Here is a 57,671-nt window from a genome sequence, read left to right as displayed (position 1 = left end):
CCGGTCTCCCCGCCGCTGATGAGATGGAGTACTTTCATAGCCGTCCCTCCTTTTATTTTTCCCATAAAAAAAGACTGTTCCCATGTGCCGGCCTCTCCTTAAATGGAGTGCCTGGCACTTCCGCGGAACAGCCAGCTTCCTATTATTTTTGAACGAATACCTTCAGCAGAAATTTCGGCAGGGCCATTTGGCGCTTGATCCGCTTCGGCTCCTTAGCCAGGCGGTACAGCCATTCAAGGCCGAACTTGCGATAGAAGGCCGGCGCCCGCTTGACGTTGCCCGAGTATACGTCAAAGCTGCCTCCCACGCCCTGAAAGACTTTCACATTCGGCAATTTGGCCATGTTCTCCTTAATCCAGAGCTCCTGACGCGGACTGCCGAGCGCCACGAACAAAAGAGCCGCTCCGGACTCGCGGATCTGACTCACAAGCGCCTCCTGATCCTTGACATAGCCGTTTGAGTAGCCAGCTATCTTCAGCCCGGGAATTTGCGCTTCAAGCTTTTCCTTGGCGGTGCGGACGACGTCTTCCTTCGCTCCATAGAAAAAGACGCTGTGCCCTTCTTCGGCAGCAAACTGGAGAAGACGCCCCATCATATCTACACCGGTGACGCGCTCTTTCACGCGTCCCCCCTTCAGCTTGGAAGCTAGGATCATGCCGATGCCGTCAGCAATCTGGTACGTAGAGTTATTGATCAGCTCTTTTACGACCGGATCACGGCCAGCGGTGATCACCTTTTCGGGATTTACAGCGATCACCGTCGACTGTTTTCCTTCAGCAATTCTCTTTTTCAAATCCATTAAGATTTGTTCATAGGTGTATGGAGAAACCGATACACCTAAATATTGTTCTTTTTCCATTACAGACATCCTCAGCTGTTAATTGGTTTGACCGCAATCGCCTGCAGACTTGTTAAGTCACCGATGCGGTACACCGTCAGTTCTTCTTCCTGCTCTAAGTTCGTGCAGTTCTTCGTATCGAACACAACTGGTGTTTCCATTTGGTCAAGCAGCACGTGTTTGTCGATGGTCTTGAATTCGTTATGATCCGTTAAAATCACCACAAGGTTTGCCTTACTTACCGCTTCTTCAAAGGAGACCAGCGGGAATGAAACTTGGTCGTCCCGTACGTGCGGATCGTGAATGCGTACATCATAACGCGGGTTCGCCAGCACCTTCTCGACGATCTCAAGCGCCGGGCTTTCGCGCACGTCATCAATATTGCCTTTGTATGTCAGTCCGCAGAGAGCGATTTTCGGCTCCTTCAGCTCAGCCGTCAGCTTAATGATCTGTTCGATCACAAAGTCAGGCATGGAGTTGTTAATATCGCGGGACAGCTGAATCATCAGCGCTTCTTCCGGCGCTTTCTCTATGATGAAGTACGGGTCAACCGCTAGACAGTGACCGCCTACTCCTGGTCCTGGATGGTGAATGTTCACACGCGGATGCTTGTTCGCAAGCTCGATCACTTTGTGTGCATCAATGCCAAGACGGGCAGAGATTTTTGCCAGCTCGTTGGCTAACGCAATGTTCACGTCACGGAATGTGTTCTCCATCAGCTTAGACATTTCCGCTGTCGCAGCTTCCGTCTCAATGACGTCGCCTGTTACGATTTGACGGTACACATCTGCTGCTTTAGAAGCGGCCTGTGGCGTTAATCCGCCGACGATACGCGTGTTTTCTACAAGCTCGATTAAGATACGGCCAGGCAGCACCCGTTCCGGACAGTGAGCTAGTGCCACGTCTTCCTTCGGATTGAAGCCTGCTTTTTCAATAATCGGTGCTACGACATCGTCAATCGTACGCGGAGGAATCGTGGATTCCACAATGACCACGTTGCCTTTTTTCAAGTAGGGCAGGATAGATTCTGTCGCGCTGGCTACGTAATCCACATTCGCCGTGCAATCCGCATGAATAGGCGTCGGCACGGAGATGATGAACACATCCGCTTCTTCCGGTGTGCTGGACGCATGCAGCTTGCCTTTTGCGACCACTTCTTTCACCACTTCTGGAAGACCGACTTCCTCTATAATGATTTCTCCTTGATTTAAACGTTCGACCACTCGTTCATTTACATCTACACCAACAACAGAAAAACCGGCACGGGCGAAAACAGCTGCTGTCGGCAGACCGATATACCCTAAACCGATAACGCAAATCTTTTGCATGTATAAAAACCCTTTCTACTGGAAGTTATTCATCTATTTGCATGCGAGTATGGTTGTTTTTATTACTTTTCATAGTATAGCAAATTCACTAACGCCTTGCACTAATTTCGTTGAACGTCCCCCTTATCAATGATAAACTATATGTATTTGATTAACGAGGAGGATACCTGATTGAAGGTTGTAATTTCAGGGTTTTATGGATTAGGCAATACCGGTGATGAAGCTATATTAGAATCGATTGTTGATAACCTGAGAAATGAGATAGATGACATTGATATAACGGTGTTTTCCCTTTCGCCGGAGGAAACGGCAAAGGCACATAATGTAAAAACCGTGTACCGCGCCTGGCGGCATAGCAACAAAGAGAAAGTACAGGCACTGCGTGAAGCCGACCTGCTGATCAGCGGAGGCGGCGGATTGCTACAGGATACATACCCAACGAAGTTCTTATTCGGCCCGCTGCCGTATTATTTGCTCATTGCCTTTTTGGCGAAGCTGTGCGGAACGAAAGTAATGTTCTTCTCGCAAGGCATCGGCCCGGTGACATCGACATGGGGCAAGATCTTAATGAAAGTATTTGCTAACCGCGCGGACTTCATTACGGTGCGTGATCAGTATTCAAAGGATTATTTACATAAGCTCGGCGTCACTCGTCCCGAAACGGTCGTGACGGCGGATATCGTCTTTGCTTTTCAAAAGAAGGAAGACCCCGCCTGCATGAACAGCCTGCCGCTGACGGGCGAGGAGAAGCTCGTCGCTGTGTCGACGCGGCCATGGTTTGATCATGAGGATTATTATGAGAAGCTGGCGGATGTGCTGGACAGCTTGATCGAGAGCGACGGCATTACACCCGTGTTTGTTCCGATGGAGGGCCATCATGATGTAAATGCGTCGAAGCGGGTGATGGAGCGCATGAAGCACGAGGCCGACTGCTTCCTGCTTGGCGGAGACTTCACGCCGAATCAGTATTTGAACTTTATCGGTGATTGCGAGATGACGATTGGTCTTCGCTTGCATTCCCTTATTTTCTCGGCTTTGACAGGCGTGCCGCATATCGGCATCAGCTATGATAAGAAGGTCGAAAGCCTGCTGAAGCGTTCCGGCATGTGGAAGTACTCCACTCGCCTGGAGGAATTCGATCCGGAACAAATGAAAGAGAACGCCCGCTACGTGCTGGCTCACCGCAGAGAGCTGAGCAGCATGGTGATTGAAAATGCAGCTGGTATGCGCAAGGACGCCTTGGAAAATATCGAACTGCTAAAACAAAAATTTATGTGAAGCGAGGGTTTCTGAATGAAAATTTTGCTTGCGACGGTGTACCATCATCCGCATGTCGGCGGTTTGTCTGTTCATGTGGAGACGTTGAAGGCCGGACTGGAGGCGCGCGGCCATGAAGTCGATGTGCTGTCCTTTTCCGATATTCCAGAGTTTACACAAAAAGCGAAAGTCCGCGGCCCCGGCTTTCTAATGAATAAAGTAGCAAAAGGAAAAGGCTTCGTATACGGCTTGCAGAAACGGAAAGAGATGCTGCAGAAGCTGATGGAGAAAGCGAAGCGCAACAATTATGATATCGTGAATGCACAGGAAGTGTATGCCACATTCGCCGCGATTGATGCGGGCCTTCCGGTTGTGTCGACGGTGCATGGCTATTTAACATATGAAGCATTAAGTGCCGGTAACATTTTAAAGGACAGTGCCGAGGAACGTTTCCTGCTTCAAGAAGAGATTAAAGCGTATCGCGGCACACGGGCAATTATTACAGTAGACACCCGCATTAAAGAGTACGTGAAGCGTGAAGCTGGCATTAATGGCACCGCGATCCGAAACTTCATTAATGTAGATGATTTCCGTCCGGATACAGAGAATAAAACCGCTTACCGGAAGAAACACGGCGTGGATGAGGAGGCACCTGTTTTCTTCGTGCCCCGCCGGTTAACAAAGAAGAACGGCGTCATTTACCCTATTCTTTCCTTGCCGGCTGTGCTGGAGAAATATCCGAACGCTCAGCTTATTTTTGCCGGTACAGGCGAAGCCATGGATGAAATGAAGCGCCTTATTGCTGAGCGCGGCATCGAGAAGAATGTTCGCCTGCTCGGAGCTATCCCGCATCAGCAGATTAAAGAATACTACGCTCTCGCTGATGTCGTCCTTGTGCCGAGTATTCACTCTGCCGGCGTGGAAGAAGCGACCTCCATTTCCGCTCTTGAAGCGATGGGCTCCGGCCAGCCGCTGATCGCCTGCGCTGTCGGTGGATTGAAGGAGATCGTCGATCACAATGTTGACGGCCTGCTCGTTGAAGAGAAGAATGTCGAAGAGCTGTCCGCCGCGATGACCGAGCTGCTGGACCAGCCAGAGAAAGGCCGCCAGCTCGCTGAACGGGCCCGTGCGAAAATTGAAGCAGAATATTCCCACCTGGCCGCCGCCGAGAAGTACGAAGAAATTTATAAAAAAGCCATTAATCGATAAAATGAGCACTCATTCCCCTGCCGTGACGAACGGCAGGTTTTTTTGCGTTGATCGGATTGATGGAGATCGCTCTTTTTTGGGTAGAATCGCTCTTTTCCTGGGGGAATCGCTCTTTTTTTACACGAAATCGCTCATATTAACAAGATTATCGCTCATTCCCCGGGAATCGCCCATTTCCCGGGATAACCGCTCTTTTTTTACACGAAATCGCTCATATTAACACAATTATCGCTCATTCCCCGGGAATCGATCATTTCCCAGGATAACCGCTCTTTTCTTACATAAAATCGCTCATTTCACGAAGAAAACCGCTCATATTCCATATATAACCGCTCATAACTCCCACACAACAAAAAACCACCCGGCCGTTACGGCACGGGTGTAGTGAGGAGAGGGTCAAGCTGGTATGTTCGGCCTCGTTTGTCGCCTTGGTGAGGAAGGTTCAATGATGTGAGCAGGCGCATGGCGGTGAAGCGGGAGTCGAGCTGCAAATACGCGCGGCATTGCTGGTTATTGATGACGGGGGCATGCAGGAGAGCGTAGTCTGTCAGCGCTTGAAGATGGGCATGCTTGGAGCGGAAACGGCAGTACGGGCATTGCCAGCCTCCCTTTAGCCGCTTCATGGAAAAACACCGGCACTCCGGACATTGGACGCCCTTCTCCAAATCGTCTGTATGGATGCTGTAAAGCTTAAGAATGTCGGGATTATATGGGGTGTGGCTGGAGAGCAGCCTGCGGGTCACAGCTTTAAGCTGCTCTGGTGAGAGTATCACAGATGAATGCTCCTCATATAGCTGCTCGACCCTGTACGGAATAGCAGCCGCATGAAGGACAGTGTCAGAAAGAGAGGGGTCATTCGTATTAGTGGTGATTTTGGCAGAGGGAGAACTGATCGCGATAAGCGGAATGATGGGAAGGGTTACACGGAAGTGGCGGGAAAGCCAGGAGGAAAGCTGATAGGCTTGGCGACGAACCTGCAGCAGCGGATCAGCGAATATATCTTCGCTTCCAGCCTGCGTACGGATGAGCTGATGAAATTGCTGATCAAACAGCAAGGTTCCGCTCATGTTCTTTGCTTCGACAATTAGTGCCATCGAGGGGTACAGCAAAAGTGTATCCATTTGGAAGAAGCGGCCGCTCACACCGGGCAGGCGCAAATCGTGAAGCGTGATGGGCTGATCCCTCTCTAAGAAAGACAGATGATAATCCAGCTCTCTTTCTCCGCGGTGGCCGGCCTTTACTTTTGCCAGCTCTGCTTCGATGATGGTTCTTTCCTCATGAAAAGTTGGCAGCCTCCGGTCTAGCGCTTCCAGCTTGCGAAGCTTGATTGGGAGGTCTCTTGGTTTAACAATCAATCAATCATCCCCTTTCGAACGAAAAAACTCCGGAAGAAGGACTTCCTCCGGAGCTTCTTTAAAAATTAATCGCTTTGGCTAATGTGCTGACCGTATGAACCTTCTCGAAGTTAAGGCCGAGCTGTACAGCGGTTTGCGCGATTTCCGGCCGAATGCCTGATAACGTGGATTTCACACCGATCAGCTCCAGTGCATCAATGAGCTGGAATAGCTGGTACGCTACCATCGTGTCAATCATGACCACACCGGACACATCAATTAGAAGATGGCTGATATGTAGGTCCGCACACTGCTGAAGCGTATTCTCGAGAATAAACTTCGCCCGTGCCGTATCGATGTCCCCTACTAAAGGCAAGAGAGCTGTACCGCCTTTCAGCTTGATCACCGGGGAACTCAGCTCATTAATCATTTCCTTCTGCGCTTCTAGCAGCTTTCTCTGATATTTATACGTTTCCTCCGTAAATTGCAGCACCACTCGATCGATCACTCGGACAATTTTATCCTTCCATCTATCGATGCGCAGCTGATTCACCTCATCATTCTGACGGGAGAACTCATCAATCAAGTCCATATATTGCTCCCGCGTTCTGGTGAATTCACGAATGATAAAGTGAATCGGTGTGTTCAAGTGTTCTTTATCTGATGATATTTCAGTAATCCAGTCTTCGAATTGCTCGTAGAAGGCTTCTTCCTCCAGAATTAAAAGCTGCGTTAAATTTTTATGAAAGCGGAAATTCTGATCCTTCAGGTTCGCAATCATCTCGGGGTCGTCCGTGGCATAAATGCCCTCAGGATCACTTTTATCGAGCGAGTTGTACCAGTCTTCCGTTAGCTGTTCAAGTCTTTCTTGAAAGAAATCATATATCTGCTTATTCAACTTCATCTTCTTCACCCCAGCTCATTCTTGTACCTCTATTATAAACATAATCACAAGTGAAAAGAAAATCGTTCTTTTGTTTCGTAGACGCCAGGGAAAAAATAACTTATATGCCATTCTCCCCTTTCCTCTCTCTTAACTTCCTTCTATATTTCATGTATTATAAATTATTGAGTTTTTCTATTTTGATAGATATTGAGGTGGAACGTGTGTCGTTGAAAAAAGCAGCTCTGTGGCTTGCGGGGCTTTCCTTGCTGGTTAAGCTTTCTGGCTTTCTGCGGGAAAGCATTATTGCACGCGAGTTCGGAGCTAGTGTGTATACAGATGGATATTTGCTGGCGTTCTCGTTTATTACGCTTGTTGTCGCGATGATTGCGGTCGGATTTAACAATGTGTTCCTGCCCATGTACGTGCAGAAACGAAAGAACGCACCGGAACAGACGGAGCGGAACGCCAATGCCATCATGAATGTTACCGTGCTATTGTTCCTTGGCGTTTCTATTATCGGCTGGCTGCTGGCACCGTTGCTTGTGCCGTTCATCTATGGAAATATGAAGCCGGAGACAGAGGAAATAGCGATTGAAATTACGCAATTTTTCTTCTTATTTATGAGTGTTATTGCGCTAAACGGTATTTTGGAGTCCTACCTGCAGGGGCGGCGTATTTTTGTGCCGGCGCAAATCTCTAAGCTGCTGTCCGCTCTCATGGGGGCTGTTTTTGCCCTGCTCTTCTCTGATATATGGGGCATTCACAGCTTAGCTTATGGTTTTATTGTTGGTACCGTACTCGGCATTCTCGTTCAGCTCTTTTTCCTGTTGAAGAAAGGCTGGCGCTGGAGCCCAGCGCTTAAAATAGAAGAGGATTTCCGTCGCGCCTTCGTCGTGCTGCTGATTCCATCCTTATTGAACTCAGTCGTCGGCCAAATCAACATGTTTGTGAATAAGGCATTTGCATCGAATACGGTAGAAGGAGCGGTTACTTACTTAAACAACGCTTCTCTCATTACGAGTATTCCCCATACTATTTACGGAACAACGATTGCAGTTATTATCTTTACTCTGCTTTCAGAACAAGTGGACAACCTGGAGAAATTTCAGAACACCTTCTTCATGGGCATGCAGATCTCCCTCGTGACGTTGGCACCAATTGCGGCCGGCTTGTTTCTCGTCGGGGAAGAAGCCATTGCGTTCATTTTCCAGCGCGGGCAATTTACCGCGGAGGATACATATAATACGTACTTAGCTCTCATGCTCTATTTACCTATTATTGTGGCTCAAGGCTTGCAGTATATCGTCTCGAAATCGATGTACGCACGCGGCAAGACGAACATCATTTTCCGTATCAGTGTGACAACGATTGCGCTGAACGTGCTGCTGAACTGGTTATTTGTCGGACCGTTCGGCTATCCAGGACTTGCTTTAACGAGTTCCTTTGTTTCCTTATACTATTTGACCGTCAGCACCATCTTTGTCTACAGAGACTTCGAGAAGAAGGAAGCGACCCGACTGTTTGGATTAGTCGGGCGAGTAGCGGTTGTCACTGCCTTCATGGCCGTACCGCTGTACTTCTTAAAGCAGCTGACACCGATCTCTGATTTATATTCTTTATGGCAGCTATTGATCATCGTACCGCTCGGCGTTGCTCTGTATGCGCTCGGCTTATTCCTTTTCTATAAGGAAGGCTTCCGCCAGATGATCAGCATTGTAAAAAGAAAAGCCAAAGGATAGGCAGGTGAACAATCCGTGAAGTGCTTGCTCTATATGCTGCTCGCAGCTGCTCTGCTGCTCGCCGGCTGCGAGGAAAACCAGAGCGGCAGTCAAGCAGCGGCTATTGAAAAAATACCGCTCGGCGACCTGGAGCTTCTGCTGCATCAGCCGCTCATCCTGCAGGACACAAGTGAATCAAGCCTTTCTTCTCTTTATAAAGATATCTTGTATACGTATGAGTGGGAGCATCAAGGACAAGTGCAAGTAAGGATTCGCACACTCGCTAACGGCGACCGCTTCGCCATGCTCCAGCTCGACAACGAATCAAGTGAGCCCCTCGCCTTAAACGTGAGCGTGCCCCAGCCAGATGCGAGCGATTATTATTTTATCGATTGGCATCGTGACGTGAAGGAGCGTGCCCATGATGGAGTAATCGGCCTAGATAAAACGACGCCTCCTTCCGGCTTACTGCGTTACTCAAAGGATGGCCGCTTTCTATATGAAGCTGTCGTCAGCAAGCAATATCAGTCAATGGTGCGGACAGAGCTGTATAAGAATGGGCAGCAAAGCAATGTACGGGAGTTGACTGCAGAAAAGGACACGCTTCAGCATGACGGAAGCGGCTTTTCTTTCACCTTAGAGGCACCGCCTAACCAGCTGTCCGAACAATGGTTCATGCTAGCGAAGGAACCACTTTTTAAAACTGCGGACCACTTAAGCGACTGGATTGACTTTCAGTATAACCATTACCAGGAGGTCAACAATTGGTTTACCGTCGATGGATCGATTAAAAAGCTGCCGTGGTCGATCGAACCATTTACGAAGCAAGGCTATGGTCACCATCTCGGCACAATGATTGAGAAGGAAGCCATCGACCGCTACTTCAAATCGGGGGATCGCTATTTTTATAACTTAACCTTACAGTCTGTCGGCAACCTGTTGGAATACCGCGCTCAAAAAGGTGACTCCATCTGGAAAACGGAATATACAAGTACGTGGCTGAAACAGAAGTACGATATTACTTCTCCCTATGTGGATACGCGGCATAATGAATTAATTGCGATTTACTTACACCGAATTGGGAAGGAATTTGATGAAAAAGTATTGATCGACGCTCTGCCCCACTATGCTGATTACTTGCTCAACTTGATTGCTATCGGCAATATTGTCGAGACGAAGCGAGGCTATCTGCCAGCTGACTATTATTCCCCTCACCAAGGGAAACAGTACATTCACGCGTCACTTAATCACGCACTCGGTGAAGCAAATTTGCTGATTGACGCTTATCATGCCACCGGGGAGAAAAAGTATTTAGACGCCGCCGGCCAGATCCGCCGAGGCATCGAGTCGCTCGGTGAACAATGGATCCGCCCGAACGGCGACTTGTGGTATCAAGTGAACCGGGATCTCTCCTTTGATGGAAATGATTATAAATGGCTTACACTCGGCGACCTTATCCGCCATGAAAAGAAATGGCAAGCCCTTGGCAACAAGAAAAGCCCGGTTTTGCAGAAACTGATTGAAAGCAAACAAAACGCCCTCGCCAAATAAGCGAGCGGCGTTTTTTCGTGTGGCGGCTGGGAAGGATTATGAGCGGTTTTTTCTCGATATGAGCGATTTTGGTTTGAGTATGAGCGATTTCCCTGTTTTATGAGCGATTCTCGACCCGATATGAGCGTTCCCCTCTTTATGAGCGATTTTCCAACAAAAATGTGCGGTTCTCCACTAAATATGTGCGATTCCTTACCACCGTAAATAAAAACCCCTTCCAACATGGGAAGGGGTTACTTATCGTTACTTGGCAACAGGGATTGTTTGAATGTATTGAGAGGATACATATCCTTCTGTGTAGCGCAATTCGTCAGAGAACACCTTCTGCCAGCCGGAGACCGGGTTGCCGATCAAGGCTACTGGCATGCCTGCTTCTCTGTAGGAGAATTGTACAGCGCCGTTTGGCTGCATGCGGATGTTTAAGTCATCCACTGTGGTGAAACCAAGTTTGTACTTATTGAAGTCCTTGCCGCCAAGAGCTTTGTCAATACGGTACATGTGGCCGGCCACTTTTGCTCCCCAGTCAATATCAGAAGCATAGCGGACGTTGATACCGACGCCTTTGTTACCGGCGGCTGCTCCATTAGCGATCGTCTGTTTCCAAGCACCTGCCGGGTTCGGGATCACATAGCGGTCGTTTAAGTAACCGTCAGCTAAGTGATGGACGCTTGCTTCAGGAGTTGGGAAAGACTTGCCTTCTTCCGGTCTGCTGTCATATACCGCAATACCGAACAGGTTGTTGTTAATTTGAGCGTGACGGCTCATGCCATAATCACTCTCATGAATAGCCATGGCTAGAATCAACAGCGCATTGATTTGCTTCTCTTGTTCTACCTTTTTGAGTGTAGAGCCAAGTCCAACGAGCTTACTCTTCGTCGGAGCATCTTTGTACTTCGCCAGGCCTGTTGCTTTTCTTTCAGCCAAGGCGTTGTTAATAAAGCGGTCCAGCTCCTCCACTGTGTAATTAGACGTTGTCCGTGCCGATAAGAACTGGAAATATTGATACGCGCTACCTGCTACCCGGCCTTGATCGTTGTAGAATACAGCATTATCCCAGCTGTAATATTTCTGTCCCGGCTGCATAAAATCAGGGGCTGGTCCAGCAAGGTAAGAAACGTAGCGATCTTCTTTATATAGATAAATAGAATGATAGAGTTCGCCATTTCTTACAGAATAATAGCCTCGGCCAGGTGCTCCCTCGAATGGAACAAGGAGGCTGTCTTGCGGCTTCATATAATATTCCTTGCCGCCCAGCGCCACCTTCACGTACTGATCCGTAGAAGTAATATACTTTACTTCATTATTAAAGCCATTCGCTGTCGGCATATAGGCTTTCAGTGTTGTGAATGTTGGATCACTGTACAACGTGACAGTAGAAGCCTTGCTGTCAGCGAACACGATGCCGCTATTCGGCTTCATATATACGACTTTCCCATCTTTTACAACTAGCTCATGACCTTGCTGATCCATGGCCTGCTTCGCTTCATCGAATGTACGATAGGAAGAAACATAACTCTTTCGGCCAGACTGGTCCGTGTCCCCTACTAAGAAAGGCTTGCTTAAGTCGCCATTCGGCTTTGTAGCAGCCGGCGGCTCAGGCAGGGGCGTTCCCGTCGACTTAATCACTTGAAGCAAGCGGTTGATGAACGCAGCCGCATGTGCCCGGGTAGCATAACGTTCCGGCTCGAAATGGGTAGAAGAATAACCTTGGATAATACCTAGTTCATAAGCCTGACCGATCGCAATTTTATGAGCGGAGCTTAGCCCCTCTACATCTGCGAACCCTGATGGCTTATACTCTACCTTCATCTTTAAATATTCCATGGCATTGCTGATCATCAGCGCCATGTCTTGTCTCGTAATTAACGCATCAGGTTGGAACCGTCCATTTGATCCGCCGTTTACGATACCGGCAGCCGCAGCGGCATTGACACCTGGCGCCAGCGTTAACGTAGACGGCACATCTTTAAAAACAGACGGACCGGGCGGCAAGTGCAAAGCACGCGTTAAAAACGTCGCAAATTCAGCCCGCGTCACATTCTGACCCGGGCGGAGGTCTCCTCCTTCAAATCCTTGCATAACCCCAAGATCCACCATGGCTTGTACCTCATCGTTTAAACTCGCCGCTTCTGTGTTTAAAGGCTGTGCAAGCGGGAATAACATCATTAGTGACATAGAAACTGCAGCAACTCTCTTAAAAACCAATATTGTGCTCCTTTCGAAATAATTTCCTTTTTACCTTCTTCTATTCTATCGGAAGAGACGCAGGAATTTAATAGAGAAAATGTATAATTTTTATAAATTTTTCTTAAAAACAAAAATAGCCTTAGGATTTCTCCCAAGACTATTAGTCTATAAATTATTTCGCATTCATGGCGTTGTAGATGGCTGTTGTAAATACCTCACGAGTCGCACGATGATCTCCGTAGTATTTCTCAGTTTTGAAGATACCTGTTTTGTCGATCGTGCTCATTGTTACAATCGGCTCGTACGCCCAGTAACCTTTTTTCACTTCTGCGTAAGGATTAGATGCAGCCCCTGCATTACCCAATTTCAAGTCAAATGCATTTTGTACAATGACTGCCATTTCTGTACGTGTCATATATTCATTCGGACGGAAGGTCTTGTCCGGGAATCCGTTAATGATACCTGCTTCGCGAATCGCCGCAATATCTACCGCAAAGCGATAAGACTTCGGCACATCCGTAAAATGACTCATAACTTTAGGCTCATTACCTAGTACACGGTTAATAATTGCAGCAGCTTGACCGCGAGTAACCGGCTCATCTGGACGGAAAGTAAAATCATCGAACCCTTGGATGACGCCTTTATCTGTTAATGTCATAATCGCTTCATGTGTAGGTGCAGACTCAGCTACATCTTTAAATCCGTCCACATATTCAGCTACACGCTTAGCGCCTGCATATTTTGGTCCCCAGTAAGAGTTGCTTAAAGAGACAAGAGCGATTCCTTTGCTGGATGTCGCATTTAGTACCATGTTGTTGCCTGCATAAATTCCAACGTGAGAGATACCTTTTCTGTAGGTGTTCTTGAAGAACACAAGGTCTCCAGGCTGCAGATCGCTTTTAGATACAGAAGTACCGACTTTGTACTGCTGATCTGTTGTACGCGGGATGCTGATGCCTGCTGCATGCTTATATACATATTGAGTAAAACCGGAGCAGTCAAATCCGCTCGGTGTAGTTCCGCCAAATACGTAAGGAACGCCCATGAACTTTTTACCATATTCAACCATTGCTTCACCGATTGTAGCTGCTTGTACTTCGGCTTTCATGTTCATTTCTTCCGGCAATACGGCTGGTGCCGCTGTCATTAATAAAATAGAAGCTAAACCGCTCACTAGGATCTTCTTAAACTTCTTCACTCACTAAACCCCCAAAATTTATATAGAAAATTTTACGTTCTTTTCTTTTTTTTCTCACTGAGGTTATTCTAGCAAAAATAAACCTCTTATTCTTTTACGGTTGCATTACATTCCTATTTCTCTATGTAACTTCTATAAAAGCTGTTCTCACCGCATTGGATAACCTTCCATTTATTGGATCACATTATAAATAAAAAAATATAACACTGAACTACTGTATTTTATGTTTTTACGTAACATTGACATATTTCAGTAATAAAACTGAATATACTGAAAATTAAACGGTTTTTCGCGCTTATATTACACACAGAAAACCCGCTGTCCATGCTTCAATGGACAGCGGGTTTTCTTTAATTTATACGCATCTCTTCATTGATCGTTTTCGCTAGGAAGGAAGAGAATTCTGCTCGGTTAATCGTTTGATGCGGACGGAAAGAACCATCTGTGTACCCGTCAATGATCGAGGCAGCAGCCATGCCATTGATATACTCATAGCCGGTGACATTCTCAGTCATATCGTTGAATTCCGTATGATCCTGGCCAGCAATGTCATATGCCTTGGCAATCATAAGCGCCATTTGTGCCCGGGTGACATTTTCATCTGGCCGAAATGTACCATCCGGAAATCCATCAATAACTCCTTCTTCTGCGAGGGATTCAATATACCCAGAGGCGCCAACATTCGCCGACACATCTGTGAATCGCGTGCTGCGAGTTTCGCCGTTCAACCCAAGAGACTTGCCAAGAAGGGTGGCCGCTTCTCCTCTCTTGATGGACTGCTCAGGCTTAATGGTGCCATCTGTGTACCCCTGCATAATATCTTTATAATATAGGAAGGAAACAAATCGGTTATACCACTTTGTCAAAGGCACATCCTTTAGCTTAGGTCCGCTATTCTGTACTTTCAAAGAAACAAATTCATTGCTCTCTTTTCCGTCTACAACCGGATGAACATAATAATAAAGCGTTCCCGCTGAGGCATAATCAACAATTCCAGAGGCCGTTTGCTCTTTTGCTATTAATGTATCAAACCGATACACATTGTATGTGTTAAATTTGCTTGCCGCCTGACGTGTGTTAATCGCTATTTCCCCTGTACCACTGGCTTTATATGGAAGAGAAACACCGTGACTGACCGGGTTTTTGTCCACTTTTGCCAGTCCATAGCCATAATATTTGTCTCTTCCCGGCTCTCCAAGATCGAGTGCGTTTTTCTGCAGCAGCTCACGAATTTGCTTATTGGTCATTTCAGGATATCTCTCTTTGTACAACGCAGCAAGTCCCGTCACATACGGAGCCGCCATGGAAGTCCCGGATGATTCAGCATATTCCTTGTCTCTTACATCTGCCGGTACAGTACTGAGAATCTTATCACCAGGAGCCGACAATTCTACCTCCGGCCCGATGGATGACAGATTGTCATGCATTCTTTGCTGATTAATAGAACCAACAGCAATGACTTCATCAAATTTTGCCGGATATTCTACTGTAGAAGCACCCGCAGTCCTGATGGCTCCGCGGTTTCCGGCTGCAGCTACAATCAAGATGCCATGCTCATACGCACGTTCAATCATGCGCTCAAGATTCGAATCTCTATATTCTGTCGTCACACTAATATTAATAATGTCAAGATCCTGTTTGATGGCCCATTCTACACCAGCCATCATGGTCGCAGTTGTACCGTCACCATATTCATTCAGCACTTTAACAGCATAAATTTCTGCATTCGGTGCTACACCAACTGTACCAATCGAATTATTTTGTGCTGCTACAATGCCTGTCACATGCGTGCCGTGCCCATTCGTATCTTCGTATGAATCAGTACAGCCATCACTCCAGGCAACCTCCATCATGCAGGCACCGCCCGCAATCTTCAAATCTGGATGATCCGTATCCACGCCTGAATCCAGAATTCCAACTTTAACCCCTTTTCCACTAAGTGTGCCAGGGACTCGCTTGGCCACTTCGACGGCTTCATATCCCCAAGAGATGGTTTGGGCGCTTTTTTCGACCGGCTTATCTACCTCCACGGATTCTACAGCCGGATGAACTTGAAGCATCTTCTTCTGCACGTCCGTCACTTCAACAACAGCAGAAGGCAATTCATCGAATACATGAACGACTTTATCCGCATAATTATTTAGCAGCTGACGGTCCACTTCATTATGGAAGGAAACAATGACCCGCTGTTGGTCGATGGTGTTTGCTTCTGCTATTGCTGGGGAAGAATAGATGAAGACACAGAGCGCAAACAAAGAAAAAAAGTATGTAGGTATTTTGTGCAAATCCATCACCTCTCTGTTAATGAAAGCTTTATCAAATAATATTGTAAGCTACTTTACTATTTACTGACAAAATAGCTCAGAAACTTACAATTTTATTTAATAATTACATTCAACTAAATAAAAATAAGGAGACAGATAACCTGTCTCCTTACTATTGTAACCGGTATATTATTAGATTGCTATTTATTAATTACCTATTTTGCGACGTCATAAAGGCTGTCTACATCATAGCCTTTTGCCTTATAGTAGTCCAATGTACCGAGATAAATCGCTTTAGCTGCCGCGTTTCTCCAATAGCTAGAGCCAAGCTTTTCACTATCGGTCTTGCGGTCGATAAAGCCAAGCTCGACCAGCACAGCCGGCATTGTATTCTCACGGATGACGTGGAAGTTTCCATGCTTCACTCCGCGGTCTCTCAATCCCCATGCATGAACGAGGCGGTTTTGAATTTTCGTTGCCAAAAGCCTGCTGTCTGCACTATTTGGATTTCTATAGGCAGAGTTATAATAATACGTCTCTGTTCCTGTCCCGCCAGCTGCATTTGCATGAATGCTGATGAAAGCATCAGCGCCAGCAGATTTAGCGTAGCTTACACGGCCGTTCAGTGTAATAAATATATCCGTAGAACGTGTCATTCTTGACTTGAAAGGCGTTTGCTTAAATAACTCATTTAGTCTAAGGCTCGTATCGAGAACAACATCTTTCTCTCTCAGACCATAACCTGTAGCCCCTGGGTCACTGCCGCCGTGGCCCGGATCGATGACAATTACTTGGTTCTCAAGGCGCGAATCAACAGCCGGCTTGGCTTCTGCCGTATCACGCAAGTAATAGCCATTCACAAAGCCTTCTAGGCTGCCATGCTTAATGTAGTGCCAGCCTCCTATTTCGAACGCGCTTAATACTTGTTCATCTTTTAGTACAGAGCCCACTTTCTCGTATTCGTGGCTTGGACCTGTACGAACATTTAAGAAGTCACCTGCGTTAATCCAGTAAGTCTTGTTGAACTCTACTGTGTTGTCCTTCAGGCGGAGCTGTGGATTGATCGCACGTGCCAGGAAAACAGCGAAATCTGCACGAATAATTGACTCATCCGCGCCAAACGAACCGTCCGTTTTACCCTGGGCAATGCCTCGGGATTTGAGTGACGCTGCTGCTACAGACAGCTTGCCATCATGCTTATACCCGAACGCTTTGCTAATCATGACAGCCATTTCGCCGCGTGTAACCGTCTGGTATGGACGGAAGTCTCCTCCTTTGTAACCAGATAGAATGCCCTTTTCAGCTGCAGATTGTATGTAGCCTGAAGCAAACATCTCAGAACCGACATCTGTAAAGCCAGTTGAGCGTTTTGTTCCATCCAGCCCAAGAGCCCGGCCAATGAAAGTAGCCGCTTCCGCCCGTGTCATTATTTTGCCAGGCTGAAATTCATTAGAAGCAGAGCCTTGGGCAATTCCCCCAGTTGCTAAGTAATAAATTTCTTCCATGGCACGATGTGAAGCCCCTACATCGCTAAAACTTCCTGCGGCCTGTGCTGTATGTTTAATCCCAAATAAAGAGATGACTAACGAAAGTGATAATAAAGTTAAAAATAACCTTTTATTCACAAATGTTCCTCCTTTCCTCATAATCTTCCATTATTCTATCATATTTACCAAAAGCGAATGAAAAATCTTTTAATCTGCTTTTTAAAATTTGTTGAAGAATGTTACTGAATTAAATCATTTTTATAATATTTACCTATTTTTGCCACATAAGTGTAACATTATTAATCTTGTTGAAACATTCATCTTTCTCGTTCTTTTTCTCCTTTTTCTTTTTTCCTTATCGAATTTGATTTATAATTAAGGGATATGACATTTAATGAAGCACTGTTCACTAAGGCAGATTATTGAATAGATGGGGGTTGAACAGATGACTGTTCACGATCATTCACCAAAGTCCCGCGTGCAGCCGGCATCAGCGAAAACAAGCAGTTCTGCTGAGCTCACAAATATCCCCGGTGTCATGCGGGCAAGTGATTTATTTAAAATAAAGTTAGCCGCAAATGACGGTCCAGAGCGCTGGATAGAGAAAATAAATGGGACCGTTGCTGAACGGCTGGATGCTCATATCCATTTCACAAATCCTTACAAAATGGAGCAGGAGAGCAAGCAAATTTATGAAGACCTGCTGAAGCTGCGGCCAATCGAGCGGGAATGGCAGCCTCTCTATCAGCTTTATGTCAGCTACGGACTGCTGAATTACCTGACTGATATCGCAAAGGAACAGACTATTTCCCAGGAATTACTTGAACGTGCCTACGCTTCTTTTCTCTTTTACTTAGTAGAGGAAGCGGGTGAAGCAGCCGAGGAGATTGGCATTCATGCCTTGCCATTCCAATTTGATCCATATATCCATTTTTTACGCGAGGATGCCGTCTCTCTTCTATCATCTGATAAGCTGCTATTTTTCAATCAGCGGATCGATTTGTACCGCCAACTCTGGACCTCTCTTTTCAAACGGGAAGCCTGGCGGAAAGAAGAACGGAGACGGCTGCAATCTCTTCTGATTGAAAAGAAGAACGCGACCGCCCTATCAGCCGGCTACTTACATCAGCTCTACTTAGCCAATGACCTGGAGGGCTTCCGTACTGCCGCTAAACGCATGCCAGCCATCGGAATTGAATTATATGTAGCCTGGATGTCTGATTCCATTCGATTAAAACAGCCCGATAAAGCGCGGCTGCTCGTTAAAACGATTGATCAGCACCTTGAGAGCTATCTGCATCAGCTGGCAAACGAAGGAACGATGCAGGTCCGCCGCTTTGTCCACTACTTTCTAACCCATATTGATACGGAGTGGCTGGCCGATCAGGAGCCTTCCCTTTACCAAAGCCTGCTTGAAAAGATGCTTCCTTACAGCTATACAGATTTAAGCCTTTACCTTCTGCAATCTCACCGTTATGAGGAATGGGCGGAGCTGGCACTTTGGATGGACAGCGACTTAGCAGAACTAGAGCGGGAAGGATTGAAGGAAGCAGCAAAAGCTGCGCCGGCGGAGGTTTTACCGATTTATCACCATGGCATTGTCCGTTTAATCAATGAACGCAACCGGCCCGGCTATAAAAAAGCTGTCCGCTACCTGAAAAAGCTGCGGACATTGTATAAAAAACTTAAGCAGCTTGACCGCTGGGAACTGTACCTTCATCAGCTGCTGGAGGAACATAAACGGCTTCGAGCCTTTCAAGAAGAGTGTAGAAAGGGTCAATTAATCCATGCTTAGTACAAGAAATATTACCGTCCACTTGGTATTTACTGAAAATGAACAGTTTTTTCTCTCGGCAACAGCTGATAATGGACGGCTGCTCGCTCCGGCTGATTGGGTAAAGCAGCTATTTGTCAAACATGAAGAAAGCTTCTTTGGCTCTCAGCTTTCCAGCCTTTCTTATAGTGGAAAAGAGGGTGTACTGCTGTCTGTGTGGCAATGGGTCACCTTATTTAAAGAGGCCCAATTCAGCCGCTTCATTCGCTGGCAATGGAATGAACTTGGGGACTTCAGCCTGGCGATCGCTCCTGTCCTGTATGAGGCAGTAACAGACGGCCGTTTCTTGCCTGAGTTTCAGGAAGACGGCCTGACTTTTCCTGTGCCGCCGGCAGTGTGGGAAGAATTCCCTTCTGATTTCTGGAGCGATTCCGTAACAGAATTGATGACAAACCGTGAATTTACAGCCGTTCTATTTTCCTTATGCGCTCAGCAGGCGTTTCAGCAGGCAAAGCAGCTTAAAGCAGAGGTTGCTCCGCTCATCGGCGGCAAGCTGACTTCCAGCGAGCTCAACCGCTATTTCGATCCGGCCCGCTGGCGTCAGTGGATCGGTGCAGAAACGAGTGAAGCTCCCTTCTCTGTCGGACTTCGCTTAACAGAGCCCGAAGAAGAAGGCGATTGGAAGCTGGAAACCGTGCTGATCAACCGCAAGAACAACGAGAAGATTTACCCGCTGCAAGGACGGATTTTAAAGAGCTGGCTGCCGTATATAGAGGAAGCTAAGGAAGAACAGGCACGCTGGCTCCGGCTGTTCCCATGGCTGGAGGAGGGCGGTGAGCTTCGTTCGGCTCTCTCCGAAGAGCTGGCCTTCACCTTCCTGACCGAGGCGAGCGAGAAGCTCATTCAGCTTGGCGTTCCGATCCTTCTGCCATCCTGGTGGGAAACGATTCGGAAATCCTCCTTGTCGCTGACAGCAAAAGTATCATCGACCCGCACACGTGGCACGTCCTTTGTAGGCTTGCAGGCTCTCGTTGACTTCGATTGGCGCTTATCCATGAATGGGGCGGAGCTTTCAGAAGAAGAGTTTGCTAAGCTGGCAGATAGCAACCGCCGCTTAGTAAAAATCAACGGAGAGTGGATCCACCTCGATCCCGAAATGGTGCGCAAGATTCAAGGCTTAATGAAGGAAGCTAAGCAGAAAGGGCTTCGCCTCCAGGACTTACTGGAACAAGAACTGACACCGGAGGAGGAGGCGGAAGAAGACTGGACAGATCCCCGGCTGTTTGCTCACATTCAAATTGAACTGAACCGTTCATTGAAGCAGATGATCCAGCAGCTGCAGGACGCTTCTTCCGTACCGATTCTTTCACCTCCTGCCGATTTGAAAGCTGACTTGCGCCCGTACCAGCAGGCAGGCATGAGCTGGCTTCTCTTTCTGCGTTCCTGCGGATTCGGTGCGGTGCTGGCCGATGATATGGGGCTCGGTAAAACGATTCAGCTTATCTCCTATCTGCTTCATGTGAAAAAGCAGGAAGGTCCTGGGACACCTGCTCTTATTATTTGTCCGACTTCTGTGCTCGGCAACTGGCAAAAGGAATTGGAGCGCTTCTCCCCTAGCTTAACTGTGCTCCCCCATTATGGAAGCAGCAGAAAGCAAGGCGAAGCATTCGAGCAAGCCATCCAAGGTGTCGATGTCGTCCTGACGACTTACGGGCTTTCCCACATTGATTTCGATACGATGTCATCTATAGAGTGGAGCACCATTGCTTTAGATGAAGCCCAAAATATCAAGAACCCTCAAACGAAGCAATCGCGAGCGATTCGAAAGTTACAGGGTCGTCATCATATCGCATTAACCGGCACACCGATGGAGAACCGGCTGGCGGAATTGTGGGCTATCTTTGACTTTGCTAATCATGGATACTTATACAACCTGCCCCAATTCCAGAAGCAATATATTGTGCCGATCGAAAAAGACAACGATACATCAAAGGTTGAACAGCTGCAGGCAAAAATTCGGCCGTTTCTCCTGCGCCGCACGAAGAGAGATCCTGAAGTGGAGCTGAACCTTCCAGACAAACTGGAGCAGAAGGAATACTGCCCGCTCACCGCCGAGCAGGCTTCACTCTACCAGCAGCTCGTTGATGAGACGATGGACAATATCGGCAAGCTGTCCGCTTTCGAACGGCGCGGATTAATTCTGCAAATGCTGAATCGGCTTAAGCAGCTGTGCAATCACCCTGCTCTTTACTTAAAGGAGCAGGAGCCCGAGAATATTACCAGCCGCTCGGAGAAAATGAATAAGCTCGTCGAACTGACAGACAGCATATTAGAGGGCCAGGAAGCAGGCTTGATATTTACCCAATATATCGGCATGGGTGAGATGATTCAGCAGGAGCTTGAAAGCCGCTTCGGCCTGACGGTTCCCTTTTTGAATGGCAGCACGCCGAAGCACCAGCGCGATCAGCTCGTTCAAGATTTCCAGCAAGGAAAGTTTCCTCTCTTTCTGCTTTCATTAAAAGCAGGTGGGACTGGACTAAATTTAACGGCCGCTAACCATGTGATTCACTTTGACCGCTGGTGGAATCCCGCGGTAGAGAATCAAGCGACAGACCGTGCTTACCGAATCGGGCAAAACCGGTTTGTCCACGTCCATAAATTTATTACAACTGGTACCCTTGAAGAAAAGATCGACTCTATGCTAGAGAAGAAACAAGCACTGAATGATGAAATTATCAGCAGCGAGCAATGGATCACTGAAATGAATGACCGTGAGCTGAAGGAACTGCTGCAATTACATTAAGACACACGAAAGAGCCGGCTCAGGGGGTGAGCCGGCTCTTTTCTATTGAGGAAGCCATTCGGGGACTCTTATAGGAAGGAGCCTTATTGGCTAAAGCAGGAAGGATACTAATGGGGATTAAATATTTAATTAGGTTTTATGAAATGAAGCAGTTATATTTTTGGGAGTTGGCTGTGGTTGTTCCTGAAGGTGTTTCTGCAGTGTTTCTTCTACTAAGCGGAGTCTGGCAAGTGTCTTGCCGAGGCAATAAGTAATTTCTTCTATTCTTCTCTCCAGTTGTGTATTCGTCATCCTTTCTTCTCCTCTTTACGGAAGGTTTAAAATGGGCAGAAGCTCGCCTTCTTCGCTCTCTGCGTTCGGGCGCTTCTTATCCAAGAAACGAACCGTATGTACATTGACTTCTGTAGCATAAATTCTCTTTCCTTCTTGGTCTTCATAGCTGCGTGTTTGGATTGTGCCAAGGACACCGATCAGCGAACCCTTTTGACAATATTTTGATGTGTTCTCCGCAGACTTGTTCCAGACCTTACAATAGATGAAATCAGTCTCCGTCATCCCCTGCTGATTGCGGTAAGGACGGTTGACGGCAAGTGTCATTTGGAGAAACGGCCGGCCGAGGGCGGTGTATGTCAGCTCGGGATCTTTTGTCAATCGGCCAACGAGTGTCACTTGATTGATCAATCAATCACCTCCTTCTCTTAAGTCACATTCATGATAATAAAAAAATAGCCGCAAATAAAACGGCCATTTCTTCTTATTGCTATGAAGTCCCTCAAAAAAACAGCTATCCGCTGCCGAATGAGGAAAAAATCGTAAGATACTTGAAAAATCTGTCGATTTCTCGCCATAGGGTTCTAATAGCAAACGTGGTATACTTTATATATAGAAGTCAATCTAAAGGGGAAGGTGATCAACTTGAAAACCTTTAAAATTGCAAGCTTCTTGCTTGCTGATGAAAACGAAGCCAGAGAGGTGGAGATAATTGATGGACTAATCATTAACCAGGAAGATGACAAAAGCACTTGGCTCATCGAACTGTTTGTTGATCCTGTTCACGAACCACTATTCCACTCTTATGAACAACAAGAGGAGTTAACGGTACAAGTACATATCACCCACCGTAGCAATGACCCCGCCCTGCTCTCCGTCCAAATCAAAGCCATTAACAAATTAGAAAAAGGAACGAGTGTCCTGCTAGAAGGCATCCTTCTGCAAAGGCGCAATGAATACGCCAAGCAAGTCCTGTCAGAGCTGATCGACGAAGGGCTCGAAGGAAAAGAGCTTGTCGAAACCTTCAGCACCTATCTGCAGCAGCGAAAGAATATTCCCTCTACTGAGAAACCATAGAAGCGTAAGCGCCTCCTTTTGATCTTCGAGCCTTATCCGTCTTACTTAACGATCTCTACATTAAAAAAAAGCAGACTTCTCTGCTTTTTTAATGGATATGTTCTGACTCGAGCTCGTTGCGGCCAGTATTTATAGTCGATTGAAGGAGCTGGATAATGTATTGGATATCCAGCTTTCGATAATCACGCACAGGCAAGTCCTTCCCATATACCTGATAATAGAGAAAAGAAGCAAAAGCGACTTCCGATTCATCCGCGGGCGTCAGCTCTGTTTCTTTTTTTTTAATTGTTCTTTCAAGTAAGAGAGATAGAATTTCGCCTCCGCTTTGCACGAATAATCCACCGACGTGTTCAATTCCTTTTGTAGCGATTCAAGCTCTTCTATTTGCTTAGATGTCGGCTCCTCTGAGAATATTTTCTCAATCACCTCGGTGATCTTGTCCGCAAGCTCCTGATGAAACTCATCGCTCGCTTTCATCTCATCGCTAATTTGATCATACCAGGAAGCGTGGTTGTGAATATACTCTCTCCACTCTTTCATGAAATCCTCAAAGCGATAAGCATCCTCGCCCCAAAGGATCTTCGCCATGTACTGTTCAAAAGCAGTTTTAATGGATCGGCTAATGCTGATTTTCACACCAGAAGGCAAATTGCTTAACATGCGGGATAAGTCCCCCCTACGAAGTCTTAATAATCTTTATGAATTATAACTTCTTCTACCTTATCATATTTTTTCAGAATTGGACAAAATTTTTATTCCTGCCATTTATAAAAACCCCCTCAGCAGCTGCTAAGGGGGTATGTATTAATGATCCTCATCATGTACTTCGTTTTCCTGTTCAACTTCTTCTTCTTGCGGCGTATTGTTATCCTCTAAAATAACGCCTTCCTCTTCACCTGGATTATCTGCTTCATTATCACCAGTGTTGTTTAAGCCTTCCTCTGTGTTCACTTGACCATCTTCTTGATTATTATTGTCCGCTCCATCGTCCGTGCCTTCTTCTACCTCATTCATATCAGTCTCTACATCGTTCTCTGGATTGTTTCCTGAATCACCTGTGTTTTGATCTTCCTCTGTCATCGGTTCATTATCATTCGTATCCGCAGGGTCTTCATTACCACCGCCGCAGCCCATTAACAGCATAGCCGCCAAAGCGGTGCTTCCTGTTAGCTGCCAAAGTTTCCTCTGATTCATCCGTACAACACCCTTTCTTTAATGGCATTCTTCTCTGCTTTTATTCATACCCCGATTGCCCGAAACATATACAAAACACGAAGAAAAAAACAATTTTTCCATTTGATGGATAATAATTTAAGCAGCCAGTCAAAGAAAGGGAAGAGGCCATAAAAAAACCGCCTCAGAGAGACGGCTTATTTTAAAGCAAACGTGATATCCGCTTCGCATGCAAGCTCACCATTCACCGTTGCCCGGCCTTTGCCCTTGCCAATCAATCCGCGCAGGCGAGTGATTTCCACTTCCAGGCGGAGCTGGTCACCCGGGCGCACTTGGCGTTTAAAGCGGCAGCTGTCAATCCCAGCAAAAAATGCCAGCTTGCCCCGGTTTTCTTCCTTGATTAACATAGCGACGGCACCTACTTGGGCTAACGCTTCTACAATTAATACACCAGGCATAACCGGATATTCCGGGAAATGTCCATTAAAAAATTCTTCATTGGCTGTTACATTCTTTAAGCCTACCGCCCGCTGTCCTTCTTCCACCTCTAATACTTGATCAATCAGAAGAAATGGATAACGGTGCGGGATAATCTCTTTAATCTGCTGAATGTCCAACATCTCTAATCCTCCCTACCACAATACAGATAAACTGTTCTTAATTACTTCCGCCAAGTGAATCCATGTATCCGGCATCAATACTTCCATTGGATGGCCATCGCCAATCACACTGTACCCTACCAGGGCTCCGGCCAGTGCGAAAATCCCCAGAAGAAAGATGTTCACGATAAACCGCCCAAGAGGAGTGAGCCGGCGTGTACTTTTTTTCTTTTCCCTATTCAATAAAACCTCTTCCCCTCTAGCGTACACCGTTGATCAGTCCCATCATTTGATCTGCTAACGAAATAGAACGTGATTGCAGCTGATACGCACGCTGCACGGTCAGCATATCTGTCATTTCCTTCGTTAGATCCACGTTAGATTTCTCGAGTGACCCATGCTGAAGGCCAATTTCATCACGCGCCTCAGCTGCGAGCTCTCGAACGATTTCATTTTGGGGCACGGGCATTTCATCGGGAAGGCTGAACAGGTTGCTGCCTGCTGATTGCAGCAGCTGCGGTCTCATTGCTTCAACAACACCAAGGTTAAAGGTTTGTCCGCCCGCGCGCAGCACACCGCCTTCTGCAAGAGCGATCTCTCCCTCATTCGGGTTAAACGTGATCGGCTGATTGTCCTGGTCAAGCACCGAATGACCTTCAGAAGTAACAAGCATGACTTCGTCCTCTCCCAAAGGTGTAACGGCAAAAGCACCACTGCGTGTGTAATGAACGCTGGACTCACCGTCTTCTTGTACAAGCACTTTAAACAGCTGGTTCTCTTTTGTAAAAGCCAGATCCAGATCTCGCCCTGTTGTCTGAAGACTTCCTTGTGTGCCGACCATTTGTGTCTGTGCGATTCTTGCTCCTGCTCCGACACGGATGCCATTCGGCGTCAAACGGCCGATTTCTCTATTCTCCTGAAGCATATTCGCCGTATTCTGGTTCAACAGCTCCGAAAAGGACGCCTCCCGACGCTTATAACCGTTCGTATCTATGTTAGCCATATTATTGCTAATAATGTCTAGTTTTTTCTGCAGCTGACTAAGCGTGCTGACAGATGTAAACAATGTTTGATTCATCCATGGTCCCCCTGAAAAAATTAATTCACACGACCAACTTCATTGGCAGCTTTCTCCATGCTGCGGTCATAGGCAGTCAGCACCTTTTGGTTCGCTTCAAATACCCGGTAGGCTGACATCATATCTGTCATCGTCCGGGTCGTATCCGTTGTGGAAGCCTCCAGGAATCCCTGCTGCATGCGAAATTGCATATTTTCGCCTTCCACGGCGTCAGGAAGCTCGCCATCTTCTAACCGAAAGAGACCATTTCCCTCCTTGATCAGAAGATATGGATTCTCGGCAAAAGCAACTCCCAGCTGGCCAGCCGGTTCTCCTTCTGCTGTGATCTCTCCAGTGTCACTGATTGCCACCTGGTCAGAATTCAGCTGAATGCGGTTTCCTTCCGAATCAAGAACGTAGCTGCCGCTGGCTGCTGTCAGAAACCCAGCTGCATCTACTGTAAAATTGCCGTTTCTCGTGTACCGCTCGACTCCATCTTCTCCTTGTACTTTAAAGAAGACCGTGCCTGCCTGTCCAGTGTCTTCATTTACAGGCATATTGACATCTAAAAGAGCCACATCTGTAGCTAAGCCAGTTTCCCGTAAATCTCCCTGAGAAAAGCCTGGCATGGTTTCCTGCATGTATACGCCTGTGTTCACTGAACCGATCGTTACGTTAGAAGGGAGGGACACTTTTTGTTTTCCAGGAACGGATACTTGATCCAGCCGTTGAAGGAGCATTTCTGGAAAGGCTCTTAAAGAGGTCTGATCTGCTTTATATCCAGGTGTATTGGCATTTGACATATTATTTGAAAGCATTTCTGTGCGCCGTTGCTGCGCAATCATGCCTGAAGCTGCTGTGTAGAACCCCCGAAACATATATTCACCCCATGATCAATACTTTATTTATTGTACCACTCTTTTTCATCGGCTGAATAGCGAGAATATGAAGATACAGGAAGAATTTTTACAGTAAAAAGAAAAACGGGTGATTTTCTCCACCCGTTTACACAGCTTTTATTTTTACTGCATCATTTAAGTTGTCAATCATCTTCCCTGTGCCCATAACGACGGATTCCATTGGATTTTCGGCTACCGTTACCGGCACCTTCAATTCTTCAGCAAGCAGCTGGTCAATGCCATGCAGAAGTGCGCCCCCTCCTGTTAGAATGACCCCTCTATCAATAATGTCAGCAGCTAATTCAGGCGGTGTCTTCTCAAGAACGCCTCTTGCGGTTTTGATAATCAGATCGACCGGCTCTTTTAGCACCTTCTCGATCTCTTCAGACGTAACTGTCAAAGCTCGAGGCAGTCCATTCACCATATCACGGCCATAAATCTCCATGGAAGCATCCTTCTTGCGGCCTCCTGGCGCTACGCTTCCAATCTTAACCTTAACGTCTTCTGCTGTCCGCTCACCAATGAGCAGCTTGTATTCTTTCTTAATATAGGTGGCAATTTCGCCGCTTAGCTTGTCCCCCGCCATCTTTACAGAAGAGGCCGTCACGATCGCTCCCATTGATAGAACTGCTGCATCCGTTGTACCGCCGCCAATATCCACTACCATATTGCCGCTCGGTTCAAAAATATCCATTCCCGCTCCGATTGCTGCTACCTTCGGCTCTTCCTCTAAATAAATCGTTTTGCCGCCGCTTTTTTCTGCGGTTTCACGAATGGCTTTCTGCTCTACACTTGTAATATTTGATGGACAGCTGATGAAAATTTTCGGCTTTGTCAAAAGCCCCTTTACATTCAGCTGATGAAGAAAGTGCCGAAGCATCCATTCTGTCGCATTGAAATCGGCAATAACCCCATCCTGTAACGGGCGGATCGTGACAATATTTCTCGGCGTGCGGCCAATCATCGCATACGCTTCTTTGCCTACAGCAAGCACTTTATTTGTCGTCTGATCTAAAGCTACTACGGATGGCTCGTTTAATACAATTCCTTCTCCCTTGACATAAATCAGCACATTCGCCGTTCCTAAATCAATCCCAATATCCTTTGCCAACATCGTTGTGGTCCCCCTTTATTATCGCTTGTCACATCCAGTGAATGAAACTGCTGCTTATTCTGCTTAAACAATTAGAATGACCTTTGGCAGTTGACAAATCAGACGTACCTTGACTTTTTGTCTGATTTTTCTGAATTAATTACTCCTTCTCTCTTATTTATCACATATTCTTTAAAAAGGGTGTCGAAATTACAATCACCAACAAAAAAAATCCGCCGTTTAGGCAGATTCATCTAACAGTCGACTCACTGGCTGCGTTTGCCTTCCAAATATATCGTACGGAGCCGTTGGAGAGCGATGACACTCTATATCAGTCTAAAGCTTAACAACCGGCCGCTCGGACCGGTTTCTTCTTCATGAGCATGTCTATACACTCGCTTCTGCCCCGCTGGCTTCCTTCAAGGCAGTCGAATATTTTCTTTTTGTTGCTTCTCCTCCTCGCAGGTGCCGTATAGCTTTATGATAATCCAGTATTTCCTTCACCTGCTGGGCGAGCTCTTGATTCAGCTCCGGAAGCCGCTCTGTCAAATCTTTGTGTACCGTGCTTTTCGACACACCAAATTCCTTTGCGATTACGCGCACGGTCTTTCTCGTCTCCACGATATACTTTCCTATCTTGATCGTCCTATCTTTGATGTAATCGTGCACATTGCTCTCCTCCCTTACTGGATGTGAGGCATGTGAAATGAGACTCGCTTCGCTTGAATGAAATATTATAAATCCGCATGCGCACGCGCACACGGAAAGAAAGCATTCACTTTCTTTTCTTCCGCAACTAGACTGTCCCTATTATCAGTAGGCTTTAGTTTATCTACGACCCCTCACTTCAAAGCATCCTTTTTTCTTTTTGTCAGTTTTAGTATTACTATATTGGAGCTTGATAGAAAATATGTATAAAGGGAGCAAGAATCTAACGAATTACTTGACTTTTTTGCACATTAAAGCTACATAGCAAAAAGCAGCCTGTCCCCAGGCTACTTTTTCTATGTTTATTCGCTTTCCATTGTACTGCTGCCTTGTTCTTGTTTTAGCTCTTCTTCAATAAAGCTTTCTTCCGTTTGCTCTGTTGATTCTTCCAATTCAATAGACTCTTCTTCTGTTGGTTCTGCCGGCTCTTCCTGTTCAACAGAGCCTTCCTCTGCTTCTTGTCCAGCTGGATCTTCTGCAGATGGTTCAGTAGACGTTTCCTCTGAAGATTCACCGGCTGGTTCTTGTGTCTCTTCCTCTGCAGCTTCTGTGTCAGCTTTTTGTTCCTCTGCCTTCGCTTCTTTTGCCATCTTGGCGATATCGGCAGTAGACTTAGCAACCGCATCCAATGGATTGATCGCTACGTTATTCTTGTCGCGTACTTCAAAATGAAGATGTACGCCCGCTTTTTCATTGAACAGGCTCTTTCCTGCCTTTGCAATGACTTGTCCTTGAGATACGTTGTCACCTTTAGCCACTTGAATGTCTTGAACAGATTGATAGTTTGTCGTAACTCCATTGGCATGCTCGATTGTAATGACATTACCTAATAATGAATCATTCTCTTGCACTTTTGTGACTTTTCCGCTTAACGCTGCTGTTACATCAAAGGTTTTTCCTTCTTTTGTTCCATAGGCAATCCCTGTGTTTGGATGGTACGTATTATTGTAGACCACCAGGGAAGCTTCCTGATCTTTCTCAGAAGCGCTCTCTTCATAGAAGCTCGTCTTGATCACTGACTCATCGGCATCCTTCATCGGCAAAGCCAGCTGTTCGGCAGCAGATGTCTGAACAGGCTGTGCCGGTTCATTGAACGGTGTTGCCGATTCTTGCATTTCCTGTACTTGCTCATCGCCTGAGTCTGCTAGCTGATACCAAATAATACCTGAAATTAGAAGAGCAGCACTCGTTAAGTAAACAGCAGGGAACATCCAGCGGTTTTTGAAAAGGTTTTTCGTTTTTTGAGAAGCTTTTTTCTTTTCTTCCTCTCTCATGTTCATCACCTCAGCAAACAGTGTGAACACATTCCAGATAATCTATACCCCCTCAGGAAAAATTTTTAGTTTTTGCGAAAAACGTTAGAAATATGCCACAAAACGAGAAAAGAAAGAAAGAAATACATGATAAAATAAGAAGAAAATTATTTACAGCGAGGTGTAAGGAGCATTGAAATCTTTCATAAAAGGCTTGTCCACTATTGCTCCTCTATTGTATATGGTCATCATATGGGTGATGTCCAGCATGCCTGACAACGCAGTGATTGAGCTTCCAGAGCGGAGCATTGATCGCTTCTTTAAAGAATCTCTCCACCTAATTGAATTCGCTATCTTATATATCCTCATTATTAATGCTTTCTTAGTAAACGGCCGGCTGACGAAAGGTGCTCATTTAACTGCTGCTCTCATCGCCTGCTTCTATGGGTTTGTCGATGAAATCCATCAAGCCTTTGTCCCCTCCCGCTCTGCCACCGCCATTGATGCTGTGAAGGATGTCATCGGCGTCTTGGTCTGTTACTACATTGTTCAAGCGTCCTACTTCACACACCCGCGCAGACGCGTTGGCCAATGGATGGAGCACTTCGCCACATGGATCCGACCTTAAAAAATAACCCGTTGTCTCCCGAGAGGAGACAACGGGTTATTTTTTTGCTGTGATTTGTTTTCCTATCACCTGATCCACTTCTTCAATTTCCGTTTGCTGATAATAATGAGTAATAATGTCCTTATGATCCTTTCCTTCCTGGGCCATACCATTCGCGCCATATTGGCTCATCCCTACACCGTGTCCATATCCTTTTGTTGTAATGACGACGTCATCCCCCTTGAGCACCCAGCTGAAATCTGAAGAAGGAAGATCCAGCTTTTCCCTCACTTCTCTTCCGGTCAATTCCTTCCCGCCAATTTCAATAGCGGCAATCCGATTTCCTGATGTCCGGCCTTTAATGGTTCCTGCCTCATTCTTCCCCTTGACTGAAACCCCCAGCTTGCTTTCAAATTCAGAGAGCGACATGGTTTTTCTTGATGTATATTTAGGTGATTCTTGATCCCATGGACTTTCTACGCTTTTCAAGTAAGGAAGCGATTCGCTCCAATACTCTTCTGCATTCTCTGTATACCCGTTGCTCGTTGAGAAGAAGGAGGCGGTAATCGGCTCGCCATTATAGGTGATAACCTGGCCGGCCGTTTCTTGGACAGCTTCCCTTACCTTCTCATATTTCCAATCGAAATCTTCCCCCCAAATGTCCTGCAGCTCCGCTTTTGTTTTAAACACTTGATGGTTCACCGTATCGGTCACGTGGGCCTCTTTACCGTTCACTGTCTTCCCATTCATCATTTGTTTAACAATGAATGTCCTCGCTGTAAGCGCCTGTGCTTTTAACGCTTCTTTCTCAAACTCAGCCGGCATTTCTGCTGCAATAACCCCCGCTACATATTCTTCAAGCGGATAGGTCTCTGTTTGCTTAGAGGCGGAACGGTACACGGCGACTTCTACAGCAGACTCTTCCTCTAAGGAGCTCTCACCTGTCTGCTTGGTCGGTGAATCTTCAGCTTGCTCTTCTGATGAAAAAAGAATGACTAACAGAGATGGAAGAATGATGACGATGGTTGTCATCAAGGCCACAAAGAGTAAAGAGATCGTGTGTCGTTTTTTCACCGAAAGAATCCTCCATTTGCCGTATTGAGCCCTCTTAATTGCTCTCCTTTAAAGATATGGGCTACGTTGGGAGAATATGCCTCTTTTCCGGCCGATGCGAAAAAGGGCAGAAAACAGAAAAAGCTGTCCTAAAGATAAAAAGGGTTATCTTTAAAACAGCTTGTTATTAGTTAAGTGTTTGCATCTGTAATCACTTTGTTTCTTGGAGCAGTCTGCGGTTCATTCGTCTCTTCCTTCACACGCACAATATCTGCCCCTAGAGCAGCCAGCTTGCCATGGAAGTTTACATAACCGCGGTCTAAATGCTTCAGCTCTGTGACTCTTGTATAGCCTTCTCCAGCCAATCCAGCCAGAATCAAAGCAGCAGCGGCCCGCAAGTCTGTCGCAGCTACTTCTGCTCCTTGAATGTTCGTCGGTCCGTCAATAATAACTGAGCGGCCTTCGATTTTAATATTTGCATTCATGCGGCGGAATTCTTCTACGTGCATAAAGCGATTTTCGAACACTGTCTCTGTAATCATGCTCGTGCCTTTTGCTTTTAGAAGAAGCGCCATCATTTGAGACTGCATATCTGTTGGGAATCCTGGGTGAGGCATCGTTTTAATGTCAATTGGTTTTAATTTCTCTGGACCAATGACACGTACACCATTCTTTTCATCGATCACTTGCACGCCGGCTTCCTTCAGCTTGGCAATTAAAGAAGACATATGTTCAGGCACTGCATTTTCGATGAGAACATTCCCCTCAGTAATAGCTGCCGCTACCATAAATGTGCCAGCTTCAATGCGGTCTGGAATGATCGCATGATCGGTTCCGTGAAGCTCTTCTACTCCTTCGATCCGGATCGTCTCCGTTCCAGCGCCGACGACTTTTCCGCCCATCTTATTAATCAGATTAGCTAAGTCGACAATCTCAGGCTCCTTAGCTACATTTTCTAAAATCGTCGTGCCTTCCGCTAATGCAGCAGCCATCATAATGTTTTCTGTGGCACCTACACTAGGGAAATCGAGATAAATTTTTGCACCTTTTAAACGTGTCGCTACTTCCGCTTCAATAAAGCCATTCTCTACTCTTACGACTGCACCCATTGCTTCAAAGCCTTTCAGGTGCTGGTCAATTGGGCGAGATCCAATGGCGCATCCTCCTGGAAGAGCCACTCTCGCTTTTCCAGTACGGGCAAGCAAAGAACCCATGACTAAAACAGACGCTCTCATTTTACGCACATATTCAAATGGCGCTTCCACGAATAGTTCGTCACATGCGTCGACAGTAATGGTATTCTTTTCAAAGTGCACCTGGCAATTCAGGTGGCGCAGTACTTCATTTATTGTATAAACATCAGAGAGAGTCGGCACATCCCGAATCACACTCTTTCCTTTGCTGGCTAATAATGTTGCGGCGATCACAGGGAGAACGGAATTCTTTGCTCCTTCTACTTTGACAGTTCCGTTCAATTTTTGTCCGCCACGAACGATGATTTTTTCCAAAACTTTCCCCTCCGCGTCCAATTTCTATATTAATATTCAATCGTAATGATAGGCGTGCCGATCACAAAGTTTGTTTTCGAGCCCTTTTGGCTTTCTCTCAGTCCAACTTGCACATTCATTTCATTATCCAGGAGTGAAAAGCCAGCAGGAAATTGTTTCGAAAAAGCGGTTAAAGAATAAAAATCTTGTTCCGACACGACAGTTTTTTCTTCAATTTCCCAGTTTGATAATAAGCGGAAAAGCTGATTAGATAATAACATTTCAAGCCTACCATTAAAAAAACCTTTTACACAAGCGAAAACCTGCGGCTCACTGTGAAAAATGTGTGAATATGTAGAGCTAAAGTTCTTTGTTAGAAATGATCTCATTTCCTCCTCGTCTGTCGCAGATGCTGAGTATAGCACATAAGCAACTCCACCGGCTGTATCGGGAGATATCACCTGTACCTTCTGCTTGACGGTTCCTTGAGAATGGACGGCGGCAAAGAGAACTTCGTTATCGTGAAGGGGCAGTATTTCCCACTCAGCTAGATACCTTTTGAGAGAACGAATGACGTCATCCGGTTCCCTTTCTTTTAAAGGCTCACGAGTATGTAACATCCATTCTTCAATGTTTCCTTCCACACTTTTCACACTGTCCGTTAACAATAGCAGCTGATTTTCTGAGCCGCTTGCATCTATCCTATTCCCAAATAGCCATATGATAAAACAGAACACTAGCAGGTACTTTCCCAGCTTTACTAGTTTCATAGTCATCATCTCCTTGATCACTAGCTTGTACCAGTTACAAGGAAGATAAACAGGAAAAAAAGCGACAAATCCTCTGCTTTGCCGACAGTGCGAATTATGCTCAACTATTCACTAAACAATTATATTATATTACCAGGTAATATAAAACTCCCTAAAGAAATAATATATAAATTTGAAAAAAATACAAGCATGAAAGAAGTACTATTTAGTTACATTTATTTCCTTTTACTGAAGCAAAAGCGGCAATTGGCGAGACCATAGGAGATAATCAAGGAAGAAGTTGCTAACGGATGAGCCGATTGCGATAGATAGCAAAACAAATAGCAACCGAGCTTGAAAGACATGGTTTGGTTTAAGCAGCTGATCAAGCCGCGTAGCCTGAAGTGCCCAAAATGATAATCCAATAAAAACAAGGTGGGACAATATGCTTAAAAGTGCGTCTTGTCCGAAATCAGCCATCATTTCTTATTCCTCCATTCTCTTTATTAAAATAAGTCTTCTGATGAAAAAAACCTTCCGTTTCCGGAAGGTTTTTTTATTATTATACTTGGCCTTCATAAACGTTAATACGATTAATTGCTCGTTTCAATGCTAATTCAGCACGTATTCTATCGATATCTTCTCGATTATCATTAAGGCGGCCTTCAGCTCTTGTTTTCGCTTCTTGTGCCCGTTCAATATCAATGTTTTCCGCTGCTTCAGCCGCTTGTGCAAGTATCGTCACTTGATCGGGACGGACTTCTACAAAGCCGCCAGTAACTGCGACCAAATCAGGCTTTCCAGCGCTTTTATTTAAGCGGACAGCACCAATTTGCAGAGGAGCTACCATCGGAATGTGTCCTGGCAGAATCCCCAGCTCACCACTTTGAGCTTTCGTGCTAACCATTTCTACTTCCGATTCATATGCCGGGCCATCAGGAGTGACGATACTGACTTTTAATGTCTTCATTTTCTAACCTCCTGGTCCCTTATTATACCTCTACGCCCATTTCTTTTGCTTTAGCTACCACTTCTTCAATGCCACCAACTAAGCGGAAAGCATCTTCTGGCAAGTGGTCATACTTACCATCAAGGATTTCTCTGAATCCACGTACAGTTTCTTTAACCGGTACATAAGAACCTGGCTGGCCAGTGAACTGTTCAGCTACGTGGAAGTTCTGAGATAAGAAGAATTGAATGCGACGTGCACGTGCAACAATCAGTTTCTCTTCTTCAGAAAGCTCATCCATACCTAGGATGGCAATGATATCTTGAAGCTCTTTGTAGCGCTGTAATGTTTGCTGTACTTGGCGTGCTACTTCATAATGCTCTTCTCCTACAATTTCTGGAGAAAGCGCACGTGAAGTAGAAGCAAGCGGATCCACTGCAGGGTAGATACCCATCTCAGAAAGCTTACGCTCAAGGTTTGTTGTCGCATCTAAGTGAGCGAACGTTGTAGCCGGCGCTGGGTCAGTGTAGTCATCGGCTGGTACATAGATCGCTTGGATCGATGTAACAGACCCTACGTTAGTAGATGTGATACGCTCCTGCAGGCGTCCCATTTCTGTAGCCAATGTCGGCTGATAACCAACGGCAGAAGGCATACGTCCTAAGAGGGCAGATACCTCAGAACCTGCTTGTGTAAAGCGGAAGATGTTATCGATGAAGAGCAATACGTCTTGGCCTTGCTCATCACGGAAGTATTCCGCCATTGTCAAGCCTGATAGGGCAACACGCATACGCGCACCAGGAGGCTCGTTCATCTGTCCGAATACCATTGCTGTTTTCTTGATAACGCCAGAGTCGCTCATTTCGTGGAAAAGGTCGTTTCCTTCACGAGTACGCTCCCCAACACCAGCGAATACAGAGATACCGCCGTGCTCTTGAGCGATGTTGTTAATTAATTCCTGGATAAGTACTGTCTTACCTACACCGGCACCACCGAAGAGACCGATTTTACCACCCTTGATGTATGGAGCAAGCAAGTCAACAACTTTAATACCTGTTTCTAAAATTTCAACTTCTGTAGAAAGCTGCTTGAAGTCTGGTGCTTCACGGTGAATTGGAAGACGTTGGGCAGACGCCGGAATAACCTCGTTCAAGTCAATTGTTTCACCTAGCACGTTGAATACACGGCCAAGTGTCACTTCTCCTACTGGTACAGAGATTGGGCGGCCTGTATCCGTTACTTCTGCGTTACGCTGCAAGCCATCTGTTGAAGACATGGCAATTGTACGTACTGTATCATCACCTAAGTGTAGAGCTACTTCCAATGTTAGTACAGTAGCGTCTTCATGTGAGGCGATTTCGACTGTTAGGGCGTTATTGATCTCAGGAAGCTGACCGTTTTCGAACTTAATGTCAACAACTGGACCCATAACTTGAAGAACGTGTCCTTTATTCATCTCTTTCCCTCCTATCATAATGGTCCATCTATCATGTCGAGATTGCTGTAATAATGATTGGATTCAAACACTTGCCTGATTTAAAGGAAATCAGAGCTTAATCGTGCTGTGCTGTACGATTATTCGAGTGCGGCCGCCCCGCCAACGATCTCAGTAATCTCTTGAGTAATCGCTGCCTGGCGTGCACGGTTATATTGCAAAGTTAATGAGTCGATTAGTTCAGATGCATTATCTGTTGCTGTCTTCATGGCAGACATTCGAGCTGCATGCTCACTAGCCTTGGCATCAAGAAGCGCACCATAGATCAGGCTCTCCGCATATTGTGGAAGAAGCACTTCCAAAATTTCCTCTGCAGATGGTTCAAACTCATAAGCCGTCAGCTTATTAGAAGAAGCAATATCCGTTAAAGGAAGCACTTTCTTCTCAGTGACATCCTGCTGAATCGCACTTACGAAGTGGTTGTAGTACATGTATAATTCATCGTACTCGCCATCAGAGAAAAGGCTTACTGCCTGGGTAGCAAGCTTGTTGATGTCAGAGAAAGAAGGCTGATCAGGTAAGGCTGTAATTTCTAAGGCGATGTTCGCTCCGCGGCTGCGGAAGAAATCACGGCCCATTCGGCCAATAGCAATGATTGCATATTCATCCTTGGATGAATGACGCTCTTGAATTTTTTGATGGACAAGGCGAAGAATGCTGCTGTTATAAGCTCCCGCCAAACCCCGGTCTGAGGTAATAACCAAATACCCGGTTTTTTTAACGGGGCGGGAGACTAGCATCGGATGCGTTACATCTTTACTTCCAAGCGCAATCGAAGCGACAACTTCTTGGATTTTATCCATATATGGAACAAACGTCTTAGCGTTGTTTTCTGCTCGGTTCAATTTAGAAGCTGAAACCATTTGCATCGCTTTTGTAATTTGGCTTGTTTTTTTCGTAGAAGAGATCCGACTTTTAATATCGCGTAACGATACCACTGGTTCTCACCACCCTTTTCTATGTTAGAAATTGACTTAGGAAAGAGGAAAGGAGCTGTGTAGCTGCCCTTCCCTGCTTTCATCTGCCTAGATTTTATTCAGACTTCGCAAAAGTTTTCTTGAACTCGTTAATTGCTGCTGACATTTCATCATCAGAAGGAAGTTCTTTTGTTGTGCGAATATGATCTAACACATTTGTATGGTTGTGATCTAACCAGTTTAAGAATTCCTCTTCAAAGCGGTTGATGTCCTTCACTGGGATATCATCCAGGAAGCCGCGAGTTAGCGCATAAAGAATGGCAACTTGCTTCTCTACTTTGACCGGTTTGTTTAGATCCTGCTTCAGAACCTCAACAGTACGGGCACCACGGTTTAATTTCGCTTGAGTCGCTTTATCCAAGTCGGAACCGAATTGGGCGAAGGCTTCAAGCTCACGGTAGGCAGCTAAATCAAGACGAAGTGTACCGGCTACCTTCTTCATCGCTTTGATTTGGGCAGATCCACCAACACGGGATACAGAAAGACCAGCGTTGATCGCAGGACGTACACCTGAGAAGAACAAGTCAGACTGCAAGAAGATCTGTCCGTCAGTGATAGAGATTACGTTCGTTGGAATATAAGCAGAGATGTCACCCGCTTGTGTTTCAACGAATGGAAGAGCTGTAATAGATCCTGCTCCTAGGTCATCGTTCAACTTAGCAGCACGCTCAAGAAGACGAGAGTGCAAGTAGAATACGTCACCTGGGTAAGCTTCACGGCCTGGAGGACGACGAAGCAGCAAGGAAAGCTCACGATAAGCTGCCGCTTGTTTTGATAAATCATCGTATACAATTAATACATGTTTACCGTTGAACATGAAGTCTTCCGCCATCGCTACCCCTGCATACGGAGCAAGATATAGCATTGGAGCTGGCTGTGCAGCAGAAGCTGTTACAACGATTGTGTAATCAAGCGCTCCGTGCTTACGAAGTGTTTCAACTGTTCCACGTACAGTAGATTCTTTCTGACCGATCGCAACATAGATACAAATCATGTCTTGGTCTGCTTGGTTAAGAATTGTATCGATCGCTACAGTTGTTTTACCAGTCTGGCGGTCACCGATGATTAATTCACGCTGACCACGACCGATTGGCACAAGAGCGTCGATCGCTTTAATACCTGTTTGCAATGGCTCATGAACGGATTTACGATCCATAACGCCAGTTGCCGGGCTTTCGATTGGACGAGTTTTTGTTGCGTTGATTGGGCCAAGACCGTCTACAGGCTGTCCAAGAGAGTTAACAACACGGCCGATTAATTCTTCACCAACCGGCACCTCCATGATACGTCCAGTACGGCGAACTTCATCGCCTTCACGAATCTCTTCGTATGGACCAAGGATGATGATACCTACGTTGTTTTCCTCAAGGTTTTGTGCCATACCCATGACACCATTTGAGAACTCTATAAGTTCTCCAGCCATGGCGTTGTCGAGGCCATGAGCGCGGGCGATACCGTCACCGACCTGGATAACTGTACCGACATCATTGACAGAAATATCTGATTGGAAGTTCTCAATCTGCTTTTTAATCAGAGAGCTGATTTCTTCAGCTTTGATGCTCATGCATTTCACCCCTCATGTAATAATGGTTGTTCTATTCGAGCAGGAAGCGCTTTATCTTAAAAGCCTTCCTCGTTCCTTCAATTACTGCGCTGCTTTCAGCTGATTTTCCAGGCGATCCAGTTTTCCGCGCAGGCTGCCGTCAAAGACACGGTTACCAATACGGATTTTCACGCCTCCCAACAGGCTAGGGTCGACGATGTTTTCAATTCTTAAAGATGTCTTTCCTACCTTTTTGGCAAACTGCTCAGAAATTTGTGCAGCTTCTGCTTCTGTTAGGGGACGAATGGTCGTCACGACTGCATCCGCAATACCGCGTTCTTCATTCGCTAACTCTATGTAAGCATCTGCTACCTCTGTAATTTCTGCTTCACGGTGACGTTCGACTAGTAGTAGCATGGTGTTCACTACATGCTTAGATGTACCAACGAAGGCTGTTTCTAACAGCTGTTTTTTCGCTCCAATCGTTTGTTTAGGTGATTGAAGGAAAGGAAGTAGTTCTTTATTATCTTGAAAAACTGACTTAACTATACGAAGTTCTTCTTCGACAAGTTGAAGCTGATCTTGTTCCTTAGCAAGTTCAAAGAGAGCCAGCGCATAACGCTTCGCTGCTACGGAGTTACTCATCGTTTCTCCCCTGCCTCTTTGATGTACTCATCAATCAACTTCTGCTGGTCTGCTTCACTTAAGTCTTTTTCAATTACTTTAGAAGCAATCAATACAGATAAAGAAGCGACTTGCTCGCGAAGAGATGACATTGCTTGCTCTGTCTGCTGTTCGATTTCCATCTTAGCAGATTCCTTCATGCGCTCAGATTCAGCACGAGCCGCAGCAATGATTTCTTCTTTTTGGCTAGCGCCAATTTTCTTCGCATTATCAATAATTCCTTGAGCTTCTTGACGAGCGGCGTTTAATTCTGCACGCGTTTCTTCTAATAATTTATTAGCTTCTGCCCGGCTTTTCTCTGCCGCGTCAATCTCGGAGGCAATATGATCTTCACGCTGCTGCATGATCCCCATTAATGGGCCCCAAGCAAATTTCTTAAGCAGCGCAAGTAAAATGATAAACATAACTAATTGGAACAAAATATCTCCACCGTTAAAACCGGCGCTCGCTCCAACTACAAGTGCGTTTGCTGACACGTCCACTTCACTCCTTTCAAGAGTCTCCCCTTCCCTGTCTTTTGAGAAGGCACTATATAAACAGAATAAAGTTACTTGTTACATCTTGAACATAAAGCAATGGCGAAGGTTCGCTTGGAATGATCTTCGCCATTGGAACAAAAATTCCCTAATATCTACCTTGTCCAGCACAATGAACGGAAATCACCCATTGGTCAAATTGAACAAAGTATTTATGTCATCTTATTGACCTTGAACCATGAACGCGATAACAACCGCGATGATCGGAATCGCCTCTACTAGTGCTACCCCGATGAACATTGTAGTTTGAAGCATACCACGAGCTTCTGGTTGACGAGCGATACCTTCAACTGTTCTAGAAACGATAAGACCGTTACCAATACCTGCACCAAGTGCGGCTAAACCAATTGCAATAGCTGCTGCTAAAAGACCCATTTTAAAATTTCCTCCTTAATTTATATTGAAATGTTTTTTTAAAAATAGGTTAGCCCGTAAACCGGACTGGGTATATATCAATGGTCATGACTCACTTTATGCGAGATATAAACCATCGTTAACATAGTGAAGATGAATGCTTGGATTGCCCCGATGAACACGGAGAAACCTTGCCAAGCAAGTGTTGGAATAATCGCGGCAATCGTGCCGACAGCTCCTGTAGCAAGACTTCCTGCTAGCAAGCTTAGAAGAATCTCACCGGCGAAAATATTCCCGTAAAGCCGGAGACCAAGAGTGAGTGTGTTGGCAAACTCCTCTATAATTTTCAATGGGAACATAAACCACATCGGACTGAAGAAGTCTTTTGCATATCCCCCTAGTCCTTTTGCCTTGACGCCATAATAATGTGACAAACCTACTACCATGACAGCAAGTGTTAGAGTAATAACTGGATCGGCTGTTGGAGACTTCCACCATAAGTTATCATCTACCACAATAGCGAACGGCAAGCCCAACATATTAGATACGAAGATATACATAATTAATGTAAGCCCTAACACGTGGAAACGTCCGCCTGTCTTCCAATCCATATTGCTTTGAACAATACCTTTAACGAAATCCATTACCCATTCAAAAAAGTTCTGGATTCCAGTCGGCTTCATTGCAAGCTTTCTGGTTGCAAGGACTGCGATCAAGAAAACAATGACGCTAGCGATAGTGATCATTAACATGTTGGCTAAGTTAAATGTTAACGTAAAACCATCAAACAATTCCAAATCAACCGTTGGATTTCCATGATGCAACTCTTTTCACCTCTCTTCCCCGCTCTTTCTTTGTATAAAAAAATGGATAAAAAAATCTATCATAATGACAATGTAAGATGCCATTAATCCCAAAACTGTAGAAACAATGTTGAAATGCTCCGGGTAACGAAGGGCAATGATAGCTGCAACACCGGCCGACGCCATGCGTGACATTGTGCCGAGTGACTGAACTTTCTTGCCGCTGTCAAGTGCAGTATTAAAACGCTGCATGCGCTTTAACATTAACCAGTGGTTGAAAAAGCTGAAAGCTGTTCCAAGGATGAGGCCGCCGAAAATCGCCTTGTAAGGCATAATTCCCCAGCAGAAAACAAAAATGGCGAGCAAATATAATATGTACTTTCGATGTCTGGCAAGCGAATATTGAAGCTGTTCCTCCATATGTGCATTACTCCTCCGAATCAAAATATTTGACTGTACGGAGCATGGAGAAAATGCCCGCAGCTAACCCAATGAGCAGGCCGACAATTAAGCCTAAGGGTTCAGAGTTCCATATTCCGTCAAGCCAGCGCCCGGCAAATATTCCAATCAGGACAGAACCTGTCAGTTGTGCTAAAATCGCACTATATAAGGACATTGCCTTCCACGCATTTTTCCGGCTTTTCAATACGGCAACCCCCTCCGCTCGACAAAAAATGTACATGAAAAAAAAGCGGTTATACCGTGTCGAATTATTGCTCTTTACCCTTTGTAAGCATACAATAGGGGTATTTTAATGTCAATGTGTACAAGGAAAAAGGTAAAAGATCAAGCGATACATTTCACAAAATGATCAAATTTTCGTCCTTGCCCACTCCCCTAAGAAAAACGTGCCTCCATTTAAAGAGAGCGAACCAAATGGAAACGCTCCCTTTCTAACTGCCCGGAATGCTTTGGCTTCCAGCTTTTCACCTGCTGACTACCCAGTATTTCTATAAATCTTTCGTCTTAAAAGCGGTCTGGCTTTTCATTTACTGCTTGGAAGTGATAACGGATCGCTTCACAGATTCGGCGGGAAGCCTCTCCGTCACCATACGGGTTTGAAGCTTTCGACATTTTCTGATACTCTTCTTCATTCGTTAAGAGATCTGTTGCCATTTGGTAGATCGCCTCTTCCTCTACACCTGCAAGCTTTAATGTGCCCGCTTCAATTCCTTCCGGACGCTCTGTTGTATCACGCAGCACTAGAACTGGAACACCTAGCGAAGGAGCCTCCTCCTGCACACCACCTGAGTCAGTTAAAATCAAGTGAGCTCTAGCGGCAAAGTTGTGAAAGTCGATGACATCAAGCGGTTCAATTAAATGAATGCGAGGGTCGTTGCCAAGTATTTCACCTGCTGTTTCACGAACGACTGGATTCATATGCATTGGATACACCACTTGAACATCGCTGTTTTCTTCCACTAAGCGCTTAATCGCGCGAAACATATTACGCATCGGCTCTCCCAGGTTTTCACGGCGGTGTGCCGTCAGCAGGATCAAGCGGTCATTGCCGAGCCGCTCGATGACTTCATGGCTATAATCTTCTTTGACTGTCGTCTTAAGCGCATCAATGGCTGTATTCCCCGTCACAAAGATAGATTCTGCTTTTTTACCTTCTTTTATTAAATTATCCTCAGCCTGATCCGTAGGTGAGAAATGAAGGTCAGCGATCACCCCTGTTAACTGGCGGTTCATCTCTTCCGGGAATGGGGAGTATTTATTCCACGTCCGCAAACCAGCTTCTACATGCCCTACAGCAATCTGGTTATAAAAAGCAGCCAGGCTGGCTACAAACGTTGTGGTTGTATCGCCATGAACAAGTACAATATCCGGCTTCACTTCTTTCATGACCTGGTCAAGCCCCTCCAGCCCGCGGGTCGTTACATCTATTAATGTTTGGCGGGCCTTCATAATATTCAAGTCATAATCCGGCTTGACATCAAAGATGTTCAGCACCTGATCAAGCATTTCCCGGTGCTGTGCCGTTACAGTTACAATGGATTCGAATTGTTCAGGGCGCTTCTCCAATTCGAGTACGAGCGGCGCCATCTTAATCGCTTCCGGCCTTGTGCCGAAAATCGTCATCACTTTAATCGGACGGTTCATATTCCTTGCACCTACTTTTCTTTATTTTGTTCCGAACAGCCTGTCACCTGCGTCACCAAGCCCTGGAACGATATAGCCCTTCTCGTTCAGCTTTTCGTCCATTGCTGCGATGTAAATATCCACGTCAGGATGCGCTTCCTGTAAAGCTTCTACGCCTTCGGGTGCAGCCACGAGACACATAAACCTAATGCTTGTTGCTCCGCGCTTCTTCAGTGAACGAATAGCTTCTACAGCGGATCCGCCAGTGGCAAGCATAGGGTCTACCACAATAAAGTCACGTTCTTCCACATCAGAAGGCAGCTTCACGTAATACTCCACCGGCATTAGTGTTTCCGGATCACGATACAGGCCGACATGCCCTACCTTAGCAGCCGGAATCAGCTTTAAGATCCCATCCACCATGCCAATTCCTGCCCGCAAAATCGGCACAACTCCGAGCTTCTTACCAGCGAGTGTCTTTGCATTCGCCGAGCATACCGGCGTCTCTACTTCTACTTCTTGAAGCGGCAGATCACGTGTAATTTCGAACGCCATCAATGTCGCTACTTCATCTACCAATTCGCGGAACTCCTTCGTTCCTGTGTTCTTGTCGCGAATAATCGTTAATTTGTGCTGAATTAACGGATGATCAAACACATATACTTTTCCCAACATTATCGCTCCCTTAATTTAGTAAAACCCTATAGACTTACAGTTGGTCGACAAAAAAAGAAGCCGCCTTATGCAGCCTTTGTGATGTTTTTCAACAAGCTTCCACCTAATTTTACATAAAAAGAGTAAGAAGGACAACAACTGAGAAAATAGAAAAACCCGGCAGTGTTTATGCCCGCCGGGTTAGAGGTTTAGCTATATAAAGGATACTTGCTTGTTAAGTCAGCTACGCGCTGGCTCAGCTCTTTCAGTTTTGCTTCATCTTCATGATTCTTTAATGTTTCAGAGATGATGGCCGCCACTTCGTCCATCGCTTCTAAATCAAAGCCGCGGGAAGTAACAGCCGCTGTGCCAAGACGGATACCGCTTGTCACGAATGGGCTTTCCGGATCGAATGGAATCGTGTTTTTATTGACTGTAATACCTACCTCATCAAGCACCTTCTCTGCCACTTTACCTGTTAAGCCGATCGATTGAAGATCAACAAGCAATAAATGGTTATCTGTTCCGCCTGATACAAGGTTGATTCCTTCTTTAGTTAACCCTTCTGCCAAACGCTTTGCATTATCAATGATGTTCTGCGCATATTGCTTGAAGCTTTCATCAAGCGCTTCTCCGAAAGCAACGGCTTTCGCTGCAATTACATGCATAAGCGGGCCGCCCTGGATACCAGGGAAGATGGACTTGTCCACTTTCTTCGCAAATTCTTCCTTACAGATGATCATACCACCGCGAGGACCGCGTAATGTTTTGTGTGTCGTTGTTGTAACGAAATCAGCATAAGGAACCGGGTTTTCATGAAGACCAGCTGCTACAAGTCCAGCAATATGCGCCATGTCTACCATTAGGTAAGCGCCAACCTCGTCTGCAATTTCACGGAATTTCGCGAAATCAATGGCACGAGGATAAGCACTTGCTCCTGCTACAATCAGCTTCGGCTTGTTTTCAATCGCTTTTTGGCGAACATCTTCGTAATCGATTCTTTGTGCTTCTTTGTCTACACCGTACTCAACGAAGTTGTATTGAACACCGCTGAAGTTTACTGGGCTGCCGTGTGTTAAGTGACCGCCATGCGATAAGTTCATACCAAGCACTGTGTCGCCAGGCTCAAGCACTGTAAAGTAAACAGCCATGTTCGCCTGCGCGCCGGAATGCGGCTGCACGTTCACATGGTCGCCGCCGAAAATTTCTTTCGCACGGTCACGGGCTAAGTTCTCAACGATGTCGACGTACTCACAGCCGCCATAGTAACGCTTGCCCGGGTAGCCTTCTGCATACTTGTTTGTTAAAACAGACCCTTGCGCTTCCATTACTGCCTCACTGACAAAGTTTTCAGAAGCGATCAATTCGATTTTGCTCTGCTGCCTGCCTAGCTCTTGTTGAATAGCTTCATAAACAGCTGCGTCTTGAGTTTTAATAATACTCATTTTCAAACCCCTTTCCTTTATGGCTCATTCATTTATCTTTCTATTTATTGCCCATTTTAAAAATTCTCTTCTATTCTAACACGTTTTCTATTTGTTTCAAATGAAATTATTAGGAATTTACTTCAATCATACAAAAAAAGCTGGTTTTCGACTTTGAAAACCAGCCATAACTTAACATTAACTTGTACAGCTTTGGTTTACATTCGTTTTTTCGTAGACAGCCCGTTCACCGCCGATCAGCTTAGGCCGGGTCTTGGCCATAGTTACATGAGCCTGTCCTATTTCCCGTACCTTCGTCCGAAGCGGAACAGCTACATGCTTTAAGTGCATGCCAATAAACGTGTCCCCAATGTCAATGCCGGCGTCCGCTTTGATGAATTCAACGACTACACTTTCATCCATTGCCTGGAAAGCATAAGCAGCCATCGAACCGCCTGCGTGGCGCACAGGCACGACCGCTACCTCTTCAAGCTGATTCTTCTCTGCCAGAGTGCGTTCTACAACGAGAGCACGGTTCAAATGCTCGCAGCATTGAAAGGCTACATGAACACCATACCGGTCAGCAAACCCTTTTATCTGACGGTATATCATCTCGGCAATTTCGATCGTACCTGCCGTGCCAATCCTCTCTCCAGCAATCTCTGATGTAGAGCATCCGATCACAAGCACTTGTCCTTCTTTGAGACCAGCTTGCTGCTGAAATTCTTCTAATAGCTGACTGAGCTGCTGTTCCCATTCGTGTAGCTTAACCAACGCTCATTCCTCCATTTACTTTCCTTCATAGTCCTTAATTTTATTCAGACGGTTCTCATGGCGGCCGCCCTCATAATCCGTTGTCAGCCATACTTTCGCAATTTCCCGGGCAAGCCCAGGCCCGATCACTCTTTCTCCCATGGCGAGCATGTTGCTGTCATTATGTTGTCTTGTTGCTTTCGCACTGAATACATCATGAACGAGCGCACAGCGGATCCCGCTCACTTTATTGGCCGCAATGCTCATCCCGATTCCTGTACCGCACACTAAGATTCCGCGGTCAAACTCGCCGCTTGCAACCTTCTCCGCTACTGGAAGAGCATAATCCGGATAGTCAACAGATGTGTCACACTCACACCCGAAATCTTCATATTGTAAGCCCAGCTCCTCCAGCAGGCTCTTGATTTCCTCTCGAATATTGATTCCACCATGATCAGAAGCAATGGCAATTTTCATAACTAACGTCTCCTTTTTCAATCTTATGCCTTTTATTTTGTCACAGCCCAAAAAAAATAGAAAGCAAAACTGCTTTATTCAAGCGAGGGAGCAACGGCTGCTATTCTCCCGCTTCTCCTGACAGTTTTTCCACTAACCGATCAATTAACTCCTCGAGCTCTTGGTAGGTATAGCGGTAATCATCGACCGATCCCCCATATGGGTCCATCACGTCTTCTTCACTGCCGTTGACAAATTCCTTTATCGTCCACAATTTGTCCAAAGCGCTGGGAAACCGAGAGAGCAATGCCTGCTTATGGCTGCTCGTCATGGTAAAGATTTTGTCAGACCAGTCAATGAGTGACGGCGTTATTCCCTGGGAAATATGCTCGTGTATCAGGTCATGCTCCTTCAATACCTGCACCGCTTGTTCTGATGCCGGGCTGCCGTCTGCTGCATACACACCTGCAGACTGTACTCCCCAACCTTCCTTTTTGCTTTTTAAAATGGCTTCAGCCATCGGACTGCGGCATGTGTTCCCTGTGCAGACAAATAAAATATTCAACCTCTTCACACTCCAGCTTTATATTTCGTCTTTTCTTTATTATACAACAATTTCTGTCAGTGAAAGGAGTCTCTATTTTCTGTTTTCCCGCCAAGGGGAAAAACAATCCTTTTAAAAGAAAAGCAGCTTTAAGCCGAAAGCAAGGAGAATACAGCCTCCTAACGCTTCACTGTAAGCGCCCAGCCATTTGCCGGCCTTTTTGCCTATAAGCAAACCGCTCCACGTTAAGCACGCCGCTATCCCTCCAAACAACAGCAGAGCGAGAAGAGCTCCAGCTCCGTATATCCCCAAAGTCAAACCAACAGAGAAGCTGTCCAAACTGACGGTTAATGAGAATAGCAGCAGCTGCCACCCCGATGGAACTGACCGCATTTCGTCTCCCTCCTGGAAGAAAGCAAGAATCATTTGTCCTCCTGCAATAATTAGCAGCAAACCTCCAATCATGAGTGCAATGGCTCCAAACGTATCCGTGACGAACCGGCCTGCCATCATGCCGAAAAAGGGCAAAAGAACATGGAAGCCCCCGACCACCGCCCCCATGTAAAGAATTTGCCTGAGTCGTATACTTCTCATGCCTATACCTAAGCTAGTAGAAAAAGCATCCATCCCCAGCGCAAAAGCGATCATGCTTAACGTGATAACTTCCCCCATTTATTATTCATTCCCTTCCTTGTTGGACGTGCCTCTTTTCAACATATGCAGGGAAACTGAAATAATTTCATAAGAGATAAGCAGCCGCGAAACACGCTTTTCATCAGACAGGGTTGTCAGGATTAGAGGAGGGAATAACTACTCATATACTCTATATATGAAGGGAGAGAGCCGAATGATTGTAAGAGAAGGAGAAAATGAGTTTATCCTGATCGAACAGCATCATCATGCACAGATTTCTGGTGACATCATATGCCAGTGGAAGGACTCTTTATTTGAGGGAGCTGCTTATCGGAAGTCTGTGGAATACGCGGCGGCTATGCACGACTGCGGATGGGTGCCATTCGATAAAGCACCTTTATGGAATGATCAGAAACAAAAGCCTTATACGTTTATCGATTTTCCAATGCCTTTAAAAACCTTTCTTTATCAGTATGGAATTGATGAGGTTGAGAAGCAGGACCCCTATGCTGCTCTTCTATGCAGCCGGCATTATGAAGGGTTTTTAGAACATGAAACGGACGAAGAGTCGAGGGGGTTTGTGACAGCCGAGCGGGAACGCCAGGAAAGACTTAAGCGTTCCATAGGCGTCCAAGAAGCCGCCGTGCTTGATTTCCATTATGCTCTGCTTCAGCTGGGAGACAACCTTTCGCTTTACGTTTGTTTAAATAAGCCTGGAGCAAAGAAGGAAGAAGAGCACCCCTTCTTCCGCGACGGCCTCCCTGTTTCTGCCTTTGAGCTGTTTCCGAAAAAACATATTTCTATCTATTGGAAGGATTCAACGACTGTAATTATGGACCACTTCCCTTTCACAACACCTATCCATATCACCTTAAAGCAAAAGGCAGTGTCCAAAGCAGCAGTTGCTACAAAGGGCCTGCTTCAAAGCTATAAGGAAACGCCCATTCAAGAGGTAGACTTGAAGATAAGCGCTATGTAAAAAAAGCTGGCAGCGACACAGGTCGCTGCCAGCTGCTTTCTATGAGTCTTCCTTCTCTCTTAGCCAGCGGTGGCCGGCTGCTTTCTCTAGACGGTTCATGACGGCGAGCCCCACTCCTTCAGAAGGAAACGTTTCTGAATAAATAATATCCACATCTGTTTCATTAAAGGATCGAAGAACCTCGTAAAGAGAATGGGCCACTGTAGATAAGTCTTCTCTTTGCCCGCATGGCAACACGACATCTGCTTCAAAGCGGGAAAGCCGTTCCTCAGTCGTTAGCAATCCAACTTTCTTTCCCTGCTCGCGCATTTTATCAATTTGCTTCTGAATCCACTCAGGACTGCCCTCAAGCAAATAAACAGGGGCATCCGGTGCATAATGCGTATATTTCATGCCTGGTGATTTTGGTCGTGCCTGGTGGTCCTGCAGGGCGACATCCAGCATGGCTGCTCCTGTAACAGCCTCGATATCCTCCTTCGTAATACCGCCTGGACGCAAAATGACCGGTGTCTCCCCTGTACAATCCACCACCGTTGATTCCACTCCGACACCTGTTTCACCGCCGTCCACAATCCCGGCAATTCGGCCATTCAAGTCATCATATACGTGCTTAGCAGCCGTAGGACTCGGCTTTCCCGAGCGGTTTGCGCTCGGCGCAGCGATTGGCAATCCAGCCGCTTCAATTAAAGCTAGCGCGACAGGGTGGTTTGGCATGCGCACAGCCACTGTATCAAGCCCCGCTGTTACGGCTTCTGCCAAGCGGTTTGGCTGTTTCGTAAAAATAATAGTCAACGGACCCGGCCAGAAGGCATCCATCAGCTTCTTAGCTGCTTGCGGCACCTCTGCAGCAACCTCTGCCACTTGTTCTTTGGAAGAGATGTGAACAATCAGAGGATTATCCGCCGGACGCCCTTTAGCTTGGAAGATTTTCAAAGCAGCCTCTTCCGATAAGGCATTGCCGCCGAGCCCATATACTGTTTCAGTTGGAAAAGCCACCACTTCATTATCTATTAAATACGCCGCAGCTTTTTTTACTTGTGGATATCCTTTTGATTTTTCCTCATAGTTATCCACAACCCAATATTTTGTCTGCATGCTGTTCACCTATTCTTCTATGCTTCAATTTTCCCTTCATTGCTTGATTTCTATGAAAGGAATAATGTTTTTGCACTTTTTCTTTCTTGTTTTACCCACAATTTGTGTACAATTATCTAGATTTTGTGTATAACTCTGTGGATAAAGTGGATAATTTCTGAAAAATTCTTCTATTTTCTACTTTATCCACATATTTATTTATCTCTTTTAAAGAATTCCACAATTGCCAGCCTTAACTCAACTTCTTGAGGTTCGCCTTCTGCATATAGAGGTTCCTCTAATGGACGCTCTGTTTTCTCTCGCTCAGGGCTAGAGGCTCTCTTCTCTTCCTGCTCAGCTTTCTTCTCTTTTTCAGCTGCCGCCTCGTGAACAACCAGCTCTTCTTCTACAGAGACTGATGCCTCCTCTTCTTTCTCCTCTTGGTTCATTTCCACAGGTTCTTCTTCAGCGGTGGCTTCCTCTGTTTCTTTATCCACAGACTCTTCTATTTCTGCCTGAATAGGTTCCTCTGCTCGCTCACTGTCCTCTTCTACTCCCGGGCTAACCGCCAGCCCATTTGAAAAATCCAGGAAGCATAGCGGAGGATAAAGCACGCACCACCAGTTCGCTCCCTCGCCTTCCCCAATGGTAATCACAATCGCTTCATATTCACCTGCCGGATATAAAAACTGACCATACAGCTTTGTTGGAAAGGTCGCTTTGCCAAAATCCACCTTGATCGGCGTCGTTATCCCTTCCGCCTCAGCACGGCGGATGGCAATTTGCTGAATTTCAGGAAGTTTGCTTTTAAGCAGCTCACGGGCTTCCGGTAAGGATGTTAAGTCAGATACCCATTCTGTAATCTCTTTATTCACATCGTCTCTAATCTTTTTCTTCAGTTCCTGATCTTTTTCACTATCACTATTGGCTAAAATTCTTAGACGAATCGCTTCTTTCGGAATAACGATGGCTTCCTCTGCCTCGGTCGTATGTTCCGGTATATATAAGCTGATAACGGTAGCAAATGATAAAATTAGTAAATAAATCCCTGCAAGTAGTTTATTCATCGTTTTCCCCTCCTGGCAAACAGTCTGTCCAGAAAAGAGAAACTTAAACAATGAAACTATTAAATTTTCATAAAAACCATTCGATCCTTGCCATTGAGGTCATACTTCACTTTAATAGAAGCCTGCGGGAAAGCCAGCTGCATCAAGTCCGCAACCGCCTGGCCCTGTCCCGCTCCAACCTCAAAACCTACGAATGCTTCCGGCTTTAGAACAGCGGGAAGCTGTTCACTGAACCGTCTGTATAAATCCAAACCGTCTTCGCCCCCGTAAAGTGCCAGCTCAGGCTCATGCTCCGCGACGACGGGAGAGAGGGTCTCCTTATCCCCTAGAGGAATGTAAGGCGGATTAGACAAGAGAATGTCGAGCTTCACTTCATTCTCAATGAAAGGGGAAAGTAAATCGCCCTGCATGAAGTGAACATCTGCCTGTAAGTGTTGACTGTTTTTTCGGGCAGTTTCTAGAGCCTTTTCGGACAAGTCGGACGCGTACACCGTTAATTCAGGCCATTCTAATTTCATGGTCACTGCAATCGCTCCGCTTCCTGTGCCGATATCTGCCATGGTGAGCGGTTCTTTCTTTGCAGCCAGCCATTTTGTCATCTCGAGAGTGTTCCAGATCAATTCCTCTGTCTCCGGTCTTGGAATCAAGACATGTTCATTTACGATAAAGCGCCTCCCGTAAAACTCTTCCTCCCCTATTAAATGCTGCACTGGTATGCCGGCCGCATGCTGCTTCACGAGACTAATGAATTTTTCATTCTGATCTTCTGTCAGCTGGTCATGCATGCCCGCCAGCAGCTGTGACCTTGATACTGATAATACATGCCGAAGAAGCCATTCTCCCGCATTGGCTTCCCGTTCATGCTCCTCTAAAAAAGAAGAAGCCCAACGAAGGGCCTCAAATACTTTTCGACTCATATTTCATCCTGCAAATTCTCAAGTTTAGAGGATTGCTCTTCCATGATTAGTGCATCCACCACTTCATCGAGCTTTCCTTCTAATATTTGGTCGAGCTTTTGAATCGTCAAGCCGATGCGATGATCTGTTACGCGGTTTTGCGGGAAATTGTAAGTGCGGATACGTTCAGATCGGTCACCAGAGCCAACGGCTGACTTTCTTTGCGCATCATATTCTGCTTGCGCCTCCTGCTGGAATTTGTCATAGATACGCGCACGCAGGACCTTCATGGCTTTTTCTTTATTTTTGATTTGAGACTTTTCATCCTGGCAAGAAACGACGATCCCAGTCGGAAGGTGAGTTAAACGAACAGCTGACATCGTCGTGTTTACACTTTGACCGCCTGGTCCGCTGGAAGCAAATGTGTCTACACGGATGTCTTTCTCATGAATGTCTACCTCCACATCCTCTGCTTCTGGAAGACAAGCGACTGTCGCTGTTGATGTATGAATACGGCCGCCCGATTCAGTTTCAGGCACACGCTGCACACGATGGGCGCCATTTTCGTATTTCATCTTCGAGAACGCGCCGTTTCCATTGATCATAAAAATAATTTCTTTGTAGCCGCCAAGGCCTGTCGCGTTCGCCTCAATTACTTCGGTTTTCCAGCCTTGCATTTCTGCGTACCGGCTATACATACGGTAAAGATCCCCTGCAAATAGAGCGGCTTCATCTCCGCCGGCTGCTCCGCGTATTTCCATAATCACGTTCTTATCATCATTCGGGTCCTTCGGAATTAACAGGATCTTTAGTTTTTCCTCAAGCCCGGCAAGCTGCTCTTTCAGCTCTTCCATTTCTTCCTTTACCATTTCACGCATCTCATCATCGAGCTTTTCTTCAAGCATGGCTTTCGCCTCGTCGTATTGCTGCTTAGCCTCTTTATACTCACGGTAGACGAGTACGGTCTCCTGCAGATCAGACTGCTCTTTTGAATACTCTCTCAGCTTCTTCGAATCATTAATCACTTCCGGATCACTTAACAGCTCGTTTAGCTTGTCGTAGCGTTCCTCTACTGATTGTAAACGGTCAAACATAGCGTCACCTCAAGTTTCGTCCATAATGTCATTATTATAATACATGGAAAATGTCCGTACAATGCACGCGCATGCAAAAAACCCCTTTTCCTCAAGCGAAAAAGGGCACGGTTGGTTATCGATTCTTTGAAACAGTTTCTGTCTTACAGGCAGCGTTACGCGGCACCTCATGATGGTGGCGGCAGCGAGCTTCATAGCTCTCCGATGCTCCTACTAAAATAATAGGGTCATCATAATGGGCTGGCTGCCCATCAATCAAGCGCTGTGTCCGGCTCGCTGGAGATCCGCATACCGCACATACCGCCTGCAGCTTCGTCACAAGCTCAGCTACAGCCATTAATGCCGGCATTGGCCCAAATGGCTCTCCGCGAAAGTCCTGATCCAGCCCCGCTGCAACCACACGGTGTCCCCGGTCAGCGAGACGCTGAGCGGTATGTACAATCGCTTCATCAAAAAATTGCGCTTCATCAATAGCCACAAGGTCAATATCTGATGTAACAGCGGACAAGATGGCCGCTGAACTGTCGACAGGCAAAGCTGTTACAGCAGATCCGTTATGAGAAACCACGGCACTCTTACTATACCGGTTATCCATTTGGGGCTTGAACACCATGATATCCTGCTTGGCAAATTGAGCACGACGAATTCGGCGGATAAGCTCTTCCGATTTCCCGGAAAACATACTGCCGCAGATCACTTCAACCCAGCCGGTTTGTTTCATCACGTACATGAAAAAAGCCTCACTTTCCATCTTCCTTCTCATTGGTTGTCCATTAAAAGGCAAAAAACAGGCAAGCAGTTACGAAGAACTCCTTGCCTGTTTCACTTTTTACATTAGTTGTTGTTTTTAAGGCCGTATTTTTTGTTGAAGCGATCAACACGTCCGCCAGCATCAGCGAATTTTTGACGACCAGTGTAGAATGGATGGCATTCTGAGCAAACCTCTACACGAATATTTTCGTTTACAGAACCAGTTTCAAACTCGTTACCGCAAGCGCAAGTTACTTTCGCTTTTTTATATTCTGGATGAATACCTGTTTTCATTCTTTTCATCTCCTTCCGCCCTGAATCATTCCGAAACAGAGTTGTCTATACGAAGCGCAGACTTCTTGCTCTGCACTTATGTCCTAAGCACACTGACATTATTATAGCAAGTGTTCTGCTAAAAATCAAATATAATTATAAAATTCGTTTCGAGGACTGATTGGCCTTGATCTCTGCCAGCAGCTGCTCGGTAAATTCAGTGTTTGTCTTCATCTGGCGCAGACGGCGAAGGAACTTCTCAGCTAAGTCTGGCGAATCGGACATCGTCTTGCGGATCGCCCAAATCATTTCCAGCTGATCCTTCTTCACAAGCAGCTCTTCCTTACGAGTACCTGAGCGTCTAATATCAATCGCTGGGAAGATACGGCGTTCAGCCAGTGAACGGTCAAGGTGCAGCTCCATGTTGCCGGTACCTTTAAATTCCTCGTAAATGACATCATCCATACGGGAGCCTGTGTCAATTAAAGCAGTCGCCAGAATGGTCAAGCTGCCGCCCTCTTCAATATTACGCGCTGCCCCGAAAAAGCGCTTCGGCCGATGAAACGCGGCCGGATCAATCCCGCCGGACAGTGTACGGCCGCTTGGCGGAATGACTAAGTTGTAAGCACGTGCCAAGCGAGTAATGCTGTCCATCAAGATAATGACATCCCGCTTATGTTCTACAAGGCGCATGGCCCGTTCGAGAACAAGCTCGGCCACTTTAATATGATTCTCCGGCACTTCATCAAATGTGGAACTGATCACTTCCGCCTGAACGGAGCGCTCAATATCAGTCACTTCTTCCGGACGTTCATCGATTAACAGGACGATTAATTCTGCCTCTGGATGGTTAGCTGTAATAGAATTAGCAATCTCTTTAAGCAGCATGGTCTTCCCTGCTTTTGGCGGCGCCACAATTAACCCGCGCTGACCAAAGCCGACAGGCGCAATCAAATCCATTATTCTAGTGGAATAGTTATTCGGCTTATTTTCTAAGATGATTTGACGGTCCGGATAGAGAGGCGTTAATGCTGGAAAATGAACCCGCTCCTTCGCTGTCTCAGGGTCATCTCCGTTAACCGCTTCTACATGTAAAAGACCGTAGTAACGTTCGTTCTCTTTTGGCGGCCGCACCGTACCTGATACTTTGTCTCCATTTCTTAAATCAAACCGGCGGATTTGTGAGGCGGAAATATAAATGTCCTCGGAGCTTGGTGAATAGTTGATCGGTCTTAAGAACCCAAAGCCTTCTGACTGGATAATTTCCAGTACGCCTTCCATAAAGAAAAAGCCTTGTTCTTCCGCTCGAGCTTTTAATATCGCAAAAATCAATTCTTTTTTTGTTAATTTACTGTAATAGGAAATCTTATAAGTGCGCGCGAGCTCATATAGCTCTTTTAGCTTTAAATTCTCTAAATACGCAATTGTCATTTCTTCCATTTGGGCACCACACTTTTATTTAGTTCTCCTCTAACTTGGACCAACTGAGAGGATTTATTCATTAGTGAAAAAAGGAGGGGAAATGTAACAGATGTTTAGGTCAGCAGTAGTGAAACAGTAGAAGCAGGCTAAAGACCGGTCATTCCGGCAGCAGCCCGCTTACTGTTTAGATGATCAAATGAATAATACTGTTTCTCTTATTTCATAACTAAATTCGGCTTCTTGTCCAGGCTGTGTCGTCCATCAATAAAGCGAACTGTACCTGATTTCGCTCTCATGACAACTGATTGTGTTTCGCCATGAGCGCCTTTGAACTGAACACCGCGCAGCAATTCACCGTCAGTTACACCTGTTGCTGCAAAAATAGCATCGTCTCCGCGAACTAAATCTTCCATGCGAAGAACTTTCTTTACATCAATTCCCATGCCTTCGCAGCGTGTAATTTCTTCATCGTTTTGCGGGATGAGACGTCCTTGAATTTCACCGCCAAGGCATTTCAAAGCTACAGCAGAAATGACGCCTTCTGGCGCGCCGCCAGAACCGAACAGAATATCCACGCCCGTTTGGTCAAACGCCGTATTAATAGCAGCAGCCACATCACCATCGTCAATCAGCTTGATGCGCGCACCTGCTTCACGAAGCTGCTGAATAATCTCTTCGTGACGTGGGCGGTTTAAAACTGTTGCCACTACGTCTTCCACATCTTTGTTCTTTGCTTTTGCTACGGCTTTTAAATTATCAATCACAGAAGCGTTAATGTCAATCTGACCGACCGCTTCGGGACCAACCGCAATTTTATCCATATACATGTCAGGTGCGTGAAGCAGGTTGCCGTGGTCAGCCACAGCAAGTACAGCTAACGCATTCCAGCCGCCGGATGCCACGATATTTGTTCCTTCTAAAGGATCTACCGCTACGTCTACGCGGGGGCCGTAACCTGTACCAAGCTTTTCTCCAATATACAACATTGGAGCTTCATCCATTTCGCCTTCCCCAATGACAACCGTTCCTTTCATTGGAATGGTATCAAATACATCTCTCATAGCAGAAGTAGCTGCATCATCTGCCTCCATTTTCTTTCCTCTTCCCATCCAACGTGCGGAAGATAAAGCAGCAGCTTCTGTCACGCGGACTAGCTCCATTGATAAGCTTCTTTCCATTTTATCGTTTCCTCCCATATTCGAACTGCAAGTTTTATTCGTATAACCTAATGCCAAATATATTGTAACACATTAAAAGGCAGATTCGGGGAGGAATTCATCCACTTTTTAATTGTGCTTGTTCTTCCTCGGATAATGTCTCCCGCCAAAGCTCCGCACCTAGGCTGCTCAGCTTCTCAACAAGATTGCTGTAGCCCCGGTCAATATGCTCAAGTCCAGTAATCTCAGTGATGCCTTCTGCCATTAATCCAGCAATCACAAGAGCTGCACCCGCCCGCAGGTCACTTGCCTTTACCTTCGCTCCACAGAGCTTAACAGGCCCGCTCACTACCGCGGATCTTCCTTCTACTTTCATCGTCGCATTCATTCTTCTCAATTCATCCACATGCTTAAAGCGGGCTGGATAAATGGTATCCGTCACGACGGCCGATCCTTTCGCTTTCGTTAGCAATGCAGTAAATGGCTGCTGTAAGTCAGTCGGAAACCCGGGATACACCAGCGTTTTGATGTCGACCGCTTTTAAATGCTCCGCTTTGCCAACAAAGATCTGATCATCACCGATCTCCACGGGCACATTCATTTCCCTGAGCTTGGCAGTCAGCGATTCCATATGAAGCGGAATGACGTTATCAACAACAATGCCTTCACCTGCGGCAGCCGCTAAGATCATAAACGTACCTGCTTCAATGCGATCAGGAATAATGGTATGGCGGCAGCCGTCCAGCTTATCCACCCCATCTATGCGGATCACATTTGTTCCGGCTCCCTTAATCTTTGCACCCATATTATTCAAAAGCGTCGCCACATCAATAATTTCCGGTTCCTTTGCCGCATTTTCGATAATCGTTTGTCCCTTTGCTTTTACTGCGGCCAGCATAATATTAATGGTAGCACCTACACTGACTACGTCTAAATATATTTTCGCTCCGCGCAGTTCATCAGCCCTTAGGTAAATGGCTCCCTGCTCATTCGTCACTTCTGCCCCAAGAGCTTCGAAGCCTTTAATGTGCTGGTCAATCGGACGAGGTCCTAGATGACAGCCTCCCGGCAAACCAATGACCGCTTTCTTAAACTTCCCAAGCATCGCGCCCATTAAGTAATAGGAAGCGCGCAGCTTCTTGACTTTTCCATTTGGTAAAGGCATCGCCACCATATCTGCCGGATCAACGGTCATTCGACCATCTTCAAA

The 57,671-nt window shown here is 46.0% G+C and carries 59 protein-coding genes (2 of these 59 cut by a window edge); 9 read left to right on the top strand and 50 right to left on the bottom strand.

What is annotated here, in order from left to right; all coding sequences use genetic code 11:
* The 3 genes from QY97_RS09365 to QY97_RS09355 form a co-directional block, all read right to left on the bottom strand.
* Nucleotides 1-38 carry the 5' end (the start) of a glycosyltransferase gene (locus QY97_RS09365; RefSeq protein ID WP_039233051.1) on the bottom strand. 1,063 nt of this gene lie to the left of the window's left edge, so only the first 38 of its 1,101 coding nucleotides appear in the window; its start codon is at nucleotides 36-38; its stop codon lies beyond the left edge, outside the window.
* Between the two features lie 104 nt (nucleotides 39-142).
* The gene (locus tag QY97_RS09360) at nucleotides 143-859 is read right to left on the bottom strand and encodes a WecB/TagA/CpsF family glycosyltransferase (protein WP_039233049.1); all 717 of its coding nucleotides are present in this window, start codon (nucleotides 857-859) and stop codon (nucleotides 143-145) included.
* A gap of 11 nt (nucleotides 860-870) precedes the next feature.
* The gene (locus tag QY97_RS09355) at nucleotides 871-2,166 is read right to left on the bottom strand and encodes a nucleotide sugar dehydrogenase (protein WP_039233047.1); all 1,296 of its coding nucleotides are present in this window, start codon (nucleotides 2,164-2,166) and stop codon (nucleotides 871-873) included.
* A 171-nt stretch (nucleotides 2,167-2,337) separates the two neighbouring features.
* Here QY97_RS09355 and csaB point away from each other — a divergent pair, with 171 nt between their 5' ends.
* Complete coding sequence (csaB, locus tag QY97_RS09350; RefSeq protein WP_039233044.1) at nucleotides 2,338-3,444, top strand: polysaccharide pyruvyl transferase CsaB; 1,107 nt, start codon at nucleotides 2,338-2,340, stop codon at nucleotides 3,442-3,444.
* Between the two features lie 15 nt (nucleotides 3,445-3,459).
* On the top strand, nucleotides 3,460-4,632 hold the full coding sequence (locus QY97_RS09345) for a glycosyltransferase family 4 protein (RefSeq protein ID WP_039233041.1): 1,173 nt from the start codon (nucleotides 3,460-3,462) through the stop codon (nucleotides 4,630-4,632).
* A 368-nt stretch (nucleotides 4,633-5,000) separates the two neighbouring features.
* On the opposite strand, the gene QY97_RS09340 is transcribed toward QY97_RS09345, so the two are convergent.
* On the bottom strand, nucleotides 5,001-5,987 hold the full coding sequence (locus QY97_RS09340) for a nuclease-related domain-containing protein (RefSeq protein WP_039233040.1): 987 nt from the start codon (nucleotides 5,985-5,987) through the stop codon (nucleotides 5,001-5,003).
* A gap of 58 nt (nucleotides 5,988-6,045) precedes the next feature.
* The gene (locus QY97_RS09335; RefSeq protein WP_039233037.1) at nucleotides 6,046-6,870 is read right to left on the bottom strand and encodes an STAS domain-containing protein; all 825 of its coding nucleotides are present in this window, start codon (nucleotides 6,868-6,870) and stop codon (nucleotides 6,046-6,048) included.
* A gap of 149 nt (nucleotides 6,871-7,019) precedes the next feature.
* Between QY97_RS09335 and murJ the strand changes: the two genes are divergently transcribed.
* Nucleotides 7,020-8,591 carry a murein biosynthesis integral membrane protein MurJ gene (murJ, locus tag QY97_RS09330; protein ID WP_046128710.1) on the top strand — a complete coding sequence of 524 codons (1,572 nt, stop codon included), beginning with the start codon at nucleotides 7,020-7,022 and terminating at the stop codon, nucleotides 8,589-8,591.
* 15 nt (nucleotides 8,592-8,606) lie between these two features.
* Nucleotides 8,607-10,121, top strand: coding sequence for a hypothetical protein (locus QY97_RS09325; RefSeq protein ID WP_039233034.1), 1,515 nt, complete (start codon nucleotides 8,607-8,609; stop codon nucleotides 10,119-10,121).
* A 243-nt stretch (nucleotides 10,122-10,364) separates the two neighbouring features.
* Here the strand turns inward: QY97_RS09325 and QY97_RS09320 are convergent, their stop codons facing one another.
* The 4 genes from QY97_RS09320 to QY97_RS09305 form a co-directional block, all read right to left on the bottom strand.
* The gene (locus QY97_RS09320; RefSeq protein WP_052728948.1) at nucleotides 10,365-12,326 is read right to left on the bottom strand and encodes an S-layer homology domain-containing protein; all 1,962 of its coding nucleotides are present in this window, start codon (nucleotides 12,324-12,326) and stop codon (nucleotides 10,365-10,367) included.
* A 154-nt stretch (nucleotides 12,327-12,480) separates the two neighbouring features.
* A complete protein-coding gene (locus QY97_RS09315; protein WP_039233032.1) occupies nucleotides 12,481-13,506 on the bottom strand; it encodes a C40 family peptidase in 1,026 nt (341 codons plus the stop codon).
* A gap of 350 nt (nucleotides 13,507-13,856) precedes the next feature.
* Nucleotides 13,857-15,791, bottom strand: a complete 1,935-nt coding sequence (locus tag QY97_RS09310; RefSeq protein ID WP_052728947.1) for a S8 family peptidase — start codon at nucleotides 15,789-15,791, stop codon at nucleotides 13,857-13,859.
* Nucleotides 15,792-15,985: 194 nt separating this feature from the next.
* Nucleotides 15,986-17,395 carry an N-acetylmuramoyl-L-alanine amidase gene (locus QY97_RS09305; RefSeq protein ID WP_039233027.1) on the bottom strand — a complete coding sequence of 470 codons (1,410 nt, stop codon included), beginning with the start codon at nucleotides 17,393-17,395 and terminating at the stop codon, nucleotides 15,986-15,988.
* Nucleotides 17,396-17,702: 307 nt separating this feature from the next.
* Here QY97_RS09305 and QY97_RS09300 point away from each other — a divergent pair, with 307 nt between their 5' ends.
* Together QY97_RS09300 and QY97_RS09295 are read left to right on the top strand one after the other, a co-directional pair.
* On the top strand, nucleotides 17,703-19,052 hold the full coding sequence (locus QY97_RS09300; RefSeq protein ID WP_039233025.1) for a hypothetical protein: 1,350 nt from the start codon (nucleotides 17,703-17,705) through the stop codon (nucleotides 19,050-19,052).
* Nucleotides 19,045-21,834: a DEAD/DEAH box helicase gene (locus QY97_RS09295; protein ID WP_039233023.1), complete on the top strand. Its 2,790-nt coding sequence runs from the start codon at nucleotides 19,045-19,047 to the stop codon at nucleotides 21,832-21,834. The genes QY97_RS09300 and QY97_RS09295 overlap by 8 nt, the downstream gene beginning before the upstream one ends.
* A gap of 129 nt (nucleotides 21,835-21,963) precedes the next feature.
* On the opposite strand, the gene QY97_RS20425 is transcribed toward QY97_RS09295, so the two are convergent.
* The gene (locus QY97_RS20425) at nucleotides 21,964-22,125 is read right to left on the bottom strand and encodes a hypothetical protein (protein ID WP_156994484.1); all 162 of its coding nucleotides are present in this window, start codon (nucleotides 22,123-22,125) and stop codon (nucleotides 21,964-21,966) included.
* A 15-nt stretch (nucleotides 22,126-22,140) separates the two neighbouring features.
* Nucleotides 22,141-22,515, bottom strand: a complete 375-nt coding sequence (locus tag QY97_RS09290; RefSeq protein ID WP_039233020.1) for a single-stranded DNA-binding protein — start codon at nucleotides 22,513-22,515, stop codon at nucleotides 22,141-22,143.
* Between the two features lie 234 nt (nucleotides 22,516-22,749).
* Between QY97_RS09290 and QY97_RS09285 the strand changes: the two genes are divergently transcribed.
* Complete coding sequence (locus tag QY97_RS09285) at nucleotides 22,750-23,181, top strand: YwpF family protein (RefSeq protein ID WP_039233016.1); 432 nt, start codon at nucleotides 22,750-22,752, stop codon at nucleotides 23,179-23,181.
* 261 nt (nucleotides 23,182-23,442) lie between these two features.
* Here the strand turns inward: QY97_RS09285 and QY97_RS09280 are convergent, their stop codons facing one another.
* The 9 genes from QY97_RS09280 to QY97_RS09240 form a co-directional block, all read right to left on the bottom strand.
* On the bottom strand, nucleotides 23,443-23,841 hold the full coding sequence (locus tag QY97_RS09280; protein WP_039233013.1) for a hypothetical protein: 399 nt from the start codon (nucleotides 23,839-23,841) through the stop codon (nucleotides 23,443-23,445).
* Nucleotides 23,842-23,985: 144 nt separating this feature from the next.
* Nucleotides 23,986-24,375 (bottom strand): hypothetical protein, encoded by a 390-nt coding sequence (locus QY97_RS09275; protein WP_039233011.1) that lies wholly within the window; start codon nucleotides 24,373-24,375, stop codon nucleotides 23,986-23,988.
* Nucleotides 24,376-24,551: 176 nt separating this feature from the next.
* The gene (fabZ, locus tag QY97_RS09270) at nucleotides 24,552-24,974 is read right to left on the bottom strand and encodes a 3-hydroxyacyl-ACP dehydratase FabZ (RefSeq protein WP_039233008.1); all 423 of its coding nucleotides are present in this window, start codon (nucleotides 24,972-24,974) and stop codon (nucleotides 24,552-24,554) included.
* Nucleotides 24,975-24,986: 12 nt separating this feature from the next.
* On the bottom strand, nucleotides 24,987-25,196 hold the full coding sequence (locus tag QY97_RS09265) for a DNA-directed RNA polymerase subunit beta (RefSeq protein WP_039233006.1): 210 nt from the start codon (nucleotides 25,194-25,196) through the stop codon (nucleotides 24,987-24,989).
* Between the two features lie 16 nt (nucleotides 25,197-25,212).
* Nucleotides 25,213-26,031 (bottom strand): flagellar hook-basal body protein, encoded by an 819-nt coding sequence (locus tag QY97_RS09260; RefSeq protein WP_039233004.1) that lies wholly within the window; start codon nucleotides 26,029-26,031, stop codon nucleotides 25,213-25,215.
* A 20-nt stretch (nucleotides 26,032-26,051) separates the two neighbouring features.
* Nucleotides 26,052-26,888: a flagellar hook-basal body protein gene (locus QY97_RS09255; protein WP_039233001.1), complete on the bottom strand. Its 837-nt coding sequence runs from the start codon at nucleotides 26,886-26,888 to the stop codon at nucleotides 26,052-26,054.
* A gap of 127 nt (nucleotides 26,889-27,015) precedes the next feature.
* Nucleotides 27,016-28,023, bottom strand: a complete 1,008-nt coding sequence (gene mreB / locus QY97_RS09250; protein WP_039232998.1) for a rod shape-determining protein MreB — start codon at nucleotides 28,021-28,023, stop codon at nucleotides 27,016-27,018.
* 366 nt (nucleotides 28,024-28,389) lie between these two features.
* On the bottom strand, nucleotides 28,390-28,671 hold the full coding sequence (gene spoIIID, locus QY97_RS09245) for a sporulation transcriptional regulator SpoIIID (protein ID WP_039232996.1): 282 nt from the start codon (nucleotides 28,669-28,671) through the stop codon (nucleotides 28,390-28,392).
* 341 nt (nucleotides 28,672-29,012) lie between these two features.
* A complete protein-coding gene (locus tag QY97_RS09240; RefSeq protein ID WP_046128707.1) occupies nucleotides 29,013-29,984 on the bottom strand; it encodes a M23 family metallopeptidase in 972 nt (323 codons plus the stop codon).
* Between the two features lie 172 nt (nucleotides 29,985-30,156).
* Between QY97_RS09240 and QY97_RS09235 the strand changes: the two genes are divergently transcribed.
* Nucleotides 30,157-30,591, top strand: coding sequence for a VanZ family protein (locus QY97_RS09235; RefSeq protein WP_039232994.1), 435 nt, complete (start codon nucleotides 30,157-30,159; stop codon nucleotides 30,589-30,591).
* 36 nt (nucleotides 30,592-30,627) lie between these two features.
* Here QY97_RS09235 and spoIID read toward each other — a convergent pair whose 3' ends face one another.
* From spoIID to QY97_RS09130, 21 genes are all read right to left on the bottom strand, one after another.
* Entirely contained in the window at nucleotides 30,628-31,644 is a 1,017-nt protein-coding gene (gene spoIID, locus QY97_RS09230) for a stage II sporulation protein D (RefSeq protein WP_039232992.1), read from the bottom strand.
* A 170-nt stretch (nucleotides 31,645-31,814) separates the two neighbouring features.
* Entirely contained in the window at nucleotides 31,815-33,131 is a 1,317-nt protein-coding gene (gene murA, locus QY97_RS09225; RefSeq protein WP_039232990.1) for a UDP-N-acetylglucosamine 1-carboxyvinyltransferase, read from the bottom strand.
* Between the two features lie 29 nt (nucleotides 33,132-33,160).
* Nucleotides 33,161-33,880, bottom strand: coding sequence for a YwmB family TATA-box binding protein (locus QY97_RS19545; protein ID WP_052717045.1), 720 nt, complete (start codon nucleotides 33,878-33,880; stop codon nucleotides 33,161-33,163).
* A 225-nt stretch (nucleotides 33,881-34,105) separates the two neighbouring features.
* A complete protein-coding gene (locus tag QY97_RS09215; protein ID WP_039232988.1) occupies nucleotides 34,106-34,342 on the bottom strand; it encodes a DUF1146 family protein in 237 nt (78 codons plus the stop codon).
* Between the two features lie 79 nt (nucleotides 34,343-34,421).
* Nucleotides 34,422-34,829: a F0F1 ATP synthase subunit epsilon gene (locus QY97_RS09210; protein ID WP_039232986.1), complete on the bottom strand. Its 408-nt coding sequence runs from the start codon at nucleotides 34,827-34,829 to the stop codon at nucleotides 34,422-34,424.
* A 22-nt stretch (nucleotides 34,830-34,851) separates the two neighbouring features.
* Complete coding sequence (gene atpD, locus QY97_RS09205; protein WP_039232984.1) at nucleotides 34,852-36,264, bottom strand: F0F1 ATP synthase subunit beta; 1,413 nt, start codon at nucleotides 36,262-36,264, stop codon at nucleotides 34,852-34,854.
* Between the two features lie 119 nt (nucleotides 36,265-36,383).
* Complete coding sequence (locus tag QY97_RS09200) at nucleotides 36,384-37,241, bottom strand: F0F1 ATP synthase subunit gamma (RefSeq protein WP_039232982.1); 858 nt, start codon at nucleotides 37,239-37,241, stop codon at nucleotides 36,384-36,386.
* Nucleotides 37,242-37,335: 94 nt separating this feature from the next.
* On the bottom strand, nucleotides 37,336-38,844 hold the full coding sequence (gene atpA, locus QY97_RS09195) for a F0F1 ATP synthase subunit alpha (RefSeq protein WP_039232980.1): 1,509 nt from the start codon (nucleotides 38,842-38,844) through the stop codon (nucleotides 37,336-37,338).
* Nucleotides 38,845-38,925: 81 nt separating this feature from the next.
* Nucleotides 38,926-39,468, bottom strand: a complete 543-nt coding sequence (locus QY97_RS09190; protein WP_039232978.1) for a F0F1 ATP synthase subunit delta — start codon at nucleotides 39,466-39,468, stop codon at nucleotides 38,926-38,928.
* Nucleotides 39,465-39,983 carry a F0F1 ATP synthase subunit B gene (locus QY97_RS09185; RefSeq protein ID WP_039232974.1) on the bottom strand — a complete coding sequence of 173 codons (519 nt, stop codon included), beginning with the start codon at nucleotides 39,981-39,983 and terminating at the stop codon, nucleotides 39,465-39,467. The genes QY97_RS09190 and QY97_RS09185 overlap by 4 nt, the downstream gene beginning before the upstream one ends.
* A 222-nt stretch (nucleotides 39,984-40,205) precedes the next feature.
* The gene (gene atpE, locus QY97_RS09180; protein ID WP_006838507.1) at nucleotides 40,206-40,418 is read right to left on the bottom strand and encodes a F0F1 ATP synthase subunit C; all 213 of its coding nucleotides are present in this window, start codon (nucleotides 40,416-40,418) and stop codon (nucleotides 40,206-40,208) included.
* 77 nt (nucleotides 40,419-40,495) lie between these two features.
* Nucleotides 40,496-41,221, bottom strand: a complete 726-nt coding sequence (gene atpB, locus QY97_RS09175) for a F0F1 ATP synthase subunit A (RefSeq protein WP_082090115.1) — start codon at nucleotides 41,219-41,221, stop codon at nucleotides 40,496-40,498.
* Between the two features lie 6 nt (nucleotides 41,222-41,227).
* Nucleotides 41,228-41,620, bottom strand: coding sequence for an ATP synthase subunit I (locus QY97_RS09170; protein WP_039232968.1), 393 nt, complete (start codon nucleotides 41,618-41,620; stop codon nucleotides 41,228-41,230).
* Nucleotides 41,621-41,627: 7 nt separating this feature from the next.
* Nucleotides 41,628-41,816 (bottom strand): AtpZ/AtpI family protein, encoded by a 189-nt coding sequence (locus tag QY97_RS09165; RefSeq protein ID WP_039233062.1) that lies wholly within the window; start codon nucleotides 41,814-41,816, stop codon nucleotides 41,628-41,630.
* A 350-nt stretch (nucleotides 41,817-42,166) separates the two neighbouring features.
* Nucleotides 42,167-43,306 (bottom strand): non-hydrolyzing UDP-N-acetylglucosamine 2-epimerase, encoded by a 1,140-nt coding sequence (gene wecB, locus QY97_RS09160; RefSeq protein WP_039232967.1) that lies wholly within the window; start codon nucleotides 43,304-43,306, stop codon nucleotides 42,167-42,169.
* Nucleotides 43,307-43,327: 21 nt separating this feature from the next.
* Nucleotides 43,328-43,957 (bottom strand): uracil phosphoribosyltransferase, encoded by a 630-nt coding sequence (gene upp / locus QY97_RS09155; RefSeq protein ID WP_039233059.1) that lies wholly within the window; start codon nucleotides 43,955-43,957, stop codon nucleotides 43,328-43,330.
* A 191-nt stretch (nucleotides 43,958-44,148) separates the two neighbouring features.
* Nucleotides 44,149-45,384 (bottom strand): serine hydroxymethyltransferase, encoded by a 1,236-nt coding sequence (glyA, locus tag QY97_RS09150; RefSeq protein ID WP_039232966.1) that lies wholly within the window; start codon nucleotides 45,382-45,384, stop codon nucleotides 44,149-44,151.
* A 177-nt stretch (nucleotides 45,385-45,561) separates the two neighbouring features.
* Nucleotides 45,562-46,137 (bottom strand): TIGR01440 family protein, encoded by a 576-nt coding sequence (locus QY97_RS09145; protein ID WP_039232965.1) that lies wholly within the window; start codon nucleotides 46,135-46,137, stop codon nucleotides 45,562-45,564.
* 15 nt (nucleotides 46,138-46,152) lie between these two features.
* The gene (gene rpiB / locus QY97_RS09140; RefSeq protein ID WP_039232964.1) at nucleotides 46,153-46,593 is read right to left on the bottom strand and encodes a ribose 5-phosphate isomerase B; all 441 of its coding nucleotides are present in this window, start codon (nucleotides 46,591-46,593) and stop codon (nucleotides 46,153-46,155) included.
* Nucleotides 46,594-46,693: 100 nt separating this feature from the next.
* A complete protein-coding gene (locus tag QY97_RS09135) occupies nucleotides 46,694-47,137 on the bottom strand; it encodes a low molecular weight protein arginine phosphatase (RefSeq protein WP_039232963.1) in 444 nt (147 codons plus the stop codon).
* Between the two features lie 111 nt (nucleotides 47,138-47,248).
* The gene (locus QY97_RS09130; protein ID WP_039232961.1) at nucleotides 47,249-47,788 is read right to left on the bottom strand and encodes a manganese efflux pump MntP; all 540 of its coding nucleotides are present in this window, start codon (nucleotides 47,786-47,788) and stop codon (nucleotides 47,249-47,251) included.
* A 175-nt stretch (nucleotides 47,789-47,963) separates the two neighbouring features.
* On the opposite strand from QY97_RS09130, the gene QY97_RS09125 reads away from it, so the two are divergent.
* Nucleotides 47,964-48,728, top strand: a complete 765-nt coding sequence (locus tag QY97_RS09125; protein ID WP_039233057.1) for a DUF3891 family protein — start codon at nucleotides 47,964-47,966, stop codon at nucleotides 48,726-48,728.
* A 39-nt stretch (nucleotides 48,729-48,767) separates the two neighbouring features.
* Here the strand turns inward: QY97_RS09125 and QY97_RS09120 are convergent, their stop codons facing one another.
* From QY97_RS09120 to QY97_RS09080, 9 genes are all read right to left on the bottom strand, one after another.
* Nucleotides 48,768-49,823, bottom strand: coding sequence for an L-threonylcarbamoyladenylate synthase (locus QY97_RS09120; protein ID WP_039232960.1), 1,056 nt, complete (start codon nucleotides 49,821-49,823; stop codon nucleotides 48,768-48,770).
* Between the two features lie 194 nt (nucleotides 49,824-50,017).
* Nucleotides 50,018-50,869: a stage II sporulation protein R gene (gene spoIIR / locus QY97_RS09115; RefSeq protein ID WP_039232959.1), complete on the bottom strand. Its 852-nt coding sequence runs from the start codon at nucleotides 50,867-50,869 to the stop codon at nucleotides 50,018-50,020.
* Between the two features lie 59 nt (nucleotides 50,870-50,928).
* A complete protein-coding gene (prmC, locus tag QY97_RS09110) occupies nucleotides 50,929-51,786 on the bottom strand; it encodes a peptide chain release factor N(5)-glutamine methyltransferase (RefSeq protein ID WP_039232957.1) in 858 nt (285 codons plus the stop codon).
* Complete coding sequence (gene prfA / locus QY97_RS09105; protein WP_039232955.1) at nucleotides 51,783-52,859, bottom strand: peptide chain release factor 1; 1,077 nt, start codon at nucleotides 52,857-52,859, stop codon at nucleotides 51,783-51,785. The genes prmC and prfA overlap by 4 nt, the downstream gene beginning before the upstream one ends.
* A 115-nt stretch (nucleotides 52,860-52,974) precedes the next feature.
* Complete coding sequence (locus QY97_RS09100; RefSeq protein WP_039233054.1) at nucleotides 52,975-53,589, bottom strand: thymidine kinase; 615 nt, start codon at nucleotides 53,587-53,589, stop codon at nucleotides 52,975-52,977.
* Between the two features lie 104 nt (nucleotides 53,590-53,693).
* A complete protein-coding gene (rpmE, locus tag QY97_RS09095) occupies nucleotides 53,694-53,903 on the bottom strand; it encodes a 50S ribosomal protein L31 (RefSeq protein WP_039232953.1) in 210 nt (69 codons plus the stop codon).
* Between the two features lie 135 nt (nucleotides 53,904-54,038).
* Complete coding sequence (gene rho / locus QY97_RS09090) at nucleotides 54,039-55,322, bottom strand: transcription termination factor Rho (protein WP_039232950.1); 1,284 nt, start codon at nucleotides 55,320-55,322, stop codon at nucleotides 54,039-54,041.
* A 197-nt stretch (nucleotides 55,323-55,519) separates the two neighbouring features.
* On the bottom strand, nucleotides 55,520-56,482 hold the full coding sequence (gene glpX / locus QY97_RS09085) for a class II fructose-bisphosphatase (RefSeq protein ID WP_039232948.1): 963 nt from the start codon (nucleotides 56,480-56,482) through the stop codon (nucleotides 55,520-55,522).
* Between the two features lie 97 nt (nucleotides 56,483-56,579).
* On the bottom strand, nucleotides 56,580-57,671 hold the 3' portion of the coding sequence (locus QY97_RS09080) for a UDP-N-acetylglucosamine 1-carboxyvinyltransferase (RefSeq protein ID WP_039232946.1). The gene runs 195 nt beyond the window's last position; only the last 1,092 of its 1,287 coding nucleotides appear in the window; its start codon lies beyond the right edge, outside the window — the gene reads right to left on this strand; it ends in the stop codon at nucleotides 56,580-56,582.

The organism is Bacillus thermotolerans (assembly GCF_000812025.2).
Lineage (GTDB): Bacteria > Bacillota > Bacilli > Bacillales > Domibacillaceae > Quasibacillus > Quasibacillus thermotolerans.
Note: the sequence above shows the minus strand (reverse complement) of the source record. Positions and strands in the feature narration are given on the sequence as shown.

Excerpts from the sequence above, each read along its gene's own strand:
- atpE (WP_006838507.1), bottom strand. The coding sequence starts at position 40,418 with ATGGGTCTTTTAGCAGCAGCTATTGCAATTGGTTTAGCCGCACTTGGT.
- QY97_RS09260 (WP_039233004.1), bottom strand. The coding sequence starts at position 26,031 with ATGAATCAAACATTGTTTACATCTGTCAGCACGCTTAGTCAGCTGCAG.
- rpiB (WP_039232964.1), bottom strand. The coding sequence starts at position 46,593 with ATGAAAATTGCCATTGCTTCTGATCATGGTGGAATCAATATTCGAGAG.
- fabZ (WP_039233008.1), bottom strand. The coding sequence starts at position 24,974 with ATGTTGGACATTCAGCAGATTAAAGAGATTATCCCGCACCGTTATCCA.
- QY97_RS09255 (WP_039233001.1), bottom strand. The coding sequence starts at position 26,888 with ATGTTTCGGGGGTTCTACACAGCAGCTTCAGGCATGATTGCGCAGCAA.
- prfA (WP_039232955.1), bottom strand. The coding sequence starts at position 52,859 with ATGTTTGACCGTTTACAATCAGTAGAGGAACGCTACGACAAGCTAAAC.
- QY97_RS09300 (WP_039233025.1), top strand. The coding sequence starts at position 17,703 with ATGACTGTTCACGATCATTCACCAAAGTCCCGCGTGCAGCCGGCATCA.
- wecB (WP_039232967.1), bottom strand. The coding sequence starts at position 43,306 with ATGAACCGTCCGATTAAAGTGATGACGATTTTCGGCACAAGGCCGGAA.
- murJ (WP_046128710.1), top strand. The coding sequence starts at position 7,020 with ATGTATTATAAATTATTGAGTTTTTCTATTTTGATAGATATTGAGGTG.
- glpX (WP_039232948.1), bottom strand. The coding sequence starts at position 56,482 with ATGGAAAGAAGCTTATCAATGGAGCTAGTCCGCGTGACAGAAGCTGCT.
- QY97_RS09345 (WP_039233041.1), top strand. The coding sequence starts at position 3,460 with ATGAAAATTTTGCTTGCGACGGTGTACCATCATCCGCATGTCGGCGGT.
- QY97_RS09295 (WP_039233023.1), top strand. The coding sequence starts at position 19,045 with ATGCTTAGTACAAGAAATATTACCGTCCACTTGGTATTTACTGAAAAT.
- QY97_RS09165 (WP_039233062.1), bottom strand. The coding sequence starts at position 41,816 with ATGTCCTTATATAGTGCGATTTTAGCACAACTGACAGGTTCTGTCCTG.
- QY97_RS09335 (WP_039233037.1), bottom strand. The coding sequence starts at position 6,870 with ATGAAGTTGAATAAGCAGATATATGATTTCTTTCAAGAAAGACTTGAA.
- QY97_RS09360 (WP_039233049.1), bottom strand. The coding sequence starts at position 859 with ATGGAAAAAGAACAATATTTAGGTGTATCGGTTTCTCCATACACCTAT.
- rho (WP_039232950.1), bottom strand. The coding sequence starts at position 55,322 with ATGGAAGAAATGACAATTGCGTATTTAGAGAATTTAAAGCTAAAAGAG.
- mreB (WP_039232998.1), bottom strand. The coding sequence starts at position 28,023 with ATGTTGGCAAAGGATATTGGGATTGATTTAGGAACGGCGAATGTGCTG.
- rpmE (WP_039232953.1), bottom strand. The coding sequence starts at position 53,903 with ATGAAAACAGGTATTCATCCAGAATATAAAAAAGCGAAAGTAACTTGC.
- QY97_RS09170 (WP_039232968.1), bottom strand. The coding sequence starts at position 41,620 with ATGGAGGAACAGCTTCAATATTCGCTTGCCAGACATCGAAAGTACATA.
- QY97_RS09125 (WP_039233057.1), top strand. The coding sequence starts at position 47,964 with ATGATTGTAAGAGAAGGAGAAAATGAGTTTATCCTGATCGAACAGCAT.
- QY97_RS20425 (WP_156994484.1), bottom strand. The coding sequence starts at position 22,125 with ATGACGAATACACAACTGGAGAGAAGAATAGAAGAAATTACTTATTGC.
- QY97_RS09355 (WP_039233047.1), bottom strand. The coding sequence starts at position 2,166 with ATGCAAAAGATTTGCGTTATCGGTTTAGGGTATATCGGTCTGCCGACA.
- QY97_RS09275 (WP_039233011.1), bottom strand. The coding sequence starts at position 24,375 with ATGAATCAGAGGAAACTTTGGCAGCTAACAGGAAGCACCGCTTTGGCG.
- atpD (WP_039232984.1), bottom strand. The coding sequence starts at position 36,264 with ATGAATAAAGGACACGTTCTTCAAGTTATGGGTCCAGTTGTTGACATT.
- atpA (WP_039232980.1), bottom strand. The coding sequence starts at position 38,844 with ATGAGCATCAAAGCTGAAGAAATCAGCTCTCTGATTAAAAAGCAGATT.
- QY97_RS09120 (WP_039232960.1), bottom strand. The coding sequence starts at position 49,823 with ATGCAGACAAAATATTGGGTTGTGGATAACTATGAGGAAAAATCAAAA.
- prmC (WP_039232957.1), bottom strand. The coding sequence starts at position 51,786 with ATGAGTCGAAAAGTATTTGAGGCCCTTCGTTGGGCTTCTTCTTTTTTA.
- QY97_RS09190 (WP_039232978.1), bottom strand. The coding sequence starts at position 39,468 with ATGAGTAACTCCGTAGCAGCGAAGCGTTATGCGCTGGCTCTCTTTGAA.
- QY97_RS09280 (WP_039233013.1), bottom strand. The coding sequence starts at position 23,841 with ATGTTAAGCAATTTGCCTTCTGGTGTGAAAATCAGCATTAGCCGATCC.
- QY97_RS09240 (WP_046128707.1), bottom strand. The coding sequence starts at position 29,984 with ATGAGAGAGGAAGAAAAGAAAAAAGCTTCTCAAAAAACGAAAAACCTT.
- spoIIR (WP_039232959.1), bottom strand. The coding sequence starts at position 50,869 with ATGAATAAACTACTTGCAGGGATTTATTTACTAATTTTATCATTTGCT.
- QY97_RS09130 (WP_039232961.1), bottom strand. The coding sequence starts at position 47,788 with ATGGGGGAAGTTATCACGTTAAGCATGATCGCTTTTGCGCTGGGGATG.
- QY97_RS09215 (WP_039232988.1), bottom strand. The coding sequence starts at position 34,342 with ATGATGGCTGATTTCGGACAAGACGCACTTTTAAGCATATTGTCCCAC.
- QY97_RS09100 (WP_039233054.1), bottom strand. The coding sequence starts at position 53,589 with ATGTACGTGATGAAACAAACCGGCTGGGTTGAAGTGATCTGCGGCAGT.
- QY97_RS19545 (WP_052717045.1), bottom strand. The coding sequence starts at position 33,880 with ATGAAACTAGTAAAGCTGGGAAAGTACCTGCTAGTGTTCTGTTTTATC.
- glyA (WP_039232966.1), bottom strand. The coding sequence starts at position 45,384 with ATGAGTATTATTAAAACTCAAGACGCAGCTGTTTATGAAGCTATTCAA.
- QY97_RS09210 (WP_039232986.1), bottom strand. The coding sequence starts at position 34,829 with ATGAAGACATTAAAAGTCAGTATCGTCACTCCTGATGGCCCGGCATAT.